56 protein-coding genes and 1 tRNA gene (1 of these 57 cut by a window edge) are annotated in these 55,720 nt (G+C 58.1%); 39 read left to right on the forward strand and 18 right to left on the reverse strand.

Going from position 1 to position 55,720, the window contains the following annotated elements:
* Nucleotides 1–190 precede the first annotated feature (190 nt).
* Together ABLU50_RS18225 and ABLU50_RS18230 are read right to left on the reverse strand one after the other, a co-directional pair.
* The gene (locus ABLU50_RS18225) at nucleotides 191–868 is read right to left on the reverse strand and encodes an isochorismatase family protein (protein WP_002898927.1); all 678 of its coding nucleotides are present in this window, start codon (nucleotides 866–868) and stop codon (nucleotides 191–193) included.
* Between the two features lie 18 nt (nucleotides 869–886).
* The gene (locus ABLU50_RS18230; RefSeq protein ID WP_057214272.1) at nucleotides 887–1,747 is read right to left on the reverse strand and encodes a pirin family protein; all 861 of its coding nucleotides are present in this window, start codon (nucleotides 1,745–1,747) and stop codon (nucleotides 887–889) included.
* 114 nt (nucleotides 1,748–1,861) lie between these two features.
* Here ABLU50_RS18230 and ABLU50_RS18235 point away from each other — a divergent pair, with 114 nt between their 5' ends.
* Nucleotides 1,862–2,767 carry a LysR family transcriptional regulator gene (locus ABLU50_RS18235; protein ID WP_057214275.1) on the forward strand — a complete coding sequence of 302 codons (906 nt, stop codon included), beginning with the start codon at nucleotides 1,862–1,864 and terminating at the stop codon, nucleotides 2,765–2,767.
* A 91-nt stretch (nucleotides 2,768–2,858) separates the two neighbouring features.
* Here the strand turns inward: ABLU50_RS18235 and ABLU50_RS18240 are convergent.
* Nucleotides 2,859–2,946 (reverse strand) — tRNA-Ser (locus ABLU50_RS18240).
* A 268-nt stretch (nucleotides 2,947–3,214) separates the two neighbouring features.
* On the opposite strand from ABLU50_RS18240, the gene ghrA reads away from it, so the two are divergent.
* From ghrA to ABLU50_RS18270, 6 genes are all read left to right on the forward strand, one after another.
* A complete protein-coding gene (gene ghrA, locus ABLU50_RS18245; protein WP_049004597.1) occupies nucleotides 3,215–4,153 on the forward strand; it encodes a glyoxylate/hydroxypyruvate reductase GhrA in 939 nt (312 codons plus the stop codon).
* An 88-nt stretch (nucleotides 4,154–4,241) separates the two neighbouring features.
* Nucleotides 4,242–4,979, forward strand: coding sequence for a phosphatase (locus tag ABLU50_RS18250; protein WP_176391543.1), 738 nt, complete (start codon nucleotides 4,242–4,244; stop codon nucleotides 4,977–4,979).
* Between the two features lie 22 nt (nucleotides 4,980–5,001).
* Nucleotides 5,002–5,556: a molecular chaperone gene (locus ABLU50_RS18255; protein WP_049092945.1), complete on the forward strand. Its 555-nt coding sequence runs from the start codon at nucleotides 5,002–5,004 to the stop codon at nucleotides 5,554–5,556.
* A 103-nt stretch (nucleotides 5,557–5,659) separates the two neighbouring features.
* The gene (locus ABLU50_RS18260) at nucleotides 5,660–6,142 is read left to right on the forward strand and encodes a DUF1097 domain-containing protein (protein ID WP_023317903.1); all 483 of its coding nucleotides are present in this window, start codon (nucleotides 5,660–5,662) and stop codon (nucleotides 6,140–6,142) included.
* Nucleotides 6,143–6,294: 152 nt separating this feature from the next.
* Nucleotides 6,295–6,822 carry an O-acetyl-ADP-ribose deacetylase gene (gene ymdB / locus ABLU50_RS18265; RefSeq protein WP_004204529.1) on the forward strand — a complete coding sequence of 176 codons (528 nt, stop codon included), beginning with the start codon at nucleotides 6,295–6,297 and terminating at the stop codon, nucleotides 6,820–6,822.
* 66 nt (nucleotides 6,823–6,888) lie between these two features.
* On the forward strand, nucleotides 6,889–7,482 hold the full coding sequence (locus ABLU50_RS18270) for a TetR/AcrR family transcriptional regulator (protein ID WP_043523171.1): 594 nt from the start codon (nucleotides 6,889–6,891) through the stop codon (nucleotides 7,480–7,482).
* 34 nt (nucleotides 7,483–7,516) lie between these two features.
* Here ABLU50_RS18270 and mdoC read toward each other — a convergent pair whose 3' ends face one another.
* Nucleotides 7,517–8,677 (reverse strand): glucans biosynthesis protein MdoC, encoded by a 1,161-nt coding sequence (mdoC, locus tag ABLU50_RS18275; protein ID WP_004204532.1) that lies wholly within the window; start codon nucleotides 8,675–8,677, stop codon nucleotides 7,517–7,519.
* A 251-nt stretch (nucleotides 8,678–8,928) separates the two neighbouring features.
* On the opposite strand from mdoC, the gene mdoG reads away from it, so the two are divergent.
* From mdoG to ABLU50_RS18290, 3 genes are all read left to right on the forward strand, one after another.
* Nucleotides 8,929–10,482 (forward strand): glucans biosynthesis protein MdoG, encoded by a 1,554-nt coding sequence (gene mdoG, locus ABLU50_RS18280; protein ID WP_087832953.1) that lies wholly within the window; start codon nucleotides 8,929–8,931, stop codon nucleotides 10,480–10,482.
* Nucleotides 10,475–13,003 carry a glucans biosynthesis glucosyltransferase MdoH gene (mdoH, locus tag ABLU50_RS18285; protein WP_004204533.1) on the forward strand — a complete coding sequence of 843 codons (2,529 nt, stop codon included), beginning with the start codon at nucleotides 10,475–10,477 and terminating at the stop codon, nucleotides 13,001–13,003. Before mdoG ends, mdoH begins: the two co-directional genes overlap by 8 nt.
* Nucleotides 13,004–13,069: 66 nt before the next feature.
* Nucleotides 13,070–13,297: a YceK/YidQ family lipoprotein gene (locus ABLU50_RS18290; protein ID WP_004204534.1), complete on the forward strand. Its 228-nt coding sequence runs from the start codon at nucleotides 13,070–13,072 to the stop codon at nucleotides 13,295–13,297.
* Here the strand turns inward: ABLU50_RS18290 and ABLU50_RS18295 are convergent, their stop codons facing one another.
* From ABLU50_RS18295 to ABLU50_RS18305, 3 genes are all read right to left on the reverse strand, one after another.
* Nucleotides 13,298–13,684, reverse strand: coding sequence for a MysB family protein (locus tag ABLU50_RS18295; RefSeq protein ID WP_002898981.1), 387 nt, complete (start codon nucleotides 13,682–13,684; stop codon nucleotides 13,298–13,300). It lies immediately after the preceding gene.
* A gap of 91 nt (nucleotides 13,685–13,775) precedes the next feature.
* Nucleotides 13,776–15,014 (reverse strand): multidrug efflux MFS transporter MdtG, encoded by a 1,239-nt coding sequence (gene mdtG / locus ABLU50_RS18300; protein ID WP_004204535.1) that lies wholly within the window; start codon nucleotides 15,012–15,014, stop codon nucleotides 13,776–13,778.
* A gap of 171 nt (nucleotides 15,015–15,185) precedes the next feature.
* Nucleotides 15,186–16,106, reverse strand: coding sequence for a Kdo(2)-lipid IV(A) acyltransferase (locus ABLU50_RS18305; protein ID WP_023317908.1), 921 nt, complete (start codon nucleotides 16,104–16,106; stop codon nucleotides 15,186–15,188).
* 206 nt (nucleotides 16,107–16,312) lie between these two features.
* On the opposite strand from ABLU50_RS18305, the gene ABLU50_RS18310 reads away from it, so the two are divergent.
* Nucleotides 16,313–17,377 (forward strand): rhodanese-related sulfurtransferase, encoded by a 1,065-nt coding sequence (locus ABLU50_RS18310; RefSeq protein WP_004204538.1) that lies wholly within the window; start codon nucleotides 16,313–16,315, stop codon nucleotides 17,375–17,377.
* Here the strand turns inward: ABLU50_RS18310 and ABLU50_RS18315 are convergent.
* The 7 genes from ABLU50_RS18315 to mdtH form a co-directional block, all read right to left on the reverse strand.
* A complete protein-coding gene (locus tag ABLU50_RS18315; protein ID WP_004204539.1) occupies nucleotides 17,363–17,476 on the reverse strand; it encodes a DUF2770 family protein in 114 nt (37 codons plus the stop codon). The genes ABLU50_RS18310 and ABLU50_RS18315 overlap by 15 nt on opposite strands.
* A 71-nt stretch (nucleotides 17,477–17,547) precedes the next feature.
* Entirely contained in the window at nucleotides 17,548–18,666 is a 1,119-nt protein-coding gene (gene solA, locus ABLU50_RS18320; protein WP_087832954.1) for an N-methyl-L-tryptophan oxidase, read from the reverse strand.
* Between the two features lie 125 nt (nucleotides 18,667–18,791).
* The gene (bssS, locus tag ABLU50_RS18325; RefSeq protein WP_002898992.1) at nucleotides 18,792–19,046 is read right to left on the reverse strand and encodes a biofilm formation regulator BssS; all 255 of its coding nucleotides are present in this window, start codon (nucleotides 19,044–19,046) and stop codon (nucleotides 18,792–18,794) included.
* Nucleotides 19,047–19,348: 302 nt separating this feature from the next.
* Nucleotides 19,349–19,600 carry a DNA damage-inducible protein I gene (gene dinI, locus ABLU50_RS18330; RefSeq protein ID WP_002898994.1) on the reverse strand — a complete coding sequence of 84 codons (252 nt, stop codon included), beginning with the start codon at nucleotides 19,598–19,600 and terminating at the stop codon, nucleotides 19,349–19,351.
* Nucleotides 19,601–19,672: 72 nt separating this feature from the next.
* Complete coding sequence (pyrC, locus tag ABLU50_RS18335) at nucleotides 19,673–20,719, reverse strand: dihydroorotase (RefSeq protein ID WP_004893020.1); 1,047 nt, start codon at nucleotides 20,717–20,719, stop codon at nucleotides 19,673–19,675.
* Nucleotides 20,720–20,844: 125 nt separating this feature from the next.
* Nucleotides 20,845–21,405: a lipoprotein gene (locus ABLU50_RS18340; protein WP_004204546.1), complete on the reverse strand. Its 561-nt coding sequence runs from the start codon at nucleotides 21,403–21,405 to the stop codon at nucleotides 20,845–20,847.
* Nucleotides 21,406–21,518: 113 nt separating this feature from the next.
* Complete coding sequence (gene mdtH, locus ABLU50_RS18345; RefSeq protein WP_053810568.1) at nucleotides 21,519–22,727, reverse strand: multidrug efflux MFS transporter MdtH; 1,209 nt, start codon at nucleotides 22,725–22,727, stop codon at nucleotides 21,519–21,521.
* A gap of 228 nt (nucleotides 22,728–22,955) precedes the next feature.
* Between mdtH and rimJ the strand changes: the two genes are divergently transcribed.
* From rimJ to murJ, 4 genes are all read left to right on the forward strand, one after another.
* Entirely contained in the window at nucleotides 22,956–23,540 is a 585-nt protein-coding gene (rimJ, locus tag ABLU50_RS18350) for a ribosomal protein S5-alanine N-acetyltransferase (protein ID WP_017900738.1), read from the forward strand.
* A gap of 9 nt (nucleotides 23,541–23,549) precedes the next feature.
* Complete coding sequence (locus ABLU50_RS18355) at nucleotides 23,550–24,203, forward strand: YceH family protein (RefSeq protein ID WP_004204549.1); 654 nt, start codon at nucleotides 23,550–23,552, stop codon at nucleotides 24,201–24,203.
* A gap of 14 nt (nucleotides 24,204–24,217) precedes the next feature.
* The gene (locus ABLU50_RS18360) at nucleotides 24,218–25,129 is read left to right on the forward strand and encodes a Gfo/Idh/MocA family oxidoreductase (protein ID WP_075206466.1); all 912 of its coding nucleotides are present in this window, start codon (nucleotides 24,218–24,220) and stop codon (nucleotides 25,127–25,129) included.
* 111 nt (nucleotides 25,130–25,240) lie between these two features.
* Nucleotides 25,241–26,776 (forward strand): murein biosynthesis integral membrane protein MurJ, encoded by a 1,536-nt coding sequence (gene murJ / locus ABLU50_RS18365; protein ID WP_004204551.1) that lies wholly within the window; start codon nucleotides 25,241–25,243, stop codon nucleotides 26,774–26,776.
* Between the two features lie 53 nt (nucleotides 26,777–26,829).
* On the opposite strand, the gene ABLU50_RS18370 is transcribed toward murJ, so the two are convergent.
* The gene (locus tag ABLU50_RS18370; protein ID WP_087832955.1) at nucleotides 26,830–28,044 is read right to left on the reverse strand and encodes an MFS transporter; all 1,215 of its coding nucleotides are present in this window, start codon (nucleotides 28,042–28,044) and stop codon (nucleotides 26,830–26,832) included.
* A 16-nt stretch (nucleotides 28,045–28,060) separates the two neighbouring features.
* Here ABLU50_RS18370 and ABLU50_RS18375 point away from each other — a divergent pair, with 16 nt between their 5' ends.
* Nucleotides 28,061–29,089, forward strand: coding sequence for a LysR family transcriptional regulator (locus ABLU50_RS18375; protein ID WP_186600114.1), 1,029 nt, complete (start codon nucleotides 28,061–28,063; stop codon nucleotides 29,087–29,089).
* A 38-nt stretch (nucleotides 29,090–29,127) separates the two neighbouring features.
* Here ABLU50_RS18375 and rne read toward each other — a convergent pair whose 3' ends face one another.
* Nucleotides 29,128–32,352, reverse strand: coding sequence for a ribonuclease E (rne, locus tag ABLU50_RS18380; RefSeq protein WP_323083911.1), 3,225 nt, complete (start codon nucleotides 32,350–32,352; stop codon nucleotides 29,128–29,130).
* A 699-nt stretch (nucleotides 32,353–33,051) separates the two neighbouring features.
* Between rne and rluC the strand changes: the two genes are divergently transcribed.
* Entirely contained in the window at nucleotides 33,052–34,005 is a 954-nt protein-coding gene (gene rluC, locus ABLU50_RS18385; RefSeq protein ID WP_012542245.1) for a 23S rRNA pseudouridine(955/2504/2580) synthase RluC, read from the forward strand.
* Nucleotides 34,006–34,042: 37 nt separating this feature from the next.
* Here the strand turns inward: rluC and ABLU50_RS18390 are convergent, their stop codons facing one another.
* Nucleotides 34,043–34,627, reverse strand: coding sequence for a nucleoside triphosphate pyrophosphatase (locus tag ABLU50_RS18390; RefSeq protein ID WP_004204559.1), 585 nt, complete (start codon nucleotides 34,625–34,627; stop codon nucleotides 34,043–34,045).
* 141 nt (nucleotides 34,628–34,768) lie between these two features.
* On the opposite strand from ABLU50_RS18390, the gene yceD reads away from it, so the two are divergent.
* The 22 genes from yceD to ABLU50_RS18500 all read left to right on the forward strand — a co-directional run bounded on the left by yceD (nucleotide 34,769) and on the right by ABLU50_RS18500 (nucleotide 53,742).
* Entirely contained in the window at nucleotides 34,769–35,290 is a 522-nt protein-coding gene (gene yceD, locus ABLU50_RS18395; RefSeq protein WP_017900733.1) for a 23S rRNA accumulation protein YceD, read from the forward strand.
* Between the two features lie 16 nt (nucleotides 35,291–35,306).
* A complete protein-coding gene (gene rpmF / locus ABLU50_RS18400; RefSeq protein ID WP_000290724.1) occupies nucleotides 35,307–35,480 on the forward strand; it encodes a 50S ribosomal protein L32 in 174 nt (57 codons plus the stop codon).
* A 203-nt stretch (nucleotides 35,481–35,683) separates the two neighbouring features.
* On the forward strand, nucleotides 35,684–36,754 hold the full coding sequence (gene plsX / locus ABLU50_RS18405; protein ID WP_201757506.1) for a phosphate acyltransferase PlsX: 1,071 nt from the start codon (nucleotides 35,684–35,686) through the stop codon (nucleotides 36,752–36,754).
* A gap of 80 nt (nucleotides 36,755–36,834) precedes the next feature.
* A complete protein-coding gene (locus ABLU50_RS18410; RefSeq protein ID WP_002899288.1) occupies nucleotides 36,835–37,788 on the forward strand; it encodes a beta-ketoacyl-ACP synthase III in 954 nt (317 codons plus the stop codon).
* Between the two features lie 15 nt (nucleotides 37,789–37,803).
* The gene (gene fabD / locus ABLU50_RS18415) at nucleotides 37,804–38,733 is read left to right on the forward strand and encodes an ACP S-malonyltransferase (protein WP_004204563.1); all 930 of its coding nucleotides are present in this window, start codon (nucleotides 37,804–37,806) and stop codon (nucleotides 38,731–38,733) included.
* A gap of 12 nt (nucleotides 38,734–38,745) precedes the next feature.
* Entirely contained in the window at nucleotides 38,746–39,480 is a 735-nt protein-coding gene (gene fabG / locus ABLU50_RS18420) for a 3-oxoacyl-ACP reductase FabG (RefSeq protein ID WP_002899294.1), read from the forward strand.
* Between the two features lie 210 nt (nucleotides 39,481–39,690).
* Complete coding sequence (gene acpP / locus ABLU50_RS18425) at nucleotides 39,691–39,927, forward strand: acyl carrier protein (protein ID WP_000103754.1); 237 nt, start codon at nucleotides 39,691–39,693, stop codon at nucleotides 39,925–39,927.
* An 88-nt stretch (nucleotides 39,928–40,015) separates the two neighbouring features.
* Nucleotides 40,016–41,257 (forward strand): beta-ketoacyl-ACP synthase II, encoded by a 1,242-nt coding sequence (fabF, locus tag ABLU50_RS18430; RefSeq protein WP_002900666.1) that lies wholly within the window; start codon nucleotides 40,016–40,018, stop codon nucleotides 41,255–41,257.
* Between the two features lie 125 nt (nucleotides 41,258–41,382).
* The gene (gene pabC / locus ABLU50_RS18435; RefSeq protein ID WP_057214305.1) at nucleotides 41,383–42,192 is read left to right on the forward strand and encodes an aminodeoxychorismate lyase; all 810 of its coding nucleotides are present in this window, start codon (nucleotides 41,383–41,385) and stop codon (nucleotides 42,190–42,192) included.
* Nucleotide 42,193: 1 nt separating this feature from the next.
* Entirely contained in the window at nucleotides 42,194–43,216 is a 1,023-nt protein-coding gene (yceG, locus tag ABLU50_RS18440) for a cell division protein YceG (protein WP_004204565.1), read from the forward strand.
* Nucleotides 43,206–43,847 (forward strand): dTMP kinase, encoded by a 642-nt coding sequence (gene tmk / locus ABLU50_RS18445; RefSeq protein ID WP_004204566.1) that lies wholly within the window; start codon nucleotides 43,206–43,208, stop codon nucleotides 43,845–43,847. Before yceG ends, tmk begins: the two co-directional genes overlap by 11 nt.
* Complete coding sequence (holB, locus tag ABLU50_RS18450) at nucleotides 43,844–44,848, forward strand: DNA polymerase III subunit delta' (RefSeq protein ID WP_017900729.1); 1,005 nt, start codon at nucleotides 43,844–43,846, stop codon at nucleotides 44,846–44,848. Before tmk ends, holB begins: the two co-directional genes overlap by 4 nt.
* 10 nt (nucleotides 44,849–44,858) lie before the next feature.
* The gene (locus ABLU50_RS18455; RefSeq protein ID WP_004204569.1) at nucleotides 44,859–45,653 is read left to right on the forward strand and encodes a metal-dependent hydrolase; all 795 of its coding nucleotides are present in this window, start codon (nucleotides 44,859–44,861) and stop codon (nucleotides 45,651–45,653) included.
* A 296-nt stretch (nucleotides 45,654–45,949) separates the two neighbouring features.
* A complete protein-coding gene (ptsG, locus tag ABLU50_RS18460; RefSeq protein ID WP_004204570.1) occupies nucleotides 45,950–47,383 on the forward strand; it encodes a PTS glucose transporter subunit IIBC in 1,434 nt (477 codons plus the stop codon).
* A 261-nt stretch (nucleotides 47,384–47,644) separates the two neighbouring features.
* A complete protein-coding gene (gene hinT, locus ABLU50_RS18465; protein ID WP_348864925.1) occupies nucleotides 47,645–48,001 on the forward strand; it encodes a purine nucleoside phosphoramidase in 357 nt (118 codons plus the stop codon).
* Nucleotides 48,002–48,005: 4 nt separating this feature from the next.
* Nucleotides 48,006–48,380, forward strand: coding sequence for a YcfL family protein (locus ABLU50_RS18470; RefSeq protein ID WP_004204572.1), 375 nt, complete (start codon nucleotides 48,006–48,008; stop codon nucleotides 48,378–48,380).
* Between the two features lie 21 nt (nucleotides 48,381–48,401).
* Nucleotides 48,402–49,040: a penicillin-binding protein activator LpoB gene (gene lpoB / locus ABLU50_RS18475; protein ID WP_072096711.1), complete on the forward strand. Its 639-nt coding sequence runs from the start codon at nucleotides 48,402–48,404 to the stop codon at nucleotides 49,038–49,040.
* Complete coding sequence (gene thiK / locus ABLU50_RS18480; RefSeq protein ID WP_087832958.1) at nucleotides 49,021–49,848, forward strand: thiamine kinase; 828 nt, start codon at nucleotides 49,021–49,023, stop codon at nucleotides 49,846–49,848. The genes lpoB and thiK overlap by 20 nt, the downstream gene beginning before the upstream one ends.
* A 23-nt stretch (nucleotides 49,849–49,871) precedes the next feature.
* Nucleotides 49,872–50,882 carry a beta-N-acetylhexosaminidase gene (gene nagZ / locus ABLU50_RS18485; RefSeq protein WP_165453798.1) on the forward strand — a complete coding sequence of 337 codons (1,011 nt, stop codon included), beginning with the start codon at nucleotides 49,872–49,874 and terminating at the stop codon, nucleotides 50,880–50,882.
* A 35-nt stretch (nucleotides 50,883–50,917) separates the two neighbouring features.
* Nucleotides 50,918–51,460, forward strand: a complete 543-nt coding sequence (ycfP, locus tag ABLU50_RS18490) for an alpha/beta hydrolase YcfP (RefSeq protein WP_002900775.1) — start codon at nucleotides 50,918–50,920, stop codon at nucleotides 51,458–51,460.
* Between the two features lie 244 nt (nucleotides 51,461–51,704).
* Nucleotides 51,705–53,009, forward strand: a complete 1,305-nt coding sequence (locus ABLU50_RS18495) for an NAD(P)/FAD-dependent oxidoreductase (RefSeq protein ID WP_080841160.1) — start codon at nucleotides 51,705–51,707, stop codon at nucleotides 53,007–53,009.
* A 193-nt stretch (nucleotides 53,010–53,202) separates the two neighbouring features.
* The gene (locus ABLU50_RS18500; protein WP_002900781.1) at nucleotides 53,203–53,742 is read left to right on the forward strand and encodes a glycine zipper 2TM domain-containing protein; all 540 of its coding nucleotides are present in this window, start codon (nucleotides 53,203–53,205) and stop codon (nucleotides 53,740–53,742) included.
* A 57-nt stretch (nucleotides 53,743–53,799) separates the two neighbouring features.
* Here ABLU50_RS18500 and ABLU50_RS18505 read toward each other — a convergent pair whose 3' ends face one another.
* Nucleotides 53,800–55,720, reverse strand: the 3' portion of a protein-coding gene (locus ABLU50_RS18505) for a TonB-dependent siderophore receptor (RefSeq protein WP_049115943.1). Its footprint extends 269 nt past the window's final position; the window shows 1,921 of its 2,190 coding nt (coding positions 270–2,190); its start codon lies off the right edge, out of view — the gene reads right to left on this strand; the stop codon is at nucleotides 53,800–53,802.

Raw genomic sequence — 55,720 nt, forward strand, 5'->3', positions numbered from 1 at the left:
ACACACTTTCCAGGCGTGCTCCTTCAGCCACTCGGACACCTCACCATATTGTCTTGCTGCTCACCTTGGGTGGGCAACGGGGCGCTACTATAGGGAGTTGCGTTAAAACGGTCAAGCATATTTTCTTCTTTCTTTACCGACCGCTCACGCAATGAACAACGCCCCGCTGCGACGCAGTGGGGCGGGTGTTTTAGCGCTGGGAATCAAGCTGTTCGTTATTTTTCACCACGTCCTGCGCTTTGCTGTAGCTTTCGATCAGCAGTTGGTAGGCCGGGAAGACTTTGGTGTACACCTCCGCCCATTCTGCCGCGTCCGGGCGATTCCAGGTGCGCTGCAGCTCAGAGGCGACGGCGGCGGTATCCATCGGCACTACGCCAGCCTGTACCACGCGAGCCAGGGTGATCTCCTGCGCCATTTTGCTGTAGGTGCCGGAAGCGTCAATCACGGCAAACACTTTATAACCGTCGGCGACGGCGGCAATCGCCGGGAAGGCCATGCAGACGCTGGTGATGGTCCCGGCGATAATCAGCGTTTTGCGACCGGTCGCTTTCACCGCGGCGACGAACTCCGGGTTATCCCAGGCGTTGATCTCGCCTTTACGGGCGATGTATTTCGCATGCGGCGCGTTCTCATGAATCTCCGGGATCAGCGGACCGTTCGGCCCCTGTGGCACGGAGGCGGTGGTGATCACCGGGATCCCGGCAAGCGAGGCCATCTTCGCCAGCGCGGCGGCGCGAGCGCGCAGCTCTGGCATCGGCATATCGCCGACGGTCTGGAACAGGCCGCTCTGGTGGTCAATCAACAGCATTGCGGTATCGTTGACATCAATCACCGGACGAGCACCGTTAAAATTAGCGGGAGTAGACATAGTATTCACCTCAATCAGTTAGATTTGGCCAAAGCGGCCGCTGTTAAAATCGCGAACGGCTTCTGCGATCTGCGTTTTGTTATTCATGACAAAGGGGCCATAGCCCACAATCGGCTCCTGCAGCGGTTCTCCGGCCATCAGCAGAACTTTTGCCAGGGTGGTCGCCTCCAGATGCAGTGCCTCTCCTGCCTGGCTCAGGACGGCGAGCTGTCCTTCGCGGGCGGATTCGGAACCGTTGATGATCACTTCCCCTTCCAGTACCACCAGCGCGGTACTCCAGCCTTCCGGCTGGCGCAGCGTGAGGTCGCTCCCCTGATTCAGCTGCATATCCCACACGTTAAGCGGTGAGAAGGTATGGGCCGGGCCGCTGACGTCGTCATACTGGCCGGCAATAACCCGAACCTGTCCGGCGCCATTCGTCAGCGCGACGGTGGGGATCGTCCCGGCGGTAATGCTCTGGTAGCCGGGGGCCGTCATTTTGTCTTTGGCGGGCAGGTTTACCCACAGCTGGATCATCTTCAGCTCGCCGCCGCTGCGGGTGAAGGCCTCAGAGTGGAACTCTTCGTGCAGGATCCCGGCGCCAGCCGTCATCCACTGCACGTCGCCTGGGCCAATTACCCCGCCACGGCCGGTGGAGTCACGATGTTCTACCTCACCGGCGTAGACGATGGTGACGGTTTCGAATCCGCGATGCGGATGCTCACCGACGCCGCGTTTATCGCTGCCCGCCGGGAAGGTGTACGGCCCGGCATAGTCGAGCAGTAAGAAGGGGCTCAGCTGCTGGCCGTGCGTCTGATAGGAAAACATCGAACGAACCGGGAAGCCGTCGCCTACCCAATGCTGCGCGGGCGCGGTGTAGACTCCTGTAATCTGTTTCATGGCTTTCTCCTGTGTATCGGTATCTGATGTGAATAAGCTTATATCCGGGACGACATGTGCGGTAGTAAGCAAAAATGGCCTATACTGTTCCAAAAATGGAACAATGGAGGAAGGATGCAGGATCTCAATGACTTCGCCTGGTTTGTCCAGGTCGTGGACCATGGCGGTTTCGCCGCGGCGGGGCGAGCGCTTGACCAGCCGAAATCCAAGCTCAGCCGCCGCATTGCGCAACTCGAGGAGCGGCTGGGCGTGCGTTTGATTCAGCGAACCACTCGCCAGTTCGCGGTTACCGAGGTCGGGCAGACCTTTTACCAGCATTGCAAAGCGATGCTGATAGAGGCCGAGGCGGCGCAGCAGGCGGTCGACACGCTGCGCGCCGAGCCGCGCGGCAGCGTCAGGATCACTTGTCCGGTCACCTTGCTGCATGTCCATATTGGACCGATGCTGGCGCGATTTATGGCGCGCTATCCCGGGGTCACTTTGCATCTTGAGGCGACCAACCGCCGGGTGGATGTGGTCGGGGAGGGCATTGATGTGGCGATCCGCGTCCGGCCCCGGCCTATCGAGGACAGCGATTTGGTAATGCGCGTGCTGGCGGACCGAGGGCACCGGCTGGTGGCCAGTCCGGAGCTGATTTCCCGGCTCGGACGTCCGCAGGCGCCGTCTGAGCTGAGCGCCTGGCCTGGGCTCAGCCTGGGGGCGAACAAGCATCAGCATAAATGGCAGCTTACCGGGCCTGAGGGGGCAAGGGCGGAGGTGTATTTCACGCCGCGAATGGTGACCACCGATATGCTGGCGCTGCGCGAGGCGGCGATGGCCGGCGTAGGGGTGGTGCAGCTTCCTTTGTTAATGGTGCGCGATCAGCTGGCGTCAGGGGAGTTAGAGGTGGTACTGGGTGAGTGGGAGCCGCGGCGGGAAGTGATCCATGCGGTATTTGCTTCACGGCGCGGGCTGCTGCCCTCCGTCAGGGCGCTGGTGGATTACCTCAGCGAAGAGTATCAGCGGATGGAAGAGGATTAGCTTCGGGATTGGCTTTTCTCGGGGGGCTCCCCCCAGCGGAGAATATAAAAGGAAAGAGCCCGTACTTGCGTACAGGCTCTCATCTCGAATATGGCGGTGAGGGGGGGATTCGAACCCCCGATACGTTGCCGTATACACACTTTCCAGGCGTGCTCCTTCAGCCACTCGGACACCTCACCATATTGTCTTTCCCGTTGTTGTCGGGAACGGGCGCTAATGTAGGGAAATACGTATCGCCCGTCAATCAACTTTTTGCAAAATCAGCGCGTTTAGACAAACTTCGAACAACTTGCTCCTTAAACGTGCGAAATCCGTTTTTTTTGTCGCCACTCCCTTTTCACTTTGCGACAAGGGGAAATTTGTTATGCTGGCAAACCAATAGAAAACAATGAGTAAAATAAGACGCCTGCATTAACCTGCTCCGGGCGTCTGCTATCAGGAGCCCCTATGGAGATTATTTTTTACCATCCGACCTTTGATACCCAATACTGGATCCGAGAGCTGGAAAAGCAGTTACCCGGCGCGCGAGTACGCGAATGGAAAGCGGGCGATAACCAGCCGGCGGACTATGCCCTGGTCTGGCATCCACCGGTAGAGATGCTGCAAGGCAGGGCGCTGAAGGCCGTGTTCGCCCTTGGGGCGGGGGTGGATTCGATCCTTAGTAAGCTGCGCGATCATCCGGATATGTTGCCCTTGTCGATCCCGCTGTTTCGTCTCGAAGATACCGGTATGGGACGGCAGATGCAGGAGTATGCCGTGAGCCAGGTGCTCCACTGGTTCCGCCGGTTCGATGACTATCAGGCGTTGAAGTTGGCTTCCCGCTGGCAGCCGCTGCCCGAGTACCGCGCCGACGAATTCACCATCGGGATTATGGGCGCCGGCGTGCTGGGGGCGAAGGTTGCGGAAAGCCTGCAACCCTGGGGATTCCCGCTTCGCGTTTGGAGCCGTAGCCGTAAATCCTGGCCGCAGGTACAGAGCTTTGCCGGCCAGGCCGAGCTGGGTGGATTCTTGCAGGGGACTCGCGTCCTGATCAACTTGCTGCCGAATACCGCCGAAACCGTCGGTATTATCAACCAGACGCTTTTAGCGCAGCTGCCTGATGAGAGTTATCTCCTCAACCTTGCCCGCGGCGTGCATGTCGTAGAAGAGGATCTGCTGGCGGCACTGAACAACGGTAAGCTCAAAGGCGCGATGCTCGATGTCTTCAGTCGCGAACCGCTGCCGCAGGAGAGTCCGCTATGGGCGCACCCGCGGGTGGCTATGACTCCCCACGTGGCGGCAGTCACCCGCCCGATGGAGGCAATTGCCTATATCGCCGGGACCATTAGCCGGCTGGAGCGAGGGGAATCGGTTAGCGGTCAGGTCGATCGTCAGCGCGGTTATTAAGATAAGCGAACCCCGCCACGGCGGGGTTTTTGCTAATCAATAGCCCGGTTTCCTGCTATTCTTGCGGCAAACAGAAGAGGAGAATGTGATGTATCCCGTTGACCTGCACATGCATACCGTCGCCAGCACCCACGCCTACAGCACCCTGCACGATTATATTGCGGAAGCAAAGCGTAAAGGGATCAAACTCTTCGCCATCACCGACCATGGCCCGGATATGGCGGATGCCCCGCACTACTGGCACTTCGTTAATATGCGCATTTGGCCCCGCCTGGTAGACGGGGTGGGGATCCTGCGCGGTATTGAGTCGAATATTAAAAATATCGAAGGTGAGATCGACTGCTCCGGGCCGATGTTGACGTCGCTCGATTTGATCATCGCCGGATTCCACGAGCCGGTGTTTCCGCCGCAGGATAGCGCCACCCATACGCAGGCGATGATTGCCGCGATGGCCAGCGGTAAAGTGCATATGATTAGCCATCCCGGTAATCCGAAATTCCCGGTGGATATCCCGGCCATTGCCGAAGCGGCGGCCCGTTACCAGGTGGCGCTGGAGATCAATAACTCCTCTTTCGTTTCATCGCGCGTGGGCAGTGAAGATAACTGCCGTGCTATCGCCGCCGCGGTGCGCGACGCGGGAGGGTGGGTGGCGCTGGGCTCGGACTCTCATACGGCGTTTACCCTCGGAGAGTTTACCGAGTGCCGCAAGATCCTCGATGCTGTCGATTTCCCGGAGGAGAGGATCCTCAACGTTTCTCCGCGTCGCCTGCTCGACTTCCTCGAGTCGCGTGGTATGCCGGCGATCCCGGAATTTGCTGACTTTTAATTTGTATAACTGGAATAACTGAATGAACGAGTTTTCAATCCTCTGCCGCGTGCTGGGTTCGCTGTATTACCGTCAACCGCAGGACCCGCTGCTGGTGCCGCTGTTTAGCCTGATCCGCGAGGGCAAACTGGCCGCCAGCTGGCCGCTGGAGCAGGACGAGCTGCTGGCGCGTCTGCAGAAAAGCTGTGAAATGCAGTCCCTGGCGACGGACTATAATGCGCTGTTCGTCGGTGAAGCCTGCAGCGTTCCGCCGTACCGTAGCGCGTGGGTGGAGGGTTCCTCTGAAGCGGAGGTCCGGGCTTTTCTGAGCAATCACGGCATCCCGACAGGAGAAGGTCCGGCGGATCATCTCGGATCGCTGCTGCTGGCCGCCTCCTGGCTGGAGGATCATGCCACAGAAGCGCAGAGCGAGACGCTGGAGCTCCTGTTTGCCGACTATATCCTGCCGTGGTGCGGGACGATGCTGGGGAAAGTCGAAGCGCATGCGCACACACCGTTCTGGCGCACCATGGCACCGTTAACCCGCGACGCCATCGCCGCGATGTGGGACGAGCTTCAGGAAGAAGATGAGCAATAAAATGTGATTTAAGTCACTAATTTAATGTAACTGAAATCAGGTTCATTCATTTAGTGTGTTTTAGATCGCATTCTTTCGGTGCGTATCTGCTAGGATACGCGCCATGAACATACTCTTCGCAATCGCATTGACGACGGGCATTCTCTCCGGGATTTGGGGATGGGTGGCCGTCGCCCTCGGCCTGCTGAGCTGGGCCGGTTTCCTCGGCTGTACGGCCTATTTCGCCTGCCCGCAGGGCGGTCTGAAAGGTCTGGCCATCTCCTCCTGCACGGTAATGAGCGGCGTGGTCTGGGCGTTGGTGATTATCCACGGTAGCGCGCTGGCCCCACAGCTGCAGATCCTCAGCTATATGATGACCGGCGTCGTGGCCTTTCTGATGTGCATCCAGGCGCGACAGAGGCTGCTGTCGTTTGTCCCTGGCACCTTTATCGGCGCCTGCGCGACCTTCGCGGCAGATGGCGACTGGCGTCTGGTGATCCCTTCCCTGGCGCTGGGCCTGGTCTTTGGCTATGCCATGAAGAATAGTGGCCTGTGGCTGGCGGCCCGTGCGGAAAAGCAAAAATCGTTCGTCAACGACAACGCCTGAACGGCGGGACGATGATATCAACAGGACCCTCAGGGTCCTGTTTTTTTTACCATCTTGTCGCCGGCGCTGCGGGATAATCTTGCTCCCGGGGGCGGGTATGCCCTAGTATCGGCAGAAAGCCGTACCCACGCGCTATGCCGACAGGAGGAGAAATGGCTGTTCAACCTGAAGTAATTCTCGGCGATATTACGACGCTTGATGTCGATGTGATTGTGAATGCGGCAAACCCCTCGCTGTTGGGCGGCGGCGGGGTGGATGGCGCGATCCACCGGGCGGCCGGTCCCGCGCTGCTGGCGGCCTGCAAGCAGGTGTTGCAGCAGCAGGGCGAATGTCCCCCTGGTCATGCGGTGATCACGATGGCGGGCGATCTTCCCGCCAGCGCGGTGATCCATACCGTGGGTCCGGTCTGGCACGGCGGCGACCGCATGGAGGCGCAAACCCTGGCCGATGCCTACAAAAACAGCCTGCAGCTGGCGGCGGCAAACAACTATCGCTCCATTGCGTTTCCGGCGATCAGCACCGGCGTGTATGGCTATCCGAAAGAGGAAGCGGCGGCGATCGCCGTGCGCACCGTGACCGCGTTTCTCACCCGCTATAACCCGCTTGAACGGGTCCTGTTCGTCTGTTTCGACGAGGAAACGGCAGCTATCTATCGTCGCCTGCTGGCGGCATGCCCCTGATTCAGCAGAATAGGCTATGATAACCGCCGATATTGACAGGAATGATGGATTGCAGGAGGGAGCAGGGTGTCAGAAGGAAAAGTACAGCAGAAGCAGCAGGCGCGCCGCGCGGAGATCGTTGCCGCTGCGCAAAGATGTTTCGCGGCGAAGGGATTGCATGGCGCCTCTGTCGCGGATATCGCCCGCGAGGCGGGTCTGAGCGTCGGTCAGCTGTATCGCATTTTTGCCAGCAAGGAAGCGATCATCGAAGCGATTGTCAGCGAAATCGTCAACGCCAGAGTCGGCGAGATGATCGATGAGAACCACAATCTGGCGCGAAAAGCGGCGGTGCTGGCGGGCAGGATCCCGACTTCGGCAGCCACCAAAAGCGACAATTATCTGTTGATGGAAATTAACGCCGAAGCCTCGCGCAACCCACGCTTGCGCGAGATCCTGGTGCAGGCCGACCGGCGGTTGAAAGAGGAGGGCGGGCGTTTGTCGCAGCGTTATCATCCCGGGCTCAGCGATGCGCGACGCAATGCCGCTTCAGAGCTCATCGCCGTTCTGACGGAGGGGGCAGCCTACCGCTGTGAGCTGAGCGCCTCCACCCCGGTCGATAAAGCGGATTTAGAAGCCCTGTATAACATGATCTTCGACCGGCTGTTTGATGAGCAAGCGTAGCGCGGCACGCCAGGCGTGCCGCAAAAGCTAAAGGTTAACTGGCCGAGGCCGGGGTTTTGGCCGGTTTGTTCATCGGTTTACCGGAGAACAGGAAACGCAGCAGCGGAATACGCAGGTGAATTTCATACAGGATCAGAGCAATACCCACCACAAAAACCAACCCGCCAATAAAGCCTAAGGTATTCGACTTGATGGCCGGGGTGATCCACGCCCCGTACAACAGCGTCAGCGGATGGTGCACCAGGTAAATAAACAGCGAAGCATTGACGAAATAGGTCACCCGCGCCGACTGGAAGTTAAGCAGGCGATGGCCGAGCGAAAAGACGACATTGACCATCCACAACCCCAGCACCATGGTGATCACCGATTCCGTTTCATACATCCAGCCGTCGCCGGAGCCGTACTGCTGGTTCAGCCGATAGGCGATAAATCCCAGCAGCGCTGCCGCGCAGCACCATGGCGACGGCGTGGTGAACATCGCCTTTAAGCGCGGATTAATAAAGGTCTGCGCCCCCAGCACAAAGAAGGGCAGATAGAACAGCGTCTGCATGACCACAAAGTTAAACAGACCATTGCTCAGCAGGGGCGGATAGATCACGAACAATGACCGACGGATCAGCGCGTAAAGCACCCCTAGCGCAAGGAAAATCATCGTCAGCTGGCCCATAGTGACAGTGTCACCGAAAGCGTGAGCACCTCCTGCCGGGCGGCGCGTCAGCCATTTGAACAGCACCACGCCCAGCGAAGTCAGCACCACCAGGACCAGCAAAAACCACAGGTGGGAAATGAGCTCCCACGCCAGGGTGTTGAATTTGTCGTACCCGGAAAGGGTGTGCCAGTTTTCCGCCTTGCCGTTGACGTACTGCAGCATAATAAACTGCGGCAGCGTCAGCAGCGGGATGGCGGTCAGCATCGGAATGCCGACCCGTTCGACGCGCACTTTCCACCACTTTTTCAGCGGGTAGCGCAGGAACAGCATGTAGGAAAAATAGCCGGAGATGACGAAGAAGACCTGCATGCGGAAGGCATGAATGAAATCATTAAACAGCGTCAGCCACCACGAGGGCTCAGCGCTGTTGACATGCCAGCTGTGGCTGGAATAAATCAGCGAAATGTGAAAAGGGATCCCCAGCAGCATCAGCCAGGCGCGGATGCTGTCGAAAAAATATTCACGCTGTACCGGAGTATTATTCATACGATTCACGACAATCTCAGATAATTCGTCTTATCACTCAAGATGATAACGCTTACATTATCAGCAACCCTACATGAACTCGGGGTACCTGTCTCCAGGATAAGCACGCAAAGTGCAAACGGGACTGCGAACTGTTTATTCCCTGCGCCGCTACGCTGAACAAAGCAGGGATTATGTTGTCGGATTGCCTGAGTTTCCATTAAAATAGATCGGATCGATTTAAGCACACAAAGGGGGAAGTGCTTACTTATATGAAACATAAACCACAGATGATGAAAATGCGTTGGTTAAGCGCAGCCGTAATGTTGTCCCTGTGTACTTCATCTGCATGGGCATTTAGCATTGATGACGTTGCAAAAGAGGCCAAAACGTTAGCCGGGAAAGGCTATGAAGCGCCAAAGAGTAACCTGCCCTCCGCTTTCCGCGACATGAAATACGCGGACTACCAGCAAATTCAGTTTAATCACGATAAAGCTTACTGGAATAACCAGAAAACCCCATTCAAGCTTGAATTTTACCATCAGGGTATGTACTTCGACACGCCGGTCACCATCAATGAAGTGACGGCCACCAGCGTGCGTAAAATTAAATATAGCCCGGACTATTTTAACTTTGGTAACGTTCAGCACGATAAAGACACGGTGAAAGATCTTGGTTTCGCCGGCTTCAAAGTACTGTATCCGATCAACAGCAAAGATAAGAACGATGAAATCGTCAGCATGCTCGGTGCCAGCTACTTCCGCGTGCTGGGTCAGGGTCAGGTATACGGTCTGTCCGCGCGAGGTCTGGCTATCGATACCGCGCTGCCTTCCGGCGAAGAGTTCCCGCGTTTTCGTGAGTTCTGGATCGAGCGTCCAAAAGCTACCGACAAGCGTCTGACTATCTATGCGCTGCTGGATTCACCGCGGGCAACCGGCGCCTATCGCTTTGTGATCATGCCGGGACGCGACACCGTGGTGGATGTCCAGTCCAAAGTTTACCTGCGTGACAAAGTGGGCAAACTGGGCGTGGCGCCGCTGACCAGCATGTTCCTGTTCGGTTCCAACCAGCCTTCTCCGGCGCTCAACTATCGTCCGGCGCTGCACGACTCAAATGGTCTGTCGATCCTGGCGGGCAACGGCGAGTGGATCTGGCGTCCGCTGAACAACCCGAAACACCTGGCCGTTAGCAGCTATGCGATGGAAAACCCGCAAGGGTTCGGCCTGCTGCAGCGCGGCCGTCAGTTCTCGCGCTTCGAGGACCTTGAAGATCGTTATGACCTGCGCCCGAGCGCCTGGATCACCCCGAAAGGGGAGTGGGGCAAAGGGAAAATCGAACTGGTCGAAATCCCGACCAACGATGAAACCAACGATAACATCGTGACTTACTGGACGCCGGATCAGCTGCCGGAGCCGGGCAAGGAGATGAACTTCAAGTACACCATCACCTTCAGCCGCGATGAAGACAAGCTGCATGCGCCGGATAACGCGTACGTTATGCAGACCCGCCGCTCTACCGGCGACGTGAAGCAGTCGAACCTGATCCGCCAGCCGGACGGCACCATTGCTTTCATTGTCGACTTCACCGGCGCCGATATGAAAAAACTGCCAGCGGATACCCCGGTCGCCGCCCAGGCGAGCACCGGCGATAACGCTGAAATCGTTGAAAATACCGTGCGTTACAATCCGGTGACCAAAGGCTGGCGTATGATCCTGCGTTTGAAGGTGAAAGATCCGAAGAAAACGACGGAAATGCGCGCCGCACTGGTTAACGGTGATGACACGTTGAGCGAAACCTGGAGCTATCAGCTGCCTGCCAATGAATAAGATAACGAAGTACATTGACGCATTGCCGCTGTCGGACGCCGAGAAATCGGCGCTGCCGGACACCAGCCTGCAGGCCGTTCATCAGGCCCTGGATGACGAACATCAGACCTTCGCCCGCGAAGACGACTCCCCGCTGGGGTCGGTCAAGGCGCGGCTGGCGCACAGCTGGCCGGATTCGCTGTCTGGCGATCAGCTGGTGAAGGATGATGAAGGCCGCACCCAGCTGCATGCGATGCCGAAAGCCAAGCGCTCCTCGATGATCCCGGACCCGTGGCGTACCAACCCGGTTGGCCGCTTCTGGGACCGCCTGCGCGGACGCGATGTCACGCCGCGCTATCTCTCCCGCCTGACGCAAGAAGAGCGCGAGAGCGAGCAAAAATGGCGTACCGTCGGCACTATTCGTCGCTACATCCTGCTGCTGCTGACGCTGTCGCAGACCGTGGTGGCCACCTGGTACATGAAAACCATTCTGCCTTATCAGGGCTGGGCGCTGATCAACCCGGCCGACATGGTGGGGCAGAACCTGTGGATCTCGTTCATGCAGCTGCTGCCGTACGTGTTGCAGAGCGGCATTCTGATCCTCTTCGCGGTGCTGTTCTGCTGGGTTTCCGCTGGCTTCTGGACCGCGTTAATGGGCTTCCTGCAGCTGTTGATCGGTCGCGATAAGTACAGTATTTCCGCCTCGACGGTCGGTGACGAACCGTTGAACCCGGCGCACCGGACAGCGCTTATTATGCCGATCTGTAACGAAGACGTTGACCGCGTGTTCGCCGGGCTGCGGGCGACCTGGGAGTCGGTGAAAGCCACCGGCAACGCCGCCCATTTCGACGTCTATATCCTCAGCGACAGCTATAACCCCGATATCTGTGTTGCTGAGCAAAAGGCGTGGATGGAGCTGATTGCCGAAGTGCAGGGCGAAGGGCAGATCTTCTACCGTCGTCGTCGTCGTCGCGTGAAGCGTAAGAGCGGCAACATCGATGATTTCTGCCGCCGCTGGGGCAGCCAGTATAGCTACATGGTGGTGCTTGACGCGGACTCGGTAATGACCGGAGAGTGTCTGAGCAGCCTGGTGCGTCTGATGGAAGCGAACCCGAACGCCGGGATCATCCAGTCATCCCCACGCGCCTCGGGCATGGACACGCTGTATGCGCGTTGCCAGCAGTTTGCCACCCGGGTGTATGGTCCGCTGTTTACGGCGGGTCTGCACTTCTGGCAGCTGGGGGAGTCCCACTACTGGGGACATAACGCCATTATCCGCGTGAAGCCGTTCATTGAGCACTGCGCGCTGGCGCCGCTGCCGGGCGAGGGCAATTTTGCCGGGTCAATTTTGTCGCACGACTTTGTTGAAGCCGCGCTGATGCGTCGCGCCGGCTGGGGCGTGTGGATTGCCTACGATCTGCCGGGCTCTTATGAAGAGCTGCCGCCGAACCTGCTGGACGAGCTGAAACGCGACCGCCGCTGGTGCCAGGGCAACCTGATGAACTTCCGCCTGTTCCTCGTGAGAGGGATGCACCCGGTCCACCGAGCGGTGTTCCTTACCGGCGTGATGTCCTACCTGTCAGCGCCGCTGTGGTTTATGTTCCTTGCCCTGTCGACAGCGCTGCAGGTGGTGCATGCCCTGACCGAACCGCAGTACTTCCTGCAGCCTCGTCAGCTGTTCCCGGTGTGGCCGCAGTGGCGTCCGGAGCTGGCTATTGCACTGTTCGCTTCGACCATGGTGCTGCTGTTCCTGCCGAAGCTGTTGAGTATTATACTGGTGTGGTGTAAGGGGCCGAAGGAGTACGGTGGATTTATCCGCGTGACGCTTTCCCTGCTGCTGGAGGTTCTGTTCTCGGTCCTGCTGGCGCCGGTTCGCATGCTGTTCCACACCGTCTTCGTGGTCAGCGCCTTCCTCGGCTGGGAAGTGGTGTGGAATTCGCCGCAGCGTGATGATGACTCCACGCCGTGGGGAGAAGCCTTTATGCGTCACGGCTCACAGCTGCTGCTGGGGCTGGTATGGGCGGTCGGAATGGCATGGCTGGATCTGCGCTTCCTGTTCTGGCTGGCGCCGATTGTCGTATCGCTGATTCTGTCGCCGTTCGTGTCGGCTATCTCCAGCCGGGCGACCGTGGGCCTGCGCACCAAGCGCTGGAAGCTGTTCCTGATTCCGGAAGAGTATTCGCCGCCGCAGGTGCTCAAGGATACCGATGCGTACCTGACGCTGAACCGTCAGCGTTCGCTGGACGATGGCTTTATGCACGCGGTGTTTAACCCGTCGTTTAACGCCCTTGCCACCGCGATGGCCACCGCGCGGCACCGTCAGGGTCATATCCTGGAGATCGCCCGCGAGCGTCATGTCGAGCAGGCGCTGAATGAAACGCCGGATAAGCTGAACCGCGATCGTCGACTGGTGCTGTTGAGCGACCCGGTAACCATGTCGCGTCTTCACTATCGCGTATGGGCCGCGCCGGAGAAATACTCCTCGTGGGTGAACGCCTATCAGCAGCTGGCGCTTAACCCGCTGGCGCTGAAAACGAAATAAGCCGTACGTTAATGAAAATACCGGCAGCGATGCCGGTATTTTTTTATCTGAAAGACGAGGTTGTGGATGCGAATACTACCGATCATTGCCATGGCGCTGTTGCTCAGCGGCTGCGGCAGCATTATCAGCCGGACGGTCCCCGGGCAGGGGCATGGCAATCAATATTACCCGGGCGTGCAGTGGGACGTTCGCGATTCAGGATGGCGCTATCTCACCATTCTGGACCTGCCGTTCTCGCTGGTATTCGATACGCTTCTGCTGCCGCTGGACGCCAGCCACGGGCCCTATAACTGATTAACGCTCGTCCCACTCGTCGGCCGCCGTCTGTCCCTCTTCGGTGTCCAGAGAGGGTTCGAGCTGGAATTCACCTTCATCCCACTCATGAAGCGTATTTTCCTCCAGCCACTCCTGACGGAGCTCTATCTCATCATAATCCCCATCGAAGACGCTCTGCGCGGCTTCGCCGCTAAGCATCGGTAAGCATTCGCCTTGTTCCTCTTCGTCAGCAAAAAATTCGGCCTGCCAGGCGATATCGCCATCCTGCAGCACATACTTTTGAATATTGAGCTGCTCAACGTTAGCGCTCTCTTCATCGCTGTCAGGGTTGTTGGCGAGAAATTCTTCACGTGCTGCATCAATAGCTTCTTCGAGCGTGGCATAGAACATCGAATCCTTTGGCATAGCGAATCTCCTGAGAAGAATATGAATTGAACACGATTCAATCTATAGAAGGCGCTTGGCAAGGCGTCAAGGGGCTGAGCCCCTCTGGACGTTAATTTACTGAATGGCGGTCGGGCTGCGAGGCGTCCGCGGCTGGTCGGCGCAGGCTAAGGGTCGAATAGATCGCGTTAAACAATACCACTCCTGCGGTGACAAGGAAGACGGCGCGAAAGCCGTAGTTGGCGGAAACCGAGGCGCCGATCAGGGGGCCGGTGACGTTGCCAATATCACGAAATGACTGGTTATAGCTGAAAATCCGCCCGGAGATCTGGCTGGTGGAGTTATACACCAGCAGGGTTTGCACAGCCGGCAACAGCGCGCCGTCCGCGGCGCCGAGCAGGAACCGTAAGATACCTAACTGCAGCGGGGTCTGGACGAACGCCATCGGGATCAGCAACAGCACCGAGATAATCAGCGCCACGATGAGGATTTTTTCCGGTCCGATACGATCCCCCAGTTTGCCCAGACGGGGGGCGCTCATCAGGGCGGCAATGCCCGGCACTGAGGCGATCATCCCGCTGATAAAAGCGATATTGCTGACGTTACCCGCCAGATCGCGCACGTAAAGCGTCAGGATCGGCGCAATGGAGCCGGTGGCGACCTGGATGATCAGCGAGGTGACAAACAGGCTGAGCACCAGTTTCGGATTCTGCAGCGAGGAGAACACCGCCTTCGCGCTGAGCATCTCTTTTTTAGCGATTGGGACAAAATTTTCACGGATTAAAAACAGGGTAAACAAAAAGCAGATAAACAGCACCGCGGCGGTCATAAAGAAGACGGTACGCAGGCCCCAGTGGTCTGCCAGGAAGCCACCCGCCAGCGGGCCGAGCAGGGCGCCGCTTACCGCGCCGGTTGACAGCGTGCCCAGCGCCCAGCCGCTTTTATGGCGTGGGATCTGGGTGGCGATCAGGGCGTTGGCGTTGGGAATAAAGCCGCCCAGCAGGCCGAGCAGCGCGCGCAGCAGCAGAAACTGCCAGATATTCTGCGCCATCCCCATCAACATCATGACGATGGCCATCCCGAGGGCTGAACGCAGCAGCATGATTTTACGTCCCTTGCGGTCAGCAAGTCCGCCCCAGAACGGCGAGGCGATGGCGGAGAAGAGAAAGGTAATGCTAAAGACCAGCCCGGACCACATGTTCAGGGCGCTATGGCCTGTGACGCCGAGTTGTTCGACATAGAGCGGCAGAAAGGGCATGACCAGGCTGAAGGCGGCGCCGGTTAAAAAGCAGCCAAGCCAGGTGACGGTCAGGTTTCGTTTCCAGTTGATGGGGGTATCAGCAGACGACATAGGGTTCCACTGGCCTGCGCAGCAGGTCAAATTAAGAGAAAATATGAGCCTGCTAATTATGCGCCTGGGAAATAAATGCCGCAATGGAGGAGAGCTTTTAAAGCTAAAGCAGAGCGTAAAGCCTGAGCGGTGGGGATTCCCGGCCGGGAGGCGCGCGGCCGGGAAAGGGGATCAGTAGCGGGAGGGCGTCCCCTCGGGGCGGGTTTTAAAGCGGCGATGGAGCCACATATATTGTTCCGGGGCCATCATAATGCACTGCTCTACGATCTTGTTCATCCACGCGGCGGTGGTTTCCGCGTCGTCCAGCGGCGGGGAGCACTCTGGCGGCAGGATAATCAGTTCATAACCTTTACCGTCCGGTTTACGGCGTGGAACAAAGGGCACGATGCAGGCTTTGGACATTTTCGCCAGCATCCAGGTGCCGGAGGTGGTCGCCGCCTGGTCAACGGCAAACAGTGGGGCAAAGACGCTGGCGGTCGGGCCGTAATCATGATCCGGCGCGTACCACACCACCTCACCTTTTTTCAGCGCGCGGATCATACCTTTCAGATCCTTGCGGTCGATCATGTCCTTGTTGGAGCGCAGCCGGCCCCAGGTCTGCAGCCAGTCGATGACCGGGTTATCGTTGGGACGATAGACGCCAATCCCCGGCTCGTTCATGCCGAACATCCGCGCGCCCATTTCCAGTGTCAGGAAATGAATGCCGATCAGCAGAATGCCGCGCTGCTGCGCCTGCACATCGCGAATATGCTCAAAGCCGATGGTGTCGGTCCAGCGGGCGATTCGGCGAACCGGCCAGAACCAGGCCATCCCGGTCTCCATCAGCCCCATGCCAACCGATTCGAAGTTCATCACCACCATCCGGTGACGTTCCTGCTCGCTTTTCTCGGGGAAGCAGAGCTCAAGGTTGCGATAGGCGATCTTCGCCCGGCGCTTCATAAAGCGCATGGCCAGGCGGCCGATGGCGTTCCCGATGCGGTAGATCAGCGGGTAGGGCAGTTGGACAACCAGCCACAGCAGGCCGATACCCAGCCACAGCAGCCAATAGCGCGGATGCAGCAGCGCCGGAGAAAATTTAGGCAAATGAGTCATTTCATACCCGTATCAGTAAGCAACATCTTATATTATCGCATTTTTTTACCGGCCAGCCAAAGGCGGCGACAGCCACATTGTTTTGTTAAGTGGGTGGGCGACCGGGTGAGAAAAATGTAGCGTAAAATGTAGGGATGTAAATTAATAAGCTTTGCTATATCATGCCCGCCGTTTATTTCCTCATTTCTATGTCGAGCAGGTACACCATGCCAGTGTTACACAACCGCATTTCAAATGAGACGTTAAAGGCGCAAATGCTGGCTGAAACCGAGCCGCGCACGACGATCTCGTTCTATAAATATTTCACCATTGTCGATCCGCAGGCGACCCGCGATGCGCTGTGGGTTGCCTTAACCCAGCTGAAAGTCTTTGGCCGCATCTATCTGGCCCGGGAAGGGATCAACGCGCAAATCAGCGTGCCGCAAAGCAACGTTGAAGCCCTGCGTGAGTTTCTCTATGGCTTCGATCCTGCGCTGGCGGGGCTGCGTTTCAATATCGCTCTCGAGGACGACGGTAAATCGTTCTGGGTACTACGCCTGAAAGTGCGTGACCGCATCGTTGCCGACGGCATCGACGATCCCTCCTTCGACGCCTCCAACGTCGGAGACTATCTCAAGGCGGCTGAGGTCAACGCGATGCTTGACGATCCGGATGCCGTGTTTATCGATATGCGCAACCACTATGAATATGAGGTGGGCCATTTCGAAAACGCGCTGGAGATCCCGGCGGATACCTTCCGCGACCAGTTGCCGAAAGCCGTGGAAATGATGCAGGACCATAAAGACAAGAAAATTGTCATGTATTGCACCGGCGGTATTCGCTGTGAAAAAGCCAGCGCCTGGATGAAGCATAACGGCTTCAATAAGGTCTGGCACATCGAGGGTGGCATCATCGAGTACGCCCGCCGCGCCCGTGAGCAGGGGCTGCCTGTGCGTTTCATTGGCAAAAACTTTGTCTTTGATGAACGGATGGGCGAGCGGATCTCCAATGACGTTATCGCGCACTGTCATCAGTGCGGCGTGCCGTGCGACACCCATACCAACTGCCTGAACGATGGTTGCCATCTGCTGTTTATCCAGTGCCCGAGCTGCGCCGAGAAGTTTGCCGGCTGCTGTAGCGAAGCCTGCATGGAAGAGCATAAGCTACCGGAAGAGGAGCAGCGTAAGCTGCGCGCCGGGCGTGAAAACGGCAATAAAATCTTTAATAAATCGCGTGGTCGGCTGAACACCAAACTCGGGATCCTCGATCCTGAGCCATCAGAAAAACCATAACCAGACGAGATCGATGATCGCCAGCAGCAGCCAAAGCGCCAGGTAGATCATAAAGTGCTCGCGGACGTTATTGACCAGCAAATTAAACAGGCGACGCATAATCGCTCTCAATGACTAACGGCCTCGACAGAGGCCGTTTTTTTTCCCGACGGCAAAAGTGCCGCATTCCATTACGCGTTAAATCGCGCCAGCGAGAAGGGCGCCAGGTTGAAGCTCGATGCTTCGCCCTGAGCAAACTGACTGGCAATTTCCCCCAACACCGGGGCAAACTTAAAGCCATGCCCGCTCAGACCGGTGATAAGCAACGTGTCTGGTCTGCCGGGTAAGGTATCGATAATAAAGTCTTCATCGACGGTATTGTCATAAGTACAGGAGGCGCCGTGCAGGCAGCCGCCGATCCCTGGCAGGACGTTGCGCAAAAAAGGAAACGATTCGGAGCCATCGCTGGCGACAGCGCCAAACGCCACTCGCTCCTGCGGCATGGAGATCGGTTGACCGCCGTTATGCTTGCCAATCTTCAGCTCGTTATCTTCTGCCGGGAAACCGTAGTATTGATCGCCGTTGGGCAACTCGCCGGTGAAGGCCGGAAAGTGATTCTTGCTGCTGTAACGGCCATCGGCCTGGTACCAGGCAAACACCTTACGTACCGGCTGGATGGGGAGGTCCGGGAGCAGGCGGGTGACCCAGGTCCCGGCGCTGACCAGCAGCTTTTTACCATGATATTCACCATCGAGGGTATCGATGGTGATCCCGTCAGCATGGTGATGAATAGCCGAGACCGGACAGTTGAATAGCTGCGCGCAGCCTGCTTCCCGCGCCAGACGGATCCAGGTTTCGACGGCCAGTTCGCTGCGCAGTACGCCGGAAGCGGGTTCGTAAATCGCCCGATAGTCCTCGGGGAGGCGTATCTCTGGCCAGCGCTGCATCACGGCCTGGGCATCCAGCTCTTCCACCTCAAGCTTGAACGCACGGGCGCTGGCGGCGACGTTGGCGAGAAAAGCGGAGCTGGCTGGGCCGAGGTTAATGACGCCGGTGCGTTCAAACACGGCTTCACCACTGATCTCTGCCAGTTCATCCCATAGCTGCTGGGCACGCAGCACCAGCGGAACATATTTCTCACCTTCGCCATAGGCGTGACGGATAAGACGGCTGCTGCCGTGATGGCTGCCTTCCTGGTGAGGAGGTTGATGGGCATCGGTCATCAGAACATTGAGTCCGGCACGGCGCGCATAATAGCCAGCGGCGGCGCCGACGGAGCCGCTGCCAATAATGATAAGATCGTATTGCATGGTGAGTTCCGGGTAATTGCCTTGTTAGCAGGGTAATTAACTCCCTGTGCTTATACAAGCCCGAAAATAATTCAGGCACCCGCAGGTGCCTGTTAAGTTTAATGTTAAGTCATTCGCAAGCCGCGTTAATGTCGGCGGTACTCGTTTTCCTGGTATTCGCCAGATTCAATCTTCGCAATGCCTGCTTCCAGGATTGAAATAAACTGACGTGCGACGTCCGTCGTTAGCCATAGCGTCTGGCCGATCTCAGCATCATTACTGTTTTCTTGAGTGGGGTTCTGGTAGTGCAGGCGCAACATCAGCGCATCGTAGCTATCAACGGTGCTGATGTCCCATCCAACGAGGGGATGGGTCTGAATGACTTCATTATTTTTTTCCATCATAACCCCTTATTCATATGTTAAAAGACAACAATTCTCGAGGTTTAATGCATATTTTTTGAAGCAAGTTAATTATATCAGGGATCAAGAATAAACTCGAGAAATTAAATGAAAGGCAGCATGATTTTCTTCTTTTGCCGCTTTTTTATTCAAGATAAGCGCGTAAAATGGCCACTTTAGTCGATATTGAGCAGAATAATCAGGACTATTCTGAACAGAAGAGGGGCTAAAAAAAGCCGGGGCGACCCGGCAAAAAAAGCACAATGAGGGAGCAAACCAGAGTAACTGGATCCCGCCATGCTTCAGGAGAGATCGTGGACAAACCAGTCGTCCGCGCTTTCCCATGTTTCCTGCAGGATTTCGCTTATCCGGTCTTTGTCTTCTTTCAGGGCGCCAAACACCGAGAGCTGATTGCCGGTGGCGTAGCGGACGCTCACCTGGCTGTCGATGGCCGGGAATTGCTCGGCGATACGGCGAGAGAGTTCGTTATTCAGCGCTTCCAGCGCGCCGTTGGGTAAGGCGGTAGTTTTGGCGATAGACACTTCAATGCGCATAATTGCCCCCTGCGTTCGATACTGGTTATTTATACAGTATCCGGTTGGCGTTGACAACAGGGGGCTACGTTTTTATTTCTTCACGGTCCAGCGAACGGTTTCACCTGCCAGGAAAGGCACCAGGGTGTCATTAGGCAGGGAAATGCTGTCCACAACGGTCGTCTCTTCACGCACCAGTTCAACGTAGCTCTCATTGACCGGCAGACCGTAGAAGCGCGGGCCGTTCAGCGAGCAGAAAGCCTCAAAGTGCTGCAGAGCGTTCATTTCTTCAAACACCGTGGCGTAGCTGCCGAGGGCGGTCGGGGCGTTGAAGCAGCCGGCGCAGCCGCAGCTGGCCTCCTTACGGTGGCGGGCATGCGGTGCGGAGTCGGTGCCGAGGAAGGCGCGGCTGAAGCCGCTGGCGACCAGCTCCCGCAGAGCCTGCTGATGAATATTGCGTTTAAGTACCGGCAGGCAGTACAAGTGAGGACGAATACCGCCGACCAGCATATGGTTACGGTTGAACATCAGATGCTGCGGGGTGATAGTGGCCGCCAGCAGTTCATTGCCGTCACGCACATACTCGGCGGCATCTTTAGTGGTGATATGCTCAAAGACCACCTTCAGTCCGGGCAGGCGCTGGCGCAGCGGCTCCATCACGGTTTCAATAAAGCGCGCTTCGCGATCGAATATATCAATCTCGGCGTGGGTGACTTCCCCATGTACCAGCAGCGGCATCCCCAGTTTTTCCATCCGCTCCAGCACCGGCATAATGGCGTCGGTGCTGGTGACGCCGTGGCTGGAGTTGGTGGTGGCGTTGGCCGGGTAGAGCTTGGCGGCGGTGAATACGCCTTCGTTAAAGCCGCGCTCCAGCTCCGCCGGGTCGAGGGAGTCTGTCAGATAGCAGGTCATCAGCGGGGTAAAATCATGCCCGGCCGGGACGGCGTCCATAATGCGCTGGCGATAGGCGATAGCCGCCGCGACGGTGGTGACAGGCGGCACCAGATTCGGCATCACGATCGCCCGGCCATAAAACTCACTGGTATAAGGCACGACGGTTTTCAGCATATCGTCATCACGTAGATGGATATGCCAGTCGTCTGGGCGGCGGATTTTCAATACCTGGGATTGTGCTGTCATGGAAGGCTCCGGCTAATAGGTTCAGTCATCAGGGCTGTTTTTTGCCGGGCACTAAGGATAAGCGTAAACGTTTTCCTTTGCACTCATTTCCGTAAAAAATTGAGGGCGCCGCGGCGCCCTGGAGATTAATTGGTAAAGGGGATGACAATCTCGCCCGGCTTCACCTCGATGCCTTTGGCGTATTTCTTCGCCAGCGCTTCACCGGTGCTGGCGTCCTCACGCAGGACATAGGCCGGCTGCTGGCTGAAGTAACTGCGCAGCGACTGATTCAGGTAGGGGAGCAGGGCCTGAATGACCGACTGCAGCTTCTCGGGCGCCACTTTGGCATCCACCACCTCCATTTCCTGCAGGAAGATGGCGCCTTTCTCTCTGTCAAAGGTTGGCAGCGCTTTGAGCTTCAGATCGATCGTCGCTTTCTGCGTGCCGAACAGGGAGTTCAGGTCAACGTTAGCGATCCCGGTCAGCGTGACTTTGCCCGGCTCCTCGCGCCCGATGGCGCTGGTGAGATTCTGCAGTTCGATATGGGCGTCGGCAACGCCTTTCAGACCAATATCTTTGGCAAAATGGTTTCGCTTCTGCAGGGCCTGGTTAATCTCCTGCTCGCTTACCGTGTATTGGGTCAGCTGATTACAGCCGCTCAGCAGGCCGCTGACAATCAGCGCGGCGGCGATCAAAATCTTTTTCATGGGGTTCCTCTGGCTCATACCTTCATTCATCCTGACACAAAGCATCATGACCTGTCAGCATCCTCGATACCAGCAGAATAGGCTGAAAGCAGGAGAAACCGCCGCCGCGCGCATCAGGTCCGCGGCTCCAGCATGCCGGAGGCAGAGCGTTTCGGACTAAACTGCCACCACAGCGCCAGGAAGGTGATAACCCCGATGACCCCGAGCATCAGCCACGGCAGCTCGGGCTGACCGGCGGCTTTACCAGCATCAAACAGCCAGCCGCCGCCCGCATATCCCAGCGCGCCGCCAAAGGCGAGCCCCAGGCGGCTGAAGCCCATATAGCTGCCGCGCGCCCGGGCGTCCGCCAGCGAGGCGCCCAGCGTCTCCCGGGCAGGTTCGGCAATGATGGAACCGATGTAAAACAGGCAGATCAGGGTAAACAGCTGCTGCAAACTGCTGGTCATGCCGATGGGGAGCATGGCCAGGGTCATCACCAGCAGACCGGCCATCAGCCGGTGCTCAAGGCGAAAACGTTTTTCGCTCCAGCGGGCAATGGGATAGAGCAGGGTCAGCGAAATGGTGGCTTCGATGGCGTACATCCACTTTACGGCGGCCGGCGAGCCGGCGATGTCATTCACCATGATCGGCAGCATCAGCATCACCTGAACCGCCAGCATGTAATAGCCCGTCAGCGTCAGGACATAGGTGACGAAGCGCTTGTCCCGCAGCACCCGGCCCAGCCCCTCGCGGATCGGCGTTTTTACCGTCGAGAGCTTCCACGCCGGCAGATACCAGGCGTTAAACGCCGCGCAGGCGATAAACAGCGCGGCGCCGGCGCTGCACACCAGGCGGAAATCATACTGCAGCAGCCAGCTGCCCAGCAGCGCGCCAATCACCGCGCCGGCGCTATCCTGCATCATCAGGATGGAGAAAAAGCGGCCGCGCTGATGCGGGCGCACCAGCTTAACCACCAGCGCCGCCCGCGGCGGGTCGAACAGCGTGCCGCCGAGCCCGGAAAGTATGCATGAGAACCACAGCACCCACGGCTCATGGGCGACGGCCATCGCCGCGAAGCCGCCGGCGCGCATCAGCATACCGGTGACGATCATCGGTTTGGCGCCAAAGCGGTCGGCGATGGCGCCGCCAAAGATACCTAATCCCTGCTGCACGAGCTGGCGCAGGCCGAGCGCGATGCCGACCATCAGCGCCGCCCAGCCCATCTGATCGACAAAGCGGATGGAAATCAGCGGGAAGACGACAAAAAAGCCCAGCACGACCAGCATGTTATCGACTAACAGGAAATATTTACCCAGGCTCCTTGCCTGCGAGACGCGGGACATTTCCCCTCCAGGGAAAAATAGAGATAAGCGTGGATATTCTGCGGGCAATCTGCTGCTTTTCCCAGCGCCCTTGCGACAATATTTTTTTATCAAAATGCAAGTTTGATTGAGGCTATTCATCGAAAAGAGGAGATGGCGCAGAAAATGGTATGTTGCTGTTTTCACACCGTCGCGCAGGACAGGTATAGTGAAGGCAGCAAGAATGAAGTCAGGGGGACTGAAAAGGAAATGTTTGGCTATCGCAGTAACGTGCCGAAGGTGCGTTTGACGACGGACCGGCTGGTGGTGCGCCTGGTTCACGATCGTGACGCCTGGCGTCTGGCCGATTATTACGCCGAGAATAAGGCGTTCTTAAAACCCTGGGAGCCGGTTCGTGACGACAGCCACTGCTATCCTTCCGGATGGCAGGCGCGTCTGTCGATGATCGCCGAGTTTCATAAGCAGGGGTCTGCTTTTTATTTCGCGCTACTCGATCCGGAGGAAAAGGAGATCGTCGGCGTGGCGAATTTTTCCAACGTGGTGCGCGGGTCATTCCATGCCTGTTATCTCGGCTACTCTATTGGCGAGAAGTGGCAGGGGCAGGGACTGATGTTTGAAGCGCTGACGTCGGCGATTCGCTATATGCAGCGTACGCAGCATATTCATCGCATTATGGCCAACTATATGCCGCATAATCAGCGCAGCGGCGCGCTGCTGGCGCGGTTGGGGTTTGAAAAAGAGGGTTACGCCAAAGATTACCTGCTGATTGACGGGCAGTGGCGTGACCATGTATTGACGGCGCTAACGACGCCGGACTGGTCAGCGGGACGTTAAGGAGAGAGGATGAAATATCAGTTAACCGCGCACGAAGCGCGCGTCATTGGCTGTCTGCTGGAAAAGCAGGTCACCACGCCTGAGCAGTATCCGCTGTCGGTGAACGCCGTAGTGACCGCCTGCAATCAGAAAACCAACCGCGAGCCGGTGATGTCGCTGAGCGAAGGCGAAGTCCAGGCTTTGCTGGATACCCTGGTGAAACGCCATTATCTGCGTACGGTCAGTGGCTTCGGCAATCGGGTCACTAAGTATGAGCAGCGCTTTTGCAACTCCGAATTTGGCGATCTGAAGCTCAGCGCCGGCGAGGTGGCGGTGGTGACGACGCTGCTGCTGCGTGGCGCCCAGACGCCGGGTGAATTACGCAGTCGAGCGCAGCGGATGCATGAGTTCAGCGATATGGCGGAAGTGGAAAGCGTGCTGGAAGGGCTGGCGACCCGCGAAGATGGTCCCTTTGTCGCCCGTCTGCCCCGGGAGCCGGGGAAACGGGAAAGCCGCTATATGCATCTGTTTTGCGACGACATGGACACACTGATCACGACAGTGGAAGCACTCTCGCCGCTGGAAGAGGAAGACGATCTGCGTGCCAGGGTTGAAGCGCTGGAAGGCGAGGTGGCGGAGCTGAAAGCGCGCCTCGATTCGCTGTTACACCATCTGGGGGACTAAACGTGGGGACAAGATTGCGCATCGGGGTGGTTGGCCTGGGCGGTATTGCGCAGAAAGCGTGGCTGCCGGTTCTGGGGGCGGCGGAAAGCTGGACGCTGCAGGCGGCCTGGTCGCCGGGAAAAGAGAAGGCGCTGCGGGTTTGCGAAACCTGGCGGATGCCATACGCTGAATCGCTGGATGCCCTGGCGGCGCAGTGCGATGCGGTCTTTGTTCATACGTCGACGGCTTCACATTATGAAGTGGTGAATCATTTGCTGAATGCCGGGGTTCATGTTTGCGTGGATAAACCGCTGGCGGACAAGCTGAGTGAGGCGGAGATGCTGGTCGAGCTGGCGGCGCGGCGTCGTCTGACGCTGATGGTCGGTTTCAATCGCCGCTTCGCACCGCTCTATCGGGAGCTAAAGGGGCGGCTGGGCGAGGCGGCCTCGCTGCGGATGGATAAGCACCGCAGCGATAGCGTGGGCAACGATCTGCGCTTTACCCTGCTTGATGACTATCTGCACGTGGTGGATACCGCGCTATGGCTGGCCGACGGTCAGGCGCGTCTGCGCGGTGGCGCGCTACAGATCACTCCGCAGGGCGAGATGCTGTATGCCGAACACCAGTTCAGTTCGCCCCGGCTGCAGGTCACCACCAGCATGCACCGCCGCGCAGGCAGCCAGCGCGAGTGGGTGCAGGCGGTTACGGATGGCGGGCTATATGCCGTCAGCGAGATGCGCGAATGGCAGGAGGAGTGCGGTCACGGCGTGGTCCAGCGCCCGGTCGCCAGCTGGCAAACCACCCTTGAGCAGCGCGGCTTTGTCGGCTGCGCGCGCCATTTTATCGAATGCGTGCAAAATCAGACGGTTCCTGAAACCGCAGGCGAACAGGCGCTGCTGGCTCAGCGGGTGGTCGACAAACTTTGGCGCGACGCCATCAGCGAATAATCCGTTGTAACAACTGACAGTAGTAATTCATGTTGAACCCGGTAGACTATCGCCACTTTCCAGCGCCCGCATTTGCGGGCGTTTTACTCCAGGGTTTGGAATAACAGCGTAATGAACCTTTTAAAATCACTGGCGGCCGTCAGTTCGATGACCATGTTTTCGCGCGTGCTGGGCTTTGCCCGCGATGCGATTGTGGCGCGCATTTTTGGCGCCGGGATGGCGACCGACGCCTTTTTCGTCGCCTTTAAACTGCCTAATCTGCTGCGGCGTATTTTTGCCGAAGGCGCCTTCTCTCAGGCGTTTGTACCGATCCTTGCCGAATATAAAAGCAAGCAGGGCGAAGATGCCACCCGGGTGTTTGTCTCGTATGTCTCCGGATTGCTGACCCTGGCCCTGGCGATCGTCACCGTTATCGGGATGCTGGCGGCGCCGTGGGTGATCACCATCACCGCCCCCGGTTTTGCTGATACCGCCGATAAATTTGCGCTGACTACCCAATTGCTGCGCATTACCTTCCCCTATATTTTGCTGATCTCCCTCGCCTCGCTGGTGGGGGCGATCCTTAATACATGGAACCGCTTCTCGGTGCCGGCCTTTGCGCCGACGTTCCTCAACGTCAGCATGATTGGCTTTGCGCTGTTTGCCGCACCGTACTTTCATCCGCCGGTGCTGGCCCTGGCCTGGGCGGTCACGGTCGGCGGCGTGCTACAGCTGGCCTACCAGCTGCCGCACCTGAAGAAAATTGGCATGCTGGTCCTGCCGCGCATCAATCTGAAAGATGCCGGCGCGATGCGGGTGGTGAAGCAGATGGGGCCGGCGATCCTTGGCGTGTCGGTAAGCCAGATCTCCCTTATTATCAATACCATCTTCGCTTCGTTTCTCGTGTCGGGATCGGTGTCTTGGATGTACTACGCCGACCGTCTGATGGAGTTTCCGTCCGGTGTCCTGGGAGTGGCGCTCGGCACTATCCTGCTGCCATCGCTGTCAAAAAGCTTCGCCAGCGGTAATCATGACGAGTATTGCCGGCTGATGGACTGGGGGCTGCGTCTCTGCTTCCTGCTGGCGCTGCCGAGCGCGGTGGCGCTGGGGATCCTCGCCAAACCGCTGACCGTGGCCCTGTTCCAGTACGGCAAATTTAGCGCTTTTGATGCGGCAATGACCCAGCGCGCGCTGGTGGCCTATTCCGTGGGACTAATGGGGCTTATCGTGGTGAAGGTGCTGGCGCCGGGCTTCTATTCCCGCCAGGACATCAAGACCCCGGTCAAGATTGCCATTGTCACCCTGATTATGACCCAGGTGATGAACCTGGCGTTTATCGGCCCGCTGAAGCATGCGGGTCTGTCGCTGTCCATTGGCCTGGCGGCCTGCCTGAACGCCGCGCTGCTTTACTGGCAGTTGCGTAAACAGAAGATTTTTACCCCGCAACCGGGCTGGCTGGCCTTCCTGCTGCGTCTGATTGCTGCGGTGCTGGTTATGGCTGCGGCGCTGCTGGGCGTCATGCATATCATGCCGGAGTGGTCGCTGGGGACGATGCCGTTCCGTCTGATGCGCCTGCTGGTGGTGGTTGTCGCCGGGGTGGTGGCCTATTTCGCCACACTGCTGCTGTTGGGCTTCCGCGTGAAAGAGTTTGCCCGACGTACAGCGTAAGCGGTTGTGCGGGAATGGATGAACCCGCTTCGCCTCAGGCGAAGCGGGTTTTTTTATGATGCGCGGCGTTCGGCAGCGACGATACGGGCATTCTCCAGCAGGCGGATTGCCAGGGCGATCGCCCCGCTGACCACCGCCAGGGTAATCACCCCGTTCCAGCCAGCCAGCACGTACAGCTTGCTGCCCAGCACCGACCCCAGCGACATCCCGATGAAGACCACGGTAAACAGCAGGGCGTTAAGGCGGCCGCGGGCCTGCGGCTCGAGGCCATACACCAGGTTCTGATGCGCCACCAGGCTTGACTGCAGGCCAAGGTCGAAGCCAATCGCCGACAGGGCAATCAGCGCCAGCTGGCCATGCAGTGGCAGCAGCGGCAGTATAAACATCAGGGCGAAGGAGACGGTGACCAGCGCCGCCCCCATTTGAGTCACTTTACCGGCGCCAAATTTATCGGCCAGTCCGCCGGCCAGCGGCGCGGCCAGCGCCCCGGCAGCCCCGGCGATACCAAAGCCGCCCGCTACCGCACTGCCCATGTGATAGTGTTCGGAGAGCATCACCGCCAGCGTCGACCAGAAGGCGCTGAAGGCGACAGAGAGCGCCCCCTGAGCCAGCGCAGCGCGGCGTAGCGCCGGGTAGCGCTGCCACAGATGCGCCATTGAGGCCATCAGCTGCGGATAGCTCAGCGTCGAGTGAATGGCGAAGCGCGGCAGCACCCGCCACATCACCAGGCCAATCAGCGCCACGCTGACCGCCGCCGCCTGATACATCACCCGCCAGCCGAACACTGCGCCCACCACGCCGCTGACCGTCCGGGAAAGCAGGATCCCCAGCAGCAGCCCGGTCATCACCGTGCCCACCATTTTGCCCTGCTTGCCCGCCGGGGCGAGGATCGCCGCCGCAGGGACGATATCCTGCGCCATGGTCGCCGCCATACCGATCAGCAGACTGACCACCAGCAGTGAGCTGAGCTGGCCGGTGAGGCTGCACAGGAGCAGCAGGAGCGCCAGCAGCGCGCTTTTCACCAAAATCAGCCGGCGGCGATCGTGGCGGTCGCCGAGCGGGAGCAGGAACAGAATGCCGAGCGCATAACCCGCCTGCGTCAGAGTAGGGACCAGACCCATACCTTCTACCGTCAGGTGGAGATTGGCGCCCATCAACGGCAGCAGCGGCTGCGCGTAGTAGATAGAGGCGACGCTAAAGCCGGCGCCGAGCGCGAGAATGAAGATAATCCAGCCTGCGTCGCGGGTGGAAAGGGAAGTCGGTGTCATGATCAATACCTCGTGAATGCGATGGGGCTATTTTTCCCTGAATGCGGCTGGCGTGGTAGCCGGGCTGGTGGTAAAACGGTTATACGTAGCACGTATAGGCAAAAGAAAAATGAAAAGACAGGAGCGTATAGATCGCATTGAGCTGATGCGTACCTATATTCGTATTATAGAGGCAGGGTCGCTCTCCGCCGCGGCGGGGCAGATGGAGACCACCCAGGCGACCGTCAGCCGCCGCCTGCAGTCCCTTGAAGGGCTGCTGGGAGTCAAGCTGATCCTGCGTACCACCCATGCGATGAAGCTCACTGACGATGGCGAACGTTGCTACCGTCACGCCCGCCAGCTGGTGGATGCCTGGCTGGCGCTGGAAGATGACCTGCGTATTGCCGACGATCGGCCGGTGGGGGTGCTGCGGGTGAGGGCGCCGCACGCTTTTGGCCAGCAGCAGCTGCTGGGGCCGCTGGTCGCCTTTCTCCAGCGCCACCCGCAACTGTCGGTGGAGTGGATGCTGAATGATAATACTGTCGACTTTCTCAGCGATAATATCGACTGCGCCATCCGCGTGGGGGCGGAGGTGGATCCGGCCACGGTCTCCGTGCTGCTGGCAGAAGTGCCGCGCTGCGTGGTGGCCTCCCCTGAACTGCTGGCGAAGCACCCACCGTTAACCTCGCTGGAGGCGTTATCCGGCCTGCCGTGGATCGCCATTAACACCTTTTATCAGCATGAGGTGCGGCTCCGACATCAGGTCAGCGGGCAGCTCGTCTCCACGGCGATCACCCCCTGTCTGAGCACCGACAGCCTTTACGTCGCGCGTAACACTGCGCTGGCGGGGCTGGGGGTGGCGATGGTGTCCAGCTGGGCCGTGGCGGAGGATCTTGCTGCCGGAAGGTTGACAGAGCTGTTCCCGCAGTGGCGTCCCGCCTCGCTGCCGGTCCACCTGGTCTATCCCTGGGCGCGCTATTATCCGACGCGGCTGCGTAAATTCCTCGACCTGATGCGGGAGATCATGCCGGACCTCGCCGGCATGCAGCCTCCGCAAAGCGCATAAAAAAACCGGCCAGGAGGCCGGTTTTTTATTTAGCACGCTTACTCGACGGGCTGTGGGCGGGTCGGTTCAGCGGTGGCTTTATGGGTGGCGCTATGACCGCCGGCGGCGCCTTTGCCTTCAAAAGCGAATGGCGGGCGCACCCAGGTGCTGTGGCGCGGCGCTTCCGGGACATAGTCCGGCGCTGGCGCACGGGTCATTGGCGCGGTGGCATGGCGATGACCCGCCACCACTACCGGCTTGCTCACCGGAGGCTCGACTTTGACCGACTCGACAGGCGCGGCTTCGACAACCGGTGCTTCAACTGCGGTTTCCGCCGCCGGCGCGATGGTTTCCACTGGCGCTTCAACGACAGGCGCCGTTTCCACCACTTCAGGTTCTACCACCACCGGCTCGGCGTCGAGCGTCGCTGGCGCGATAGCCTGAGGCGCTTCGACAGCCGGCGCTTCGGTGACCAGCTCCTGCGGCGCTGGCTCGACGGCTGCTGGCGCGACACCTTCCGCAGCATCAACCACCACCGGCTCGGCGGCTACGACCGGCTCGACGACCACAGGCTCAGCGGTAACCGGCTCCATGGTAGCCGGCTCGACGGTGACCGGCGCAGCGGTAACGGTTTCAACGACGGCAACCGGGGCCGCGACGGTTTCCACGACGTTGTCGTTCTGAACCTGAACCTCTTCCGGCTGCTGATCCTGCGGACGAACCACCGGGTAGCGGATCCAGACTTTACCGGAAGCCATCTCCGGCGATGCGCAGGCCACGGTCAGCGGCATTGGCGACTGGGTCGGATAGCGTTCGTCACGATAGCGACGACGACGCTGACCGCTAACGCGCAGGTGACGCGGGGAACGACGTGAGCGACGCGGCATACCGTTCGCTTCACGGGATTCGCCATTTTCGTCCTGGTCCGCCACGCTCTCCACTACTGCTGGCAGCTCGGCTTTCACCGGCTCGCTGCGCGGAGCGATAACTTCCGCCACTACGGCTTCTGGCACGATCTCGGCAACCTGCTCAACGACAGCGGACTCAACGCGTACTTTCTGCGCCAGCTGGCGCGGTTTACGACGCGGCAGGGTCTGCACACGCTCTTCCTGCTCCGTCTCCTGCGCTACCGGCTCTTCGCGAGTCTGCGCTTTGGCTTCCTGCTGCGCCTGACGTTTGTCGTCATTGCGGCGGCGGGTGCGTTCGCGGCGCGGCTGCTGCTCGTCACGAGATTTCGCTTTCTCCGCGTCGTCGCCTGAGGTCTGGCGAACATCACGGGCTTCCACATTCTGCGACGGCTTCTCACGACGGTAGCGACGGTTCTCTTCACGCGATTCGCGCGGTTCACGGCCCTCGGCATTGTCCGCACGAGTGTCACGATTGTCACGGTTATCGCGGTTGTCACGATTGTCGCGGTTTTCACGGCGGTCGTTGCGATCGCGGCGGTTGTTGGCGCGCGGTTTACGGCGCTCCTGCTGACGCTCCGGTTTTTCTTCCGCTTTCTTCTCGACCTTAACCTCAGCCGGTTTGGCCTCTTCGGCGCCAGAGAAGATATTCTTCAGCGCGCTGAAGAAGCGTGAGAGCAGGCCAGGCTGCGCCGGTGCGGCGGCCGCGACCGGTGCCGCTGCGGCGACAGGTGCGGCGACAGGCTCTTCAAGCATCGGGGCCGGCGGCGCGTCAGGCATGACAAAAGCGGCCAGGGCCGGCTGTTCCGGACGTTTCCGTTCTGCCGGCTCATCGTCGCCCGGCAGCGCCATCTCTTCTTCATGCAGCTTCGGCAGCAGGTAGCTCAGCGTTGAGGTCTCTTCACCTTTGCGCACGCGCAGGACGGAGTAGTGCGGCGTCTGCATTTCGTCGTTTGGCACGATAATCACGCGCACATCGCCCTGACGGGATTCGATAGCGCTCACCGCGGCACGTTTTTCGTTCAGCAGATAGGAGGCGATCGGTACCGGAACGATGGCGTGTACTTCTTTGGTGTTCTCTTTCAGCGCTTCTTCTTCAATCAGACGCAGAATAGAGAGCGACAGCGATTCGTTATCACGCACGGTGCCGGTGCCGGAGCAGCGCGGGCAGACGTGGTGGCTGGATTCGCCCAGCGACGGGCTCAGGCGCTGGCGGGACATCTCCAGCAGGCCGAAGCGCGAGATATGGCTGATCTGAATGCGCGCCCGGTCCTGACGGACGGCTTCGCGCAGACGGTTCTCCACAGCGCGCTGGTGGCGAACCGGGGTCATATCGATAAAGTCGATAACGATCAGGCCGCCGAGGTCGCGCAGACGCAGCTGGCGGGCAATCTCGTCAGCCGCTTCGAGGTTGGTGTTGAACGCCGTCTCTTCGATATCGCCGCCGCGGGTGGCGCGGGCCGAGTTGATATCGATCGCGGTCAGCGCTTCAGTGCTGTCGATGACGATAGAGCCACCGGACGGCAGACGCACTTCACGCTGGAAGGCGGATTCAATCTGGGATTCGATCTGGTAGTGGCTGAACAGCGGGATTTCACCGGTGTACAGTTTGATTTTGCTGCTGAAATCCGGACGACCCAGCGCGGCGATATGCTGGCGCGCCAGCTCGAGCACTTTCGGATTATCGATCAGGATTTCGCCGATATCCTGGCGCAGATAGTCACGGAAGGCGCGGACAATGACGTTGCTTTCCTGGTGGATAAGGAACGGCGCCGGACGGCTTTCCGCGGCTTTCTGAATCGCTTCCCAGTGTTTCAGACGGAAGCTCAGGTCCCACTGCAGGGCTTCGGCAGATTTGCCGACGCCAGCGGTGCGAACGATAAGGCCCATGCCGTCCGGAAGCTCCAGGCTCGCCAGCGCTTCTTTCAGTTCGGTACGGTCGTCGCCCTCGATACGGCGGGAAATTCCCCCCGCGCGCGGGTTGTTCGGCATCAATACCAGATAGCTGCCCGCCAGGCTGATAAAGGTGGTGAGCGCAGCGCCTTTGTTGCCGCGTTCTTCTTTATCAATCTGTACGATAACTTCCTGACCTTCACGCAGTACGTCTTTGATATTAGGACGGCCGTGCGCATTGTAGTTGGCGGGAAAATATTCGCGGGCGATTTCTTTGAGGGGGAGGAAACCATGACGCTCGGCGCCGTAATCAACAAACGCGGCTTCAAGGCTGGGTTCAATGCGGGTGATTTTGCCTTTGTAGATGTTCGCTTTTTTCTGTTCGTGCCCGGGGCTTTCGATATCCAGGTCGTACAGGCGCTGCCCATCAACAAGGGCGACGCGCAACTCTTCCTGCTGAGTTGCGTTGATTAACATTCTTTTCATCGTAACTTACTCATTATTCTTACATTGACGACTAAGCTGCGGGCAGAGTAATGCCTTTCCGGGGGAAAACCGATGGCCTCGTGTCTGGTTCACGTCGCCAACCTCACGGTTGTCGCGCGCTTAAGAGGCGCAGAGTGTCGGTCGCCTGTGTTTCAAACGGAAACACAGCGCAATTATTCAGGGGAACAGCCTGGGATGTATCACCAGAGAATATTCCATTTATACTCGTCGTCTTTCGCGTTGCAGGCATGATGGCTTAACCTGCTCACCTCGATCAGCGGATCCAGATGAGCTCCCGGGAGTCCCGGAGTTGACGCCTTCCTGCGACTTGAAATCCATAGAGCCTGTACCGGTAAGGACTGCAACCCGCAGCCCGCTAACTGTCTGAAAGATCACAACGTCTTACGCCATTGCTGCGTGGGCGATCGGTCAGACAAAACTGGTCATTCCGCTAATGTCTTGTTCTAACAAGATGCAATACGGAAAACGGTCTCATTATTCCATTGCTAACCTTGTTATAGCAAGTTGACTTTCACCTTTTATCACCCGGTTACTCACAGTTTTATCACCTGCCCATACAGATTGTTCTAATAACAAACAATATGGCGGTCAGGCAAACCGTGAAAACAGGATAATGATAAATATAAGCATATAAAAATGAGTGGCGCTAATGCGTCCGGCTATTTAGAATCGCGCACCATGAAAACTGAGACCCCAACCGTAAAAATGGTTGCCATTGCTGCTGATGAAGCGGGGCAACGTATCGACAACTTTTTGCGTACCCAATTGAAAGGCGTACCGAAGAGCATGATTTATCGCATCCTGCGTAAAGGCGAGGTGCGGGTGAATAAAAAACGCGTGAAGCCGGAGTATAAGCTGGAAGCGGGCGATGAAGTCCGTATCCCGCCGGTGCGTGTGGCGGAACGTGAAGAAGAGGCGGTATCGCCGCATCTGCAGAAAGTGGCGGCGCTCTCTGAGGTGATCCTCTATGAAGACGATCATATTCTGGTCCTCAATAAGCCATCCGGTACCGCGGTACATGGCGGCAGCGGCCTGAGCTTCGGCGTGATTGAAGGGCTGCGCGCCCTGCGCCCGGAGGCGCGCTTCCTTGAGCTGGTACATCGGCTCGACCGCGATACCTCTGGCGTGCTGCTGGTGGCGAAAAAGCGCTCGGCGCTGCGTTCGTTGCACGAGCAGCTGCGTGATAAAGGCATGCAGAAAGACTATCTGGCGCTGGTGCGCGGCCAGTGGCAGTCGCATACCAAAGTGGTGCAGGCCCCGCTGTTGAAGAACATTCTGCAGAGCGGCGAGAGAATCGTCCGCGTGAGTCAGGAAGGCAAGCCGTCAGAGACGCGCTTCAAAGTGGAAGAGCGTTATGAATTCGCCACTCTGGTGCGCTGCAGTCCGGTCACCGGACGCACGCATCAGATTCGCGTTCATACCCAGTATGCCGGCCATCCTATCGCCTTTGACGACCGCTATGGCGACCGCGAATTTGACAAGCAACTCTCTGGTACCGGCTTAAACCGCCTGTTCCTCCACGCTGCTGCGCTGAAGTTTACCCACCCAGGGAGCGGGGAGGTGATGCGCGTTGAGGCGCCGCTGGATAACCAGCTGAAGCACTGTCTACAGGTGCTACGGAAGAGCAAATAAGTGCAACGGCGGAATCAGTTCCGCCGTTTTTTTTACCTCAGCCTAACAGCGGGTTGTAATTTTCGCGGCGCAGCATCTGACAGAGCGCGATCAAGGGTAAACCGACCAGCGTATTCGGATCGCGGCCTTCCAGCCGTTCGAACAGCGTAATACCTAACCCCTCGCTCTTAAAACTCCCGGCGCACTGCAGCGGGTTCTCTTTACGCACATAGCCTTCGATCTCTTTATCGCTGAGATGCCGGAAGTGGACGTCAAAGGGCTCGCATTCGGTTTGCAGATGGCCGCTGGCGGAGTTGTACAGCGCGAGCCCGGTATAAAAGGTAATGATCGACCCGCTCGCCTTTCTCAACTGCCTGCGGGCATTTTCCTCGGTGTGCGGTTTGCCGGTGATCTCACCGTCCAATACGCAAACCTGATCGGAGCCTATAATAAGGTGATTAGGGTAGCGCGAAGCCAGGCTCTGCGCTTTGGCCTGCGCCAGCCGGGTGACAAGCTGACGCGCGGATTCTTCAGGGCGGGGCGTTTCGTCGACGTCAGGCGCCGCACATTCAAATGGTAACCCCAGTTTTTCCAGCAGCATGCGCCGCCAGGGAGAGGTTGACGCCAGGATAAGTTGAGACATATTTTTTCATCCACATATAGCGCTTCGCAGAGCATCATCTTAAACTATGCGCCGCAATGTGTGCGAATAAATGGCAAAAGGCAACCTGAGGCTGCCTTTTTCTTTGACTCTATGACATTACAAAGTTAATATGCGCGCCCTATGCAAAAGGTAAAATTACCCCTGACTCTTGATCCGGTACGCACGGCTCAAAAACGCCTTGATTACGAAGGCATCTATGCCCGCGATCAGGTTGAACGTGTAGCCGATTCTGTAGTCAGCGTGGACAGCGATGTGGAATGCAGCATGTCGTTCGCTATCGATAACCAGCGTCTCGCCGTTATTACAGGCGATGCGAAGGTGACGGTAACCCTCGAATGCCAGCGTTGCGGGAAACCGTTCTCCCATCACGTCCACACCACGTATTGTTTTAGCCCCGTCAGAAATGACGAACAGGCCGAAGCACTACCGGAAGCGTATGAGCCGATTGAGGTTAACGAATTCGGTGAAATCGACCTGCAGGCAATGGTCGAGGATGAAATTATCCTCTCCCTGCCCGTAGTTCCGGTGCATGATTCTGAACACTGTGAAGTGTCCGACGCGGACATGGTCTTTGGCGAACTGCCTGAAGAGGCACAAAAACCAAACCCATTTGCCGTATTAGCCAGCTTAAAGCGTAAGTAATTGAGGAGTAAGGTCCATGGCCGTACAACAGAATAAACCAACCCGTTCCAAACGTGGCATGCGTCGTTCCCATGACGCGCTGACCGCAGTCACCAGCCTGTCTGTAGACAAAACTTCTGGTGAGAAACACCTGCGTCACCACATCACTGCCGACGGTTTCTACCGCGGTCGCAAGGTTATCGCTAAGTAATCACGCGATACTCGCAGGATTTCCCGTTGCAGGCCATGGCGGGTTTGTACGTACCTGGGCACTCGGTTAACCCGATAACCAGAGGCGTCAATGACCGGATTGTTGCGTCTGCAGCGTGAAAATTCGCGGGTGCCAGCGTGATGAAGCTTAGTGAGGACTCCCCGGGCAACTGGGGAATCACCGAACCGGGCAGCGACGATACCTTGACACGTCTAACCCTGGCGTTAGATGTCATGGGGGGCGATTTCGGCCCATCCGTGACAGTGCCTGCAGCACTGCAGGCACTGAACTCTAATTCGCAACTCACACTTCTTTTAGTCGGCGATCCCGACGCCATCACGCCATTACTCGCCAAAGCTGACTTCGAACAACGTTCGCGTCTGCAGATTATTCCTGCGCAGTCAGTTATTGCCAGTGATGCACGACCCGCACAGGCTATCCGCAGCAGTCGCGGAAGCTCAATGCGCGTGGCGCTGGAGCTTGTGAAAGAAGGGCGGGCGGAAGCCTGCGTCAGCGCCGGGAACACCGGCGCGCTGATGGGCCTGGCGAAACTGCTGCTCAAACCGATTGAAGGTATTGAGCGGCCGGCGCTGGTGACGGTGCTGCCGCACCAGCAGAAGGGCAAAACCGTGGTGCTGGATCTCGGCGCCAACGTCGATTGCGACAGCACGATGTTGGTGCAGTTCGCGGTGATGGGGGCAGTGCTGGCGGAAGAGGTGGTCGGCATTGCCAATCCTCGCGTCGCCTTGCTGAACATCGGCGAAGAAGAGATGAAAGGCCTCAGCAGCATCCGCGATGCTGCTGTAGTGCTCAAAACGCTGCCTTCCCTCAACTACATCGGCTATCTTGAAGCCAATGAACTGTTGACCGGAAAAACCGATGTGCTGGTTTGTGATGGATTCACGGGCAACGTCACATTAAAAACCATGGAAGGTGTTGTCAGAATGTTCCTTTCACTGCTGAAATCTCAGGGAGAGGGCAAAAAACGGTCGTGGTGGCTGCTGTTACTAAAACGTTGGTTACAAAAAAGCCTGGCGAGGCGATTCAGTCACCTCAACCCCGACCAGTATAATGGCGCCTGTCTGTTAGGATTGCGCGGTTCCGTGATCAAGAGTCATGGTGCTGCCAATCAACGCGCCTTTAGCGTCGCGATAGAGCAGGCAGTGCAGGCGGTGCAGCGGCAAATTCCTCAACGGATCGCCGCGCGCCTGGAATCTTTATACCCAGCTGGTTTCGAGCTGCCGGAAAGCGACAGTGACGTGAACGCCCGATAGCAAAGCGGGACGAATGGACACCACTGACGCCGCGGCGGTTGAACGAGGCGGGTATATTACCCAAGAGTGACTGAGCGTACATGTATACGAAGATTATTGGTACCGGCAGCTATCTGCCCGAGCAAGTGCGTACAAACGCCGACCTGGAAAAAATGGTAGAGACCTCTGACGAGTGGATTGTCACCCGCACAGGTATCCGTGAGCGTCGTATTGCCGCAGCGCATGAAACAGTTGCTACGATGGGCTTTGAAGCCGCAAAGCAGGCGCTGGCGATGGCGGGCGTCTCCGCGGAGCAAATTGGTCTGATCATTGTTGCGACCACCTCCGGCACGCACGCGTTTCCGAGTTCGGCATGCCAGATTCAGTCTATGCTGGGCGTCAAGGGCTGCCCGGCGTTTGACGTCGCGGCCGCCTGCGCCGGTTTCACCTATGCGCTGAGCGTCGCCGATCAGTATGTCAAGAACGGCGCGGTGGACTATGCGCTGGTCGTCGGCGCTGATGTGCTGGCGCGCACCTGCGATCCGGCCGATCGCGGGACGATTATTATTTTCGGCGATGGCGCCGGGGCGGTGGTGCTGGGCGCCTCCGAAGAGCCTGGCATTATCTCGACGCATCTGCATGCTGACGGTAGCTATGGCGAACTGCTGACCCTGCCGAACGCCGATCGCGTCGATCCGGAAAATCCGATCTATCTGACGATGGCCGGGAATGAAGTCTTCAAAGTGGCGGTCACCGAGTTAGCGCACATCGTTGATGAGACGCTGGCCGCGAATAATCTCGAACGTTCTGCGCTGGACTGGCTGGTGCCGCATCAGGCAAACCTGCGGATCATCAGCGCGACGGCGAAGAAACTGGGCATGTCGATGGATAACGTCGTAGTGACCCTCGACCGCCATGGCAACACCTCCGCGGCGTCAGTCCCTTGCGCGCTGGATGAGGCCGTCCGCGATGGCCGCATTCAACGTGGGCAGCTGATTTTGCTGGAAGCCTTTGGTGGCGGTTTCACCTGGGGTTCCGCGCTGGTTCGTTTTTAGTATAAGGATTTAAACATGACGCAATTTGCTTTTGTGTTCCCGGGACAGGGCTCGCAGGCCGTAGGCATGCTGGCCGATATGGCGGCGACCTGGCCGGTCATTGAAGAGACCTTCGGTGAAGCTTCCGCAGCGTTGGGTTACGATCTGTGGGCGCTGACGCAACAGGGCCCGGCAGAAGAACTGAATAAGACCTGGCAGACCCAGCCGGCGCTGCTGACCGCCTCCGTGGCGCTGTACCGCGTCTGGCAGCAGCAGGGCGGCAAAGCGCCGGCGCTGCTGGCTGGCCACAGCCTCGGCGAATACTCCGCGCTGGTTTGCGCGGGCGTTATCGCTTTCGCTGATGCCGTTCGCCTGGTTGAACTGCGCGGCAAATTCATGCAGGAAGCTGTACCGGAAGGTACTGGCGCCATGTCAGCGATTATCGGTCTGGACGACGCGGCTATTGCTAAAGCCTGTGAAGAATCGGCCGAAGGGCAGGTCGTCTCTCCGGTGAACTACAATTCCCCGGGCCAGGTGGTTATCGCCGGTCACAAAGAGGCCGTTGAACGCGCAGGCGCCGCCTGTAAGGCCGCGGGCGCTAAACGGGCGCTGCCGTTGCCGGTGAGCGTGCCGTCTCACTGTGCGCTGATGAAGCCAGCTGCGGAGAAACTGGCGCTTGAGCTGCAGAAAATCACTTTCAACGCGCCGACGATCCCGGTGGTAAATAACGTCGACGTGAAGTGCGAAACCGCGCCGGACGCCATTCGCGACGCGCTGGTACGCCAGCTGTATAGTCCGGTTCAGTGGACTAAAACCGTTGAGTTTATGGCTGCTCAGGGCGTAACGCATCTGTATGAGGTTGGCCCGGGTAAAGTCCTCACCGGCCTGACCAAACGTATTGTTGACACCCTGACCGCTTCCGCGCTTAACGAGCCGGCGGCGATGTCTGCGGCGCTTGAGCAATAAAAGAGGAAAACCATGAGTTTTGAAGGAAAAATCGCGCTGGTTACCGGTGCAAGCCGCGGTATTGGCCGCGCCATCGCTGAAACGCTCGTCGCCCGCGGCGCGAAAGTTATCGGTACTGCGACCAGCGAAAGCGGCGCGCAGGCGATCAGCGACTATTTAGGCGCCAACGGTAAAGGTCTGATGTTGAATGTGACCGACCCGGCATCTATTGAATCTGTTCTGGAAAATGTGCGCGCAGAGTTTGGCGAAGTGGATATCCTGGTGAATAATGCCGGAATCACTCGCGACAACCTGTTAATGCGCATGAAAGATGACGAGTGGAACGATATCATCGAAACCAACCTGTCATCGGTTTTCCGTCTGTCAAAAGCGGTAATGCGCGCTATGATGAAAAAGCGTCATGGACGTATTATCACTATCGGTTCTGTGGTTGGTACCATGGGAAATGCGGGTCAGGCCAACTACGCTGCGGCGAAAGCGGGTCTGATCGGCTTCAGTAAATCACTGGCGCGTGAAGTTGCGTCCCGCGGTATTACTGTAAACGTTGTTGCTCCGGGCTTTATTGAAACGGACATGACGCGTGCGCTGACCGATGAGCAGCGTGCGGGTACGCTGGCGGCAGTTCCTGCGGGGCGCCTTGGCACCCCAAATGAAATCGCCAGCGCGGTTGCATTTTTAGCCTCTGACGAAGCAAGTTACATCACTGGTGAAACCCTGCACGTCAACGGCGGAATGTACATGGTCTGACCGAGATTTGTGCAAAACGTTCAGGAACCGCGCACTTCGCACGGTTCTCTGTGCGGTTTTGTGCGAAAAGATTTGCGTTCTTAGGGCAAACGGCCTCAAAATAGCGCAAAATCGTGGTAAGACCTGCCGGGATTTAGTTGCAAATTTTTCAACATTTTATACACTACGAAAACCATCGCGAAAGCGAGTTTTGATAGGAAATTTAAGAGTATGAGCACTATCGAAGAACGCGTTAAGAAAATTATCGGCGAGCAGCTGGGCGTTAAGCAGGAAGAAGTTACCAACAATGCTTCCTTCGTTGAAGACCTGGGCGCTGATTCTCTTGACACCGTTGAGCTGGTAATGGCTCTGGAAGAAGAGTTTGATACTGAGATTCCGGACGAAGAAGCTGAGAAAATCACCACCGTTCAGGCTGCCATTGATTACATCAACGGCCACCAGGCGTAAGTGAACATCTCCAGGCGGTCATTCGACCGCCTGAGTTTTATCTTTATTTGTCCCACAAGAATCTATTTTCCCTCCCTGGAGGACAAACGTGTCTAAGCGTCGTGTAGTTGTGACCGGACTGGGCATGTTGTCTCCTGTCGGCAATACCGTAGAGTCTACCTGGAAAGCTCTCCTTGCCGGTCAGAGTGGCATCAGCCTGATCGACCATTTCGATACTAGCGCCTATGCAACGAAATTTGCTGGCTTAGTAAAGGATTTTAACTGTGATGACATCATCTCGCGCAAAGAGCAGCGCAAGATGGATGCCTTCATTCAATATGGAATTGTCGCTGGCGTTCAGGCCATGCAGGATTCTGGCCTTGAAGTGACGGAAGAGAATGCTACCCGTATTGGTGCCGCAATCGGCTCTGGTATTGGCGGTCTCGGCTTGATCGAAGAAAACCACAGTTCGCTGGTCAACGGCGGACCGCGTAAGATCAGCCCATTCTTCGTTCCCTCCACAATTGTTAACATGGTGGCCGGCCATCTGACCATCATGTTTGGTCTGCGTGGACCAAGTATCTCCATCGCGACCGCCTGTACTTCAGGCGTGCACAACATCGGTCAGGCTGCGCGCATCATCGCCTATGGCGATGCCGATGCGATGGTGGCAGGCGGTGCGGAAAAAGCCAGTACCCCGCTTGGCGTGGGCGGCTTTGGCGCAGCGCGGGCGCTCTCCACGCGCAATGACAACCCGCAGGCGGCAAGCCGTCCGTGGGATAAAGATCGCGACGGCTTCGTGCTGGGCGACGGCGCGGGCATGGTGGTGCTGGAAGAGTACGAGCACGCGAAAAAACGCGGCGCGAAAATCTACGCCGAGATCGTTGGCTTCGGCATGAGCAGCGATGCTTACCATATGACGTCACCGCCGGAAGATGGCGCGGGCGCCGCGCTGGCGATGGTGAATGCCATTCGCGATGCGGGCATCGAACCGGGCCAGATCGGCTACGTCAACGCCCACGGCACCTCGACGCCGGCTGGCGATAAAGCGGAAGCGCAGGCGGTTAAGTCTGTCTTCGGCGATGCGGCGAGCCGCGTACTGGTGAGCTCCACCAAATCCATGACCGGGCATCTGCTGGGCGCGGCAGGGGCGGTAGAGTCGATTTACTCTATCCTGGCGCTGCGCGATCAGGCGGTTCCGCCGACGATCAACCTCGACAACCCGGATGAGGGCTGCGACCTCGACTTCGTTCCGCACGAAGCGCGTCAGGTTTCCGGTATGGAGTACACCCTGTGCAACTCCTTCGGCTTTGGCGGCACTAACGGTTCGCTGATCTTCAAAAAAGTGTGACAGGGCTTGCCCCGGTACTGCTTTAACAAAAGGCCCGATTGTCGGGCCTTTTTTATTCGGCTTTCTCCACTTGTCCTCTGCTCCGTGTCCTGAGACACTCACCGACCAGTGAAAAGGAGTCCTTTATGTTCTTGATAAATGGCGTTGAACAGGACACGCTGGCGGCGAACGATCGCGCCGTCCAGTTTGGCGACGGTTGTTTTACCACTGCCCGTATACAGCATGGACAGGTTGCGTTACTGGACGCCCATCTGCAGCGTTTGCAGACAACCTGCGAAAAATTACGCATCCCGTTTGACGACTGGCTGACGCTAAGCGACGAGATGCAGCGTCTGGCTCGACCGCACGCGCAGGGCGTGCTTAAGGTGACCCTTACCCGCGGCGTTGGGGGAAGGGGATACAGCACGGCGGGCTGTGCGTCGCCCACCCGTATTCTGAGCGACTCTCCGCTTCCGGCGCACTACGCGCGCTGGCGGGAGGAGGGCATTACCCTGACCCGGAGCCCGGTGACCCTGGGGCGCAACCCCTGGCTGGCTGGCCTGAAGCATCTTAATCGTCTGGAGCAGGTGCTGATTCGCTCTCATCTTGAACAGACGGACGCCGATGAGGCGCTGGTCCTTGACAGTGACGGGTGGCTTACGGAATGCTGTGCCGCGAATTTATTCTGGCGTCAGGGACGGGATGTATTTACTCCGCGACTCGATTATGCCGGGGTCAACGGCATAATGCGGCAGCGCTGTATCGCGCAGCTGGCACCATCGACGTTTCGCGTTGTCGAAGTGACAGCGCGTCCCGAGGCGTTGCGGGAGGCCGATGAAGTGCTGATCTGCAATGCGCTGATGCCGCTGGTGCCGGTTCGTCGCTGGGAGGAGACCGTCTGGTCCTCGCGCGAGCTTTACCATTTTTTAGCCCCTTTGTGTGAGCTGTCTGGTTAGTATGAAGAAAATGTTACGTTTTATCCTGTTGCTGGTGGTGCTGTTGGGCATCGCCGCGGCGGCAGGAATGTGGAAGGTACGCCAGCTGGCGGACAGCAAGCTGCTGATTAAAGAAGAGACCATCTTTACCCTCGAAGCCGGCACCGGCCGGCTGGCGCTGGGGCAGGATCTCTATCGCGAGAAGGTGATCAATCGCCCGCGCGTGTTCCAGTGGCTGCTGCGGATGGAGCCTGAGCTGTCTCACTTCAAGGCCGGGACCTATCGCCTCACGCCGCAAATGACGGTGCGCGAGATGCTGCAGCTGCTGGCCAGTGGCAAAGAGGCTCAGTTTCCGCTGCGCTTTGTCGAAGGCATGCGCGTCAGCGACTACCTTCGTCAGCTGCGCGATGCTCCCTACGTGAAGCACACGCTTGAAGACGATAGCTACGCGACGGTAGCTAAGGCGTTAGGTCTTGACCATGCCGACTGGGTGGAAGGCTGGTTCTGGCCGGACACCTGGATGTACACCGCCAATACCAGTGACATCGCTATCCTCAAGCGCGCGCATCAGAAAATGGTCACTGAAGTGGCGAAGATTTGGGAAGGACGGATGGATAATCTGCCCTATGCCGATCAGAATCAGCTGTTGACCATGGCCTCGATTATTGAGAAAGAGACCGCGGTAGCGGAAGAGCGCGATCGCGTCGCGTCGGTATTTATCAACCGCCTGCGCATCGGCATGCGCTTACAGACCGACCCAACGGTGATCTACGGGATGGGCGAAGGGTATAATGGAAAGTTAACGCGTAAGGATCTGGAGACGCCGACCGCGTACAATACCTATACCATCAGCGGCCTGCCGCCAGGCCCTATCGCGGTGCCGGGCGAAGCGTCGCTTAAGGCGGCCGCCCATCCGGCGAAAACACCATACCTCTATTTTGTCGCCGACGGGAAAGGGGGCCATACGTTTACCACAAACCTGGTCAGCCATAACCGCGCGGTGCAGGACTATCTGAAAGTACTTAAGGAAAAAAATGCGCAGTAACTATATCGTCATCGAGGGGCTGGAGGGCGCCGGGAAGACCACCGCACGTCAACTGGTGGTGGAGACGCTGCAGTCGGCAGGTATTCACGATATGGTGTTTACCCGTGAGCCGGGGGGCACAATCCTTGCTGAAAAACTGCGTAGCCTGGTGCTGGATATCCAGTCCACGGGCGATGAAGTGATTAACGATAAAGCGGAAGTGCTGATGTTTTACGCGGCGCGCGTCCAGCTGGTGGAGACGGTAATTAAGCCTGCTCTGGCTCGCGGCCAGTGGGTGATCGGCGATCGTCACGATCTCTCCACCCAGGCCTATCAGGGCGGCGGCAGGGGCATTGACCGCACGATGCTGGCGACGCTGCGCGACGCCGTTCTCGGCGATTTTCGTCCCGATTTGACGCTGTACCTCGACGTTACGCCGGAAGTGGGGCTGCAGCGCGCCCGCGCTCGCGGCGAACTGGATCGCATTGAGCAGGAGTCGATGAACTTCTTCAATCGTACCCGCGCGCGCTACCTTGAGCTGGCTGCGGCAGATCCTTCTATCCGCACGGTGGACGCGACGCAGCCGCTGGATGCCGTCGCGCGCGATATTCGCGCCACGATCGCCCAGTGGATGGCGGAGCAACCGGCATGAAATGGTATCCGTGGCTGCGCCCCTCGTTCGAACAACTGGTCGGTAGCTATCAGGCCGGACGTGGCCACCACGCCTTACTGTTACAGTCTCTGAGCGGGATGGGCGGCGAGGCGTTGATTTATGCGCTGTGCCGCTTCCTGATGTGCCGCCAGCCTGAAGGGCATAAAAGCTGCGGTCACTGCCACAGCTGCCAGCTGATGCAGGCCGGTACGCACCCCGATTACTATCCGCTGAGCCCTGAGAAAGGCAAGAGCGCGCTGGGTATTGACGCGGTGCGCGATGTCAACGACAAGCTCTATGAGCGCGCGCGCCTCGGTGGGGCGAAGGTGGTATGGATTAGCGATGCCGCCTTGCTGACCGATGCTGCCGCCAACGCGTTGCTGAAAACGCTGGAGGAGCCGCCGGAAAATACCTGGTTCTTCCTCGCCTGCGAGGAGCCGGCGCGTCTGCTGACCACCCTGCGCAGTCGCTGCCGCCTGCACCACCTGTCGCCGCCGACGGAATCTTATGCCCTGGCCTGGCTGGAGCGTGAGGTGAACCTGCCGCAGGAGGCGCTGCTGACCGCGTTACGTCTGTGCGCCAGCGCGCCGGCCGCCGCGCTCGAACTGCTTAAAGAGCCGCAGTGGACGGCGCGACAGCAGCTGTGTCAGGCGCTGGCGACCACACTGGCGAGCGGTGACTGGCTGGCGCTGCTGCCGATACTCAATCATGAACAGGCGGCGGTTCGCCTGCACTGGCTGGCATCGCTGCTGGTCGATGCGCAAAAACGACAGCAGGGAATTGCCCTGGTGAGTAACCCGGATGTCTGGCCGCTGCTGGAGCAGCTGGCGCACAGTCTGCCCGCCGCCCGGCTGCAGGCGATTGCCCATGACGTCTGTACCTGCCGCGAGCAATTGTTGAACGTCGTCGGCGTCAACCGCGAACTGCTGCTCACCGAGCGCCTGCTGCGCTGGGAACATTACCTGCAACCCGGGACGGTTTTACCCGTCTCCCACCTCTGAGTGAGACATTATGTTTTTAGTCGACTCCCACTGCCATCTTGATGGTCTGGATTATCAAACCCTGCACAAAAACGTCGATGACGTACTGGCAAAAGCGGCCGCACGCGATGTGAAATTTTGCCTGGCGGTCGCCACGACGCTGCCTGGCTACCGCAGTATGCGCGAGCTGGTAGGAAGGCGTGACAACGTCGTCTTCTCCTGCGGCGTGCACCCGTTAAACCAGGATGAGCCCTACGAGGTGGAGACGCTGCGCACGCTGGCGGCGGAAGAGGGCGTCGTCGCGATGGGAGAGACCGGACTGGACTATTTTTATACCCCGGAAACCAAAGTCCAGCAGCAAACTTCGTTCCGTGACCATATCCGTATCGGCCGGGAGCTGAACAAGCCCGTGATCGTGCATACCCGTGACGCTCGCGCCGATACCCTGGCCATTTTACGCGAAGAAAAGGTGACGGATTGCGGAGGCGTACTACACTGTTTCACTGAGGACAGGGAGACGGCGGGTAAGCTGCTCGACATGGGGTTCTATATCTCGTTTTCCGGTATCGTCACTTTCCGTAACGCCGAGCAGCTGCGCGATGCGGCGCGCTATGTTCCGCTGGATCGTCTGCTGGTGGAGACCGATTCGCCATACCTGGCGCCGGTACCCCATCGCGGCAAAGAGAACCAGCCGGCGCTGGTGCGTGACGTTGCTGAATACATGGCGGTACTGAAGGGTGTGTCGCTGGAGCAATTGGCTCAGCAGACCACCGACAATTTTGCCACGCTGTTCCACATTGACCCCGCCCGCTTGCAACCTGCTTGATCTGCTTATTATTTTAAGGCTCGTAATTAATAGCCAAAGCGAGTAAAGTTCACCGCCACAAAAGTGGCGGTGAAGGTTTTTTGGCAACATCTGGATACAACTTATGTAAGCTGATGTAAATTTTTACCGGAAGGCTGATTGAAACGTGATAGCCGTCAAACAATCATCCCGTTAATTATTTTACTCTGTGTAATAAATAAAGGGCGCTTAGATGTCCTGTCCACGGCGCGGTTCTCCCCCCGGGCCAATGCGTGAAAACGTAAAAAAGTACCAAATACTCAGGAGCACTCTCAATTATGTTTAAGAATGCATTTGCTAACCTGCAGAAGGTCGGTAAATCGCTGATGCTGCCGGTATCCGTACTGCCTATCGCAGGTATCCTGCTGGGCGTCGGTTCCGCAAACTTCAGCTGGCTGCCAGCCGTGGTCTCCCACGTTATGGCAGAAGCAGGCGGTTCAGTTTTCGCCAACATGCCGCTGATCTTCGCTATCGGTGTGGCCCTCGGCTTCACCAATAACGACGGTGTATCCGCACTGGCTGCAGTGGTAGCTTACGGCATCATGGTGAAAACCATGGCGGTGGTTGCGCCGCTGGTGCTGCATTTACCTGCTGACGAGATTGCGGCAAAACACCTGGCTGATACCGGCGTGCTTGGCGGTATTATCTCCGGTGCTATCGCCGCGTACATGTTTAACCGCTTCTATCGCATTAAGCTGCCAGAATATCTCGGCTTCTTTGCGGGCAAGCGCTTTGTACCGATTATCTCTGGTCTGGCCGCTATCTTCACCGGCGTGATCCTCTCCTTCATTTGGCCGCCGATCGGTTCCGCGATCCAGACCTTCTCCCAGTGGGCTGCTTATCAGAACCCGGTGGTGGCGTTTGGTATCTACGGTTTCATCGAGCGTTGCCTGGTGCCGTTTGGTCTGCACCACATCTGGAACGTTCCTTTCCAGATGCAGATCGGCGAATACACCAACGCGGCTGGTCAGGTATTCCACGGCGATATCCCGCGCTACATGGCAGGCGACCCGACCGCGGGCAAACTGTCTGGCGGCTTCCTGTTCAAAATGTACGGTCTGCCGGCAGCGGCTATCGCGATTTGGCACTCTGCTAAACCGGAAAACCGCGCCAAAGTGGGCGGTATCATGATCTCCGCCGCGCTGACCTCGTTCCTGACCGGTATCACCGAGCCGATCGAGTTCTCGTTCATGTTCGTGGCGCCGATCCTGTACGTTATCCATGCCATCCTGGCGGGTCTGGCGTTCCCGATCTGTATCCTGCTGGGTATGCGTGACGGTACTTCGTTCTCTCACGGCCTGATCGACTTTATCGTGCTGTCCGGTAACAGCAGCAAGCTGTGGCTGTTCCCGATCGTCGGTATCTGCTATGCGATCGTGTACTACGTCATTTTCCGCGTGCTGATTAAAGCCCTGGATCTGAAAACACCGGGTCGTGAAGATACCACCGAAGAGAGCAAAGCTGGCGCAACCAGCGAGATGGCTCCGGCTCTGATCGCCGCTTTCGGCGGTAAAGAGAACATCACCAACCTCGACGCATGTATTACTCGTCTGCGTGTTAGCGTGGCGGATGTAGCGAAAGTTGACCAGGCTGGCCTGAAAAAACTGGGCGCCGCTGGCGTGGTAGTGGCAGGTTCTGGCGTACAGGCCATCTTCGGTACCAAGTCCGATAACCTGAAAACTGAAATGGATGAGTACATCCGTAACAGTTAAGACGTAGTATCGGGGAGACTAAGGCAGCCAACTGGCTGCCTTTTTTACGTGACAAGATCGGCCTTCCAGAGGCGATAACCCTGCTAACTGTCCGCCAAATGCTTATTCCCTCAGCAGCTAAGTCTATAGTTGAATAAGAAAAAGAGCTTTCAGGTTGAAAGAGAGGGAGGATGTCGCTCATACTCTTACCGGAACCTGTGCGTCTGCGTTTATCTGCAGAAGCAGGCCAGCGTACGGGATAAAACTAATAAGGAATCAGTCATGGCAGAAGAAACGATTTTCAGCAAAATCATTCGCCGGGAGATCCCGTCGGATATTGTTTATCAGGATGAGCTTGTGACCGCTTTTCGCGACATCTCCCCGCAGGCGCCCACCCACATTCTGATTGTCCCGAACGTTCTGATTCCTACCGTAAATGACGTCACCACCGAACATGAGCTGGCCCTGGGCCGGTTGATGACCGTCGCGGCGAAGATTGCCCGCGATGAAGGCCTCGCCGACGATGGCTACCGGTTGATCGTCAACTGCAACCGCCACGGCGGCCAGGAAGTTTACCATATCCATATGCATCTGCTGGGCGGTCGTCCGCTGGGTCCGATGCTGGCGCACAAAGGCTAACGCCATGCTAAGGACCCTTTTGGGCGCGTGTCTGGCGGCGGGGCTGCTGGCCGGATGTAGTTCACACCCGGAGATCCCGGTTTCTGACCAGCAGGCGCTGGTGATGGAGTCGAGCGTGCTGGCCGCCGGGATCAGCGCCAGCGAGCCTGTCGTCGTGGCGACGGAGATACAGGCTACCGCCTCCTCTACGCTGTATAACGAGCGCCAACAGCCGGTCACCGTGCATTATCGTTTTTTCTGGTATGACGCCCGAGGGCTGGAGATGCACCCCCTGGAGGCGCCGCGCACCATCGTGGTCCCGGCTCGCTCCTCGGTGACGTTGTATGGCAGCGCCAATATCCTGGGGGCGCATAAGGCCCGCCTTTATCTTTATCTGTAAGGGGTAATTATAATGATGAAAATGTGTCGCTATGCGTTAATCACAGCACTGGCGATATTCCTCGCAGGCTGTGCGGGGCTGCGTGAGCAGCCCGCGCCGGTAGAAGAGGCCAAACCGCAGCCGCAGCAGCCTGCGCAGCCGCAGCCCACGGTGCCGACGGTACCGGCGGTGCCCTCCGTCCCGTCGCAGCCAGGACCGATTGAGCATCAGGATCAGCAGTCGGGTCAGCCGGCGCCGCGCGTGCGTCATTATGACTGGAACGGCGCGGTGCAGCCGATGGTGGGACAGATGCTGCAGGCGGGCGGGGTCAATGCCGGCAGTATTCTGCTGGTTGACAGCGTGAACAACCGCACCAACGGTTCGCTGAATGCCGGAGAAGCCACCACCGCGTTACGTAACGCGCTGGCGGGCAACGGCAAATTTACCCTTGTTTCACCGCAGCAGCTGGCGGTCGCCAAGCAGCAGCTGGGCCTGTCGCCGCAGGACAGCCTCGGCAGCCGCAGCAAAGCCATGGGCATCGCCCGCAACGTGGGCGCGCAGTATGTGCTTTATTCCAATGCCACTGGCAACGTCAACGCGCCCGAGCTGAAGATGCAGTTGATGCTGGTGCAAACCGGCGAGATTATCTGGTCAGGTAAAGGTGCGGTTCAGCAACAATAAGCTAACGCGCGACGAGCTCTTGTCGCGCTTCTTTCCCCACTATCATCCTGTCGCCTCGCTGAGCCAGACCGGCTTTAGCGGCGGCAGTGTGATTATCAGCGATGGCGACCAGCGACGAGTGCTGCGTCAGCCGCACGACCCGTCTGCCGCTGCCTGTTATTTTCGCCGTCAGTATCGTGCGCTGCGCCGGCTGCCTGCCAGGCTGGCGCCCAATCCTCTGTTTTACTCGCCCTGCTGGATGGTGGTGGAGTATTGCGCGGGTGAGGTGAAAAGCGAGTTACCTGACTGCCCGCAGCTGTCTGGCTTATTGTATGATTTGCATCAGCAACCGCGGTTCGGCTGGCGTGTTAGTCTCGGGCCGCTGCTGGCGCAGTACTGGCAGAGGAGCGATCCGGCCCGGCGCACGCCGCGCTGGCTACGTTGGCATCAGCGGCTGTGCCGCCGGGGCGAGCCTCGTCCTCTGCGGCTGGCGCCGCTGCATATGGATGTCCATGCCGGCAATATTATCCACAGTGACGCCGGTCTGAAGCTGATCGACTGGGAATATGCCGGCGATGGCGATATCGCGTTGGAGCTGGCCGCCGTGTGGATCGCCCCGGACGAGCGCCGCCAGCTGGTGGCGGCATATGCCCGACGGGCGGCTATCGACGCGCAGCAGCTATGGCGGCAGGTGGCGCGCTGGCGTCCGTGGGTACTGCTGCTCATGGCGGGCTGGTATGAAATGCGCTGGCGGCAGAGCGGGGATCGGCAATTTATCATGCTGGCAGATGAAACATGGTGTCAGTTAGACAACGAACGCAAAGGATAAGAGAGGTCAGTGTGGGCCCAGTGATGTTGGATGTTGAAGGGTATGAACTGGATGCGGAAGAGCGAGAGATTCTGGCGCATCCATTGGTGGGAGGGTTGATCCTCTTCACCCGAAATTATCACGATCCGGCGCAGCTGCGGGAGCTGGTGCGCCAGATCCGCGAAGCCTCCCGTAACCATCTGGTGGTGGCGGTCGATCAGGAAGGGGGACGCGTTCAGCGTTTCCGCGAAGGTTTTACCCGTTTACCGGCGGCCCAGTCTTTCGCTGCGCTGCTGGGGATGGAAGAGGGGGGCAAACTGGCCGCCGAGGCCGGCTGGCTGATGGCCAGCGAAATGATCGCGATGGACATCGATATCAGCTTTGCGCCGGTGCTGGACGTCGGCCATATCAGTGCCGCAATCGGCGAACGTTCTTATCATGAAGATCCGCAGAAAGCGCTGACGATGGCGCGTCACGTCATTGACGGCATGCACGCCGCGGGCATGAAAACCACCGGCAAACACTTCCCGGGACACGGGGCGGTGACTGCCGATTCGCACAAAGAAACCCCCTTCGATCCGCGTCCGGCATCGGTTATCCGCGACCACGATATGGCGGTATTCAAAAGCCTTATCGCCGAGCAGCGTCTGGATGCCATTATGCCGGCGCATGTGATTTACCCGGAGCTCGACCCGCGTCCGGCGAGCGGTTCGGCCTATTGGCTGAAAACGGTGCTGCGCGGCGAGCTGGGCTTCGATGGGGTGATTTTCTCCGACGATCTGTCGATGGAAGGGGCAGCGATCATGGGCAGCTATGCCGAACGCGGCCTGGCATCGCTCGACGCCGGTTGCGATATGATACTCGTCTGCAATAATCGTAAGGGCGCGGTCAGTGTGCTGGATAACCTGTCGCCGATCAAAGCAGAGCGTGTTACGAAATTGTATCATAAAGGTTCCTTTTCCCGTCAGGAGTTAAGGGATTCAGCCCGTTGGAAAACGGTGAGTGCCCAGCTGGAGCAGCTTCATGCGCGCTGGCAAGAGGCGAAGTCCGCGTAACGCTCTGCGGGGCGTTGTTGTCTGGTGAGGATGCGATGATTATCTATTTACACGGTTTTGACTCGAACAGCCCCGGTAACCACGAGAAGGTGATGCAGTTGCAGTTTATTGACCCTGACGTGCGGTTGATAAGCTACAGCACGCGCCATCCCAAGCACGACATGCAGCATCTGCTGAAAGAGGTTGATAAAATGCTGCAGCTTACCGCCGATGACCGGCCGCTGATCTGCGGCGTTGGACTCGGCGGTTACTGGGCGGAGCGGATTGGTTTCCTTTGCGATATCCGTCAGGCGGTGTTCAATCCGAACCTGTTTCCGCATGAGAATATGGAAGGCAAAATCGACCGACCGGAAGAGTATGCTGACATCGCCACCAAATGCGTGACCAACTTCCGCGAAAAGAACCGCGATCGCTGTCTGGTGGTGCTTTCCCGACAGGACGAAGCGTTGGATAGCCAGCGTTCCGCCGACCTTCTGCACCACTATTATGAAATTATCTGGGATGAAGAGCAGACCCATAAGTTTAAAAACATTTCGCCGCATCTGCAGCGGCTGAAAGCGTTTAAAACCCTCGGTTAAGCCTTTTCCCCTGTCTCCAAACCCGCGCCGGGTTCACCGCGCGGGTTTTTTCATGTCTACACTTATTGGTTTCGCTGAAAAAATACGCGACAAAACTTGATGCACATCAATTTTGGTATGACCAATGCACCGTTCATGGTATTCTCGACAGTGCTGAATGGTTTCATTGACGTAACTTGTTGTTAAATAAAGGCTATTTTAATAACTTTTATTTAACAATTGGTTAATAATTTTAGGGGTACACATGACTACGCCATTGAAAAAAATCGTAATTGTGGGTGGCGGCGCAGGCGGACTGGAACTGGCAACTCAGCTGGGGAAAAAGTTAGGGCGCCATAAGAAAGCGAAAATCACCCTGGTGGACCGTAACCACAGCCATCTGTGGAAGCCGCTGCTGCACGAAGTGGCCACCGGTTCTCTGGATGAAGGTGTCGATGCGCTGAGCTATCTGGCCCATGCCCGCAACCACGGCTTCCAGTTCCAGCTGGGGTCGGTGGTCGATATCAATCGCGAAGGGAAGACCATCACCCTCGGCGAGCTGCGCAATGAAAAAGGCGAGCTGCTGGTGGCTGAGCGTAAACTGCCGTACGACACGCTGGTGATGGCGCTGGGCAGTACCTCGAATGACTTCAACACCCCTGGCGTTAAAGAGAATTGCATTTTCCTCGACAACCCGCACCAGGCGCGTCGTTTCCATCAGGAAATGCTCAACCTGTTCCTTAAATACTCCGCGAACCTCGGCGCTAACGGTAAAGTCAACATTGCCATCGTCGGGGGCGGCGCCACCGGCGTGGAACTCTCCGCTGAGTTGCATAATGCCGTGAAACAGCTGCACAGCTACGGCTACAAAGGGCTGACCAACGAAGCGCTGAACGTCACGCTGGTCGAAGCGGGCGAACGCATTCTGCCGGCGCTGCCGCCGCGCATTTCCGGGGCGGCGCATAATGAGCTGACCAAGCTGGGCGTACGGGTGCTGACGCAGACCATGGTCACCAGCGCCGATGCGGGCGGCCTGCACACCAAAGATGGCGAATATATTGAAGCGGATCTGATGGTCTGGGCGGCAGGGATCAAAGCGCCAGATTTCATGAAAGAGATCGGCGGCCTGGAAACCAACCGTATCAATCAGCTGGTGGTTGAGCCGACGTTGCAGACCACCCGCGACGCGGATATTTTCGCCATTGGCGACTGCGCCTCCTGCGCCCGTCCGGAAGGCGGCTTTGTACCACCGCGTGCCCAGGCGGCGCACCAGATGGCCACCTGCGCGCTGAATAACATCCTCGCGCAGATGAAAGGTAGACCGCTGAAGGCGTATACCTATAAAGACCATGGCTCACTGGTATCGCTATCCAACTACTCCACCGTCGGCAGCCTGATGGGCAACCTGATGCGCGGCTCGATGATGGTGGAAGGGCGCATTGCGCGCTTTGTGTACATCTCCCTGTACCGTATGCACCAGATCGCCCTGCACGGCTATTTCAAAACCGGCCTGATGATGCTGGTTGGGCGCATCAACCGCATCATTCGTCCGCGCCTCAAGCTGCATTAATCGCTGTTGCGACCCGGAGCGCGCCCTGGCGGCGCCTCCGGGCTCTTCTGCTGAACCGGCGGCGATCCCGCTCGGAATCCTCTGAATCCCTTTGATTTGCAGCGAATTCTCGCACTTTTCATCCGCTATCTGATTTGCGCCTTCCCGGGGCCGGTTGCAAAATTGTATCAACAGCAACAAAGGAGGATCTCCCGTGAATAAATCTATGTTGGCGGGTATAGGGATAGGCGTGGCTGCCGCGCTGGGCGTTGCAGCTGTCGCTGGTCTCAACGTGTTAGATCGCGGCCCGCAGTATGCGCAAGTGGTCTCCAGTACACCGATTAAAGAAACCGTGAAAACCCCGCGCCAGGAATGCCGCAATGTCACCGTGACCCATCGTCGTCCGGTGCAGGATGAAAACCGCATCGCCGGTTCCGTGCTGGGCGCGGTGGCGGGCGGGGTGATTGGCCACCAGTTCGGCGGTGGTCACGGACGCAGCGTGGCGACGGTGGTGGGCGCGCTGGGCGGCGGCTATGCCGGTAACCAGATCCAGGGCGCGATGCAGGACAACGACACCTACACCACCACGCAGCAGCGCTGCAAAACGGTGTATGACAAATCCGACAAAATGCTGGGTTACGATGTGACCTATAAGATAGGCGATCAGCAGGGGAAAATCCGGATGGATCACGATCCTGGCAGCCAGATCCCGCTGGACAACAACGGCCAGCTGGTCCTGAACAACAAAATCTAAAAACAGATTTGTGTATTGATTAGCCCCTCAATCGCTCAGGCTGAGGGGCTTTTTTTATCAGAAGGTTAACGCGTAATTCAGACCGAAGGTGCGGCCGCGGCCCTTGTATTCATACAGCGACGAGCTGCCGTAGGTTGGGCTGTAGAGCAGCGGCGCGCGCTGGCCCCAGATGGTGATATAGTCTTCGTTAAGCAGGTTTTCGATACTGAAGGTCAGTTTTCCCACCGGCAGCGCGTAACTGCCGATAAAATCGACGGTGTTATAGCCTTCCAGCTTGTTGCCGGCGGCGTCGCTGAGGTCAAACACCTGCTGGCTCTGCACGCGCAGGCTCCACGGATCCGGCGCCCAGCCCACCCAGGCGGTGGCTTTGGACGGCGAGGCGAGGGTGACGTCCCACTTCTGCCAGCGGCCATCGGTCTGCACCTGTGATTTCAGCACGTTGAAGTTGCCGCCGACGCTCCAGTCGCTGTCCGGAATAAAGTAATCGACCGCACCCTCAACGCCGTAAATACGCCGTTTGTCGGACTGAACATCGATGGTCATATCGGTACGGTTGACGACGATGGTCTTATCCGAAGTCGAGTAATACGCCGCCAGCTGAGTGCGCAGGTTATCGCCGGTATAGCGCCAGCCCAGCTCATACGAGTTAACTTTGATCCCCTGCAGCGGCGAGTCATCGACGTTGACGCTGGAGAGCAGCGGCAGATGACCGTTGACCGCCGCGCCGTATTTCCCGATGCCATAGTATTTACCCGGATCCGGCAGCTCAACGCCCTGCGAGAAGTTAAACCAGGTCTGCTGACGCTCGGTCAGATGGGCCACGATCCCGGCGTTAAACAGGAAGTTGTCATAATCGGTTTTGCCGCCTTTGATGGCGTCGGCGGAGCGCGCTTTGCCGTTGGCGATATCCTGTTGCTGGGCGTAGCCGACAAAGTCGTCAACCCGGTTTTCGGTCCACTGGTAGCGAACTCCGCCGCTGAGGGTAAAGATATCGTTCAGATCATAGCTCGACTGCAGGAACGGCGCGACGTTGGAGATACTGTATCCCGGATAGCGGCCGGTGGTGTAGATCGATTCGTTGTGCAGCCCGCCGGACGCCAGCGATTGTTGCAGATCGAAGAACATCTGGTTGGCATTGAAGGTCTCATGATCGGCGTCGAGACCCCAGGTGAGATCCCATCCCGCCAGCGGCTGGCTGTTGAGGGTCAGCTTTGCCCCGTACTGATCGGTATCCTGCTGCGACGAGGAGAAGCTGCTGACCTGACCTTTGCTGAGCGTCGGGAATGGATAGAAGGTGAGGGACTCATCGCGATAGTACACCTGGCTCACCAGATTCTGGCCGAAGAAATCGGCATCGGAGTACTGGAGGCTGATCAGATGGCGCTCGGTGCCGGGGATACGATCGGAATTGAGCCCATCGGTGGTGTACGCTTTGCCGCCGCTGGTGACCGCGGACATATTTTTCCCGAGCCACAGGCCATAGTCATCATCGCCCTGGCTTTTATAGTACTGGGTGACCAGCTGCAGCTGGCGGTTGTCATCGATCTCGATCGTTCCCGTCCCCATGACGTCCAGACGATCAGAGTGCTGGAGCCCCGTTTGGGTGTTATCGAGGATCAGCGCATCGTTATTGCCGTCGTACCAACCGCCGAAACGCTGATAGGCTACCGATAAACGCCCGGACGCGTGGTCTGTCCCGCCGCTGACCGCCGCCGCGACGCGCTCATCATGATCGTTGCTGTTTGCAAACCCGCTCTTGCTGCCCACCTCAAGATCGACCTGGCGATCCTGCTGCCCTTTTTTGGTGACGATGTTGATAAGTCCGCCGGTACTGCCGCCGCCGTAAAGCGAGGTTGCCCCGGAGATCACTTCGATATGTTCGATGTTGAACGGGTCGATGGCGTCGAGCTGGCGGCTGTCGGTGCGTGAAGAGTTGAGCCGGACGCCGTCAATCAGCACGACGATGGCGCGCCCGCGC

The sequence above is a fragment of the Klebsiella sp. GG_Kp173 genome (assembly GCF_040062415.1).
In the GTDB taxonomy this organism is placed as follows: Bacteria; Pseudomonadota; Gammaproteobacteria; order Enterobacterales; family Enterobacteriaceae; genus Klebsiella; species Klebsiella quasipneumoniae.

Coding starts and splice junctions, on each gene's coding strand:
- mdtH (WP_053810568.1), bottom strand. CDS start 22,727: ATGTCCCGCGTCTCGCAGGCAAGGAGCCTGGGTAAATATTTCCTGTTA.
- ABLU50_RS18495 (WP_080841160.1), top strand. CDS start 51,705: ATGACTACGCCATTGAAAAAAATCGTAATTGTGGGTGGCGGCGCAGGC.
- rimJ (WP_017900738.1), top strand. CDS start 22,956: ATGTTTGGCTATCGCAGTAACGTGCCGAAGGTGCGTTTGACGACGGAC.
- ABLU50_RS18410 (WP_002899288.1), top strand. CDS start 36,835: ATGTATACGAAGATTATTGGTACCGGCAGCTATCTGCCCGAGCAAGTG.
- fabG (WP_002899294.1), top strand. CDS start 38,746: ATGAGTTTTGAAGGAAAAATCGCGCTGGTTACCGGTGCAAGCCGCGGT.
- acpP (WP_000103754.1), top strand. CDS start 39,691: ATGAGCACTATCGAAGAACGCGTTAAGAAAATTATCGGCGAGCAGCTG.
- ABLU50_RS18470 (WP_004204572.1), top strand. CDS start 48,006: ATGCTAAGGACCCTTTTGGGCGCGTGTCTGGCGGCGGGGCTGCTGGCC.
- rpmF (WP_000290724.1), top strand. CDS start 35,307: ATGGCCGTACAACAGAATAAACCAACCCGTTCCAAACGTGGCATGCGT.
- hinT (WP_348864925.1), top strand. CDS start 47,645: ATGGCAGAAGAAACGATTTTCAGCAAAATCATTCGCCGGGAGATCCCG.
- ABLU50_RS18225 (WP_002898927.1), bottom strand. CDS start 868: ATGTCTACTCCCGCTAATTTTAACGGTGCTCGTCCGGTGATTGATGTC.
- ABLU50_RS18375 (WP_186600114.1), top strand. CDS start 28,061: ATGCGATGGGGCTATTTTTCCCTGAATGCGGCTGGCGTGGTAGCCGGG.
- ABLU50_RS18290 (WP_004204534.1), top strand. CDS start 13,070: ATGCGAATACTACCGATCATTGCCATGGCGCTGTTGCTCAGCGGCTGC.
- bssS (WP_002898992.1), bottom strand. CDS start 19,046: ATGGAAAAAAATAATGAAGTCATTCAGACCCATCCCCTCGTTGGATGG.
- ABLU50_RS18260 (WP_023317903.1), top strand. CDS start 5,660: ATGAACATACTCTTCGCAATCGCATTGACGACGGGCATTCTCTCCGGG.
- yceD (WP_017900733.1), top strand. CDS start 34,769: ATGCAAAAGGTAAAATTACCCCTGACTCTTGATCCGGTACGCACGGCT.
- ABLU50_RS18370 (WP_087832955.1), bottom strand. CDS start 28,044: ATGACACCGACTTCCCTTTCCACCCGCGACGCAGGCTGGATTATCTTC.
- tmk (WP_004204566.1), top strand. CDS start 43,206: ATGCGCAGTAACTATATCGTCATCGAGGGGCTGGAGGGCGCCGGGAAG.
- lpoB (WP_072096711.1), top strand. CDS start 48,402: ATGTGTCGCTATGCGTTAATCACAGCACTGGCGATATTCCTCGCAGGC.
- ghrA (WP_049004597.1), top strand. CDS start 3,215: ATGGAGATTATTTTTTACCATCCGACCTTTGATACCCAATACTGGATC.
- mdoH (WP_004204533.1), top strand. CDS start 10,475: ATGAATAAGATAACGAAGTACATTGACGCATTGCCGCTGTCGGACGCC.
- mdoC (WP_004204532.1), bottom strand. CDS start 8,677: ATGAATAATACTCCGGTACAGCGTGAATATTTTTTCGACAGCATCCGC.
- fabD (WP_004204563.1), top strand. CDS start 37,804: ATGACGCAATTTGCTTTTGTGTTCCCGGGACAGGGCTCGCAGGCCGTA.
- ymdB (WP_004204529.1), top strand. CDS start 6,295: ATGGCTGTTCAACCTGAAGTAATTCTCGGCGATATTACGACGCTTGAT.
- rluC (WP_012542245.1), top strand. CDS start 33,052: ATGAAAACTGAGACCCCAACCGTAAAAATGGTTGCCATTGCTGCTGAT.
- ABLU50_RS18390 (WP_004204559.1), bottom strand. CDS start 34,627: ATGTCTCAACTTATCCTGGCGTCAACCTCTCCCTGGCGGCGCATGCTG.
- ABLU50_RS18235 (WP_057214275.1), top strand. CDS start 1,862: ATGCAGGATCTCAATGACTTCGCCTGGTTTGTCCAGGTCGTGGACCAT.
- ABLU50_RS18310 (WP_004204538.1), top strand. CDS start 16,313: ATGCCAGTGTTACACAACCGCATTTCAAATGAGACGTTAAAGGCGCAA.
- ABLU50_RS18340 (WP_004204546.1), bottom strand. CDS start 21,405: ATGAAAAAGATTTTGATCGCCGCCGCGCTGATTGTCAGCGGCCTGCTG.
- pabC (WP_057214305.1), top strand. CDS start 41,383: ATGTTCTTGATAAATGGCGTTGAACAGGACACGCTGGCGGCGAACGAT.
- ptsG (WP_004204570.1), top strand. CDS start 45,950: ATGTTTAAGAATGCATTTGCTAACCTGCAGAAGGTCGGTAAATCGCTG.
- mdoG (WP_087832953.1), top strand. CDS start 8,929: ATGAAACATAAACCACAGATGATGAAAATGCGTTGGTTAAGCGCAGCC.
- ABLU50_RS18230 (WP_057214272.1), bottom strand. CDS start 1,747: ATGAAACAGATTACAGGAGTCTACACCGCGCCCGCGCAGCATTGGGTA.
- ABLU50_RS18250 (WP_176391543.1), top strand. CDS start 4,242: ATGTATCCCGTTGACCTGCACATGCATACCGTCGCCAGCACCCACGCC.
- ABLU50_RS18455 (WP_004204569.1), top strand. CDS start 44,859: ATGTTTTTAGTCGACTCCCACTGCCATCTTGATGGTCTGGATTATCAA.
- ABLU50_RS18305 (WP_023317908.1), bottom strand. CDS start 16,106: ATGACTCATTTGCCTAAATTTTCTCCGGCGCTGCTGCATCCGCGCTAT.
- ABLU50_RS18355 (WP_004204549.1), top strand. CDS start 23,550: ATGAAATATCAGTTAACCGCGCACGAAGCGCGCGTCATTGGCTGTCTG.
- rne (WP_323083911.1), bottom strand. CDS start 32,352: ATGAAAAGAATGTTAATCAACGCAACTCAGCAGGAAGAGTTGCGCGTC.
- murJ (WP_004204551.1), top strand. CDS start 25,241: ATGAACCTTTTAAAATCACTGGCGGCCGTCAGTTCGATGACCATGTTT.
- yceG (WP_004204565.1), top strand. CDS start 42,194: ATGAAGAAAATGTTACGTTTTATCCTGTTGCTGGTGGTGCTGTTGGGC.
- nagZ (WP_165453798.1), top strand. CDS start 49,872: ATGTTGGATGTTGAAGGGTATGAACTGGATGCGGAAGAGCGAGAGATT.
- ABLU50_RS18295 (WP_002898981.1), bottom strand. CDS start 13,684: ATGCCAAAGGATTCGATGTTCTATGCCACGCTCGAAGAAGCTATTGAT.
- holB (WP_017900729.1), top strand. CDS start 43,844: ATGAAATGGTATCCGTGGCTGCGCCCCTCGTTCGAACAACTGGTCGGT.
- pyrC (WP_004893020.1), bottom strand. CDS start 20,719: ATGACAGCACAATCCCAGGTATTGAAAATCCGCCGCCCAGACGACTGG.
- ycfP (WP_002900775.1), top strand. CDS start 50,918: ATGATTATCTATTTACACGGTTTTGACTCGAACAGCCCCGGTAACCAC.
- ABLU50_RS18315 (WP_004204539.1), bottom strand. CDS start 17,476: ATGCGTCGCCTGTTTAATTTGCTGGTCAATAACGTCCGCGAGCACTTT.
- mdtG (WP_004204535.1), bottom strand. CDS start 15,014: ATGTCGTCTGCTGATACCCCCATCAACTGGAAACGAAACCTGACCGTC.
- dinI (WP_002898994.1), bottom strand. CDS start 19,600: ATGCGCATTGAAGTGTCTATCGCCAAAACTACCGCCTTACCCAACGGC.
- solA (WP_087832954.1), bottom strand. CDS start 18,666: ATGCAATACGATCTTATCATTATTGGCAGCGGCTCCGTCGGCGCCGCC.
- ABLU50_RS18255 (WP_049092945.1), top strand. CDS start 5,002: ATGAACGAGTTTTCAATCCTCTGCCGCGTGCTGGGTTCGCTGTATTAC.